Source organism: Conexibacter sp. W3-3-2, assembly GCF_009707605.1.
GTDB lineage: Bacteria > Actinomycetota > Thermoleophilia > Solirubrobacterales > Solirubrobacteraceae > Paraconexibacter > Paraconexibacter algicola.
In genome coordinates this window covers 228,316-284,385 of sequence record NZ_WLYW01000002.1, presented here as the reverse complement: position 1 = coordinate 284,385, position 56,070 = coordinate 228,316, and the positions used below count along the sequence as shown (strand labels likewise).

At 70.9% G+C, this 56,070-nt stretch carries 56 protein-coding genes and 2 pseudogenes (1 of these 58 only partly in view); 34 read left to right on the top strand and 24 right to left on the bottom strand.

Annotation, left to right across the window (positions count from 1 at the left end; all coding sequences use genetic code 11):
• The first annotated feature begins 403 nt into the window (after positions 1–403).
• Positions 404–733 (top strand): hypothetical protein, encoded by a 330-nt coding sequence (locus GKE82_RS24615; RefSeq protein ID WP_154733860.1) that lies wholly within the window; start codon positions 404–406, stop codon positions 731–733.
• Here GKE82_RS24615 and GKE82_RS24610 read toward each other — a convergent pair.
• Positions 730–1,269: a hypothetical protein gene (locus GKE82_RS24610; RefSeq protein ID WP_154733861.1), complete on the bottom strand. Its 540-nt coding sequence runs from the start codon at positions 1,267–1,269 to the stop codon at positions 730–732. The two genes, GKE82_RS24615 and GKE82_RS24610, sit on opposite strands and share 4 nt — an antisense overlap.
• 31 nt (positions 1,270–1,300) lie before the next feature.
• Positions 1,301–1,615 (bottom strand): helix-turn-helix domain-containing protein, encoded by a 315-nt coding sequence (locus tag GKE82_RS24605; protein ID WP_154733862.1) that lies wholly within the window; start codon positions 1,613–1,615, stop codon positions 1,301–1,303.
• Positions 1,616–1,853: 238 nt separating this feature from the next.
• Here GKE82_RS24605 and GKE82_RS30235 point away from each other — a divergent pair, with 238 nt between their 5' ends.
• Entirely contained in the window at positions 1,854–1,979 is a 126-nt protein-coding gene (locus GKE82_RS30235) for a hypothetical protein (RefSeq protein WP_255450691.1), read from the top strand.
• A 48-nt stretch (positions 1,980–2,027) separates the two neighbouring features.
• Here the strand turns inward: GKE82_RS30235 and GKE82_RS24595 are convergent, their stop codons facing one another.
• Complete coding sequence (locus tag GKE82_RS24595; protein ID WP_154733863.1) at positions 2,028–2,345, bottom strand: hypothetical protein; 318 nt, start codon at positions 2,343–2,345, stop codon at positions 2,028–2,030.
• Between the two features lie 180 nt (positions 2,346–2,525).
• Here GKE82_RS24595 and GKE82_RS29400 point away from each other — a divergent pair, with 180 nt between their 5' ends.
• From GKE82_RS29400 to GKE82_RS31730, 7 genes and pseudogenes are all read left to right on the top strand, one after another.
• Positions 2,526–2,849, top strand: a complete 324-nt coding sequence (locus GKE82_RS29400; protein WP_230316182.1) for a DUF4288 domain-containing protein — start codon at positions 2,526–2,528, stop codon at positions 2,847–2,849.
• A gap of 227 nt (positions 2,850–3,076) precedes the next feature.
• Positions 3,077–3,199, top strand: a pseudogene (locus GKE82_RS31735) (hypothetical protein); the annotation flags it as partial.
• Positions 3,187–4,476 (top strand): Tn3 family transposase, encoded by a 1,290-nt coding sequence (locus GKE82_RS31065; protein ID WP_154733864.1) that lies wholly within the window; start codon positions 3,187–3,189, stop codon positions 4,474–4,476. The pseudogene GKE82_RS31735 and the gene GKE82_RS31065, both read left to right, overlap by 13 nt.
• Complete coding sequence (locus GKE82_RS24580) at positions 4,397–7,720, top strand: hypothetical protein (protein ID WP_154735578.1); 3,324 nt, start codon at positions 4,397–4,399, stop codon at positions 7,718–7,720. The genes GKE82_RS31065 and GKE82_RS24580 overlap by 80 nt, the downstream gene beginning before the upstream one ends.
• Before the next feature lie 1,130 nt (positions 7,721–8,850).
• A complete protein-coding gene (locus GKE82_RS24575) occupies positions 8,851–10,155 on the top strand; it encodes an IS1380 family transposase (RefSeq protein ID WP_196189339.1) in 1,305 nt (434 codons plus the stop codon).
• A gap of 384 nt (positions 10,156–10,539) precedes the next feature.
• Entirely contained in the window at positions 10,540–10,743 is a 204-nt protein-coding gene (locus GKE82_RS24570) for a hypothetical protein (protein WP_154733868.1), read from the top strand.
• A 97-nt stretch (positions 10,744–10,840) separates the two neighbouring features.
• Positions 10,841–11,110 (top strand): annotated as a pseudogene (locus GKE82_RS31730) (site-specific integrase); the annotation flags it as partial.
• 263 nt (positions 11,111–11,373) lie between these two features.
• Here the strand turns inward: GKE82_RS31730 and GKE82_RS24560 are convergent.
• The 5 genes from GKE82_RS24560 to GKE82_RS24540 form a co-directional block, all read right to left on the bottom strand.
• Positions 11,374–11,694, bottom strand: a complete 321-nt coding sequence (locus tag GKE82_RS24560; protein WP_196189250.1) for a transposase — start codon at positions 11,692–11,694, stop codon at positions 11,374–11,376.
• Positions 11,695–11,992: 298 nt separating this feature from the next.
• Entirely contained in the window at positions 11,993–12,982 is a 990-nt protein-coding gene (locus GKE82_RS24555; RefSeq protein ID WP_154735577.1) for a hypothetical protein, read from the bottom strand.
• Positions 12,979–13,623 carry a hypothetical protein gene (locus GKE82_RS24550; RefSeq protein WP_154733871.1) on the bottom strand — a complete coding sequence of 215 codons (645 nt, stop codon included), beginning with the start codon at positions 13,621–13,623 and terminating at the stop codon, positions 12,979–12,981. Before GKE82_RS24550 ends, GKE82_RS24555 begins: the two co-directional genes overlap by 4 nt.
• The gene (locus GKE82_RS24545; RefSeq protein WP_154733872.1) at positions 13,620–14,843 is read right to left on the bottom strand and encodes a hypothetical protein; all 1,224 of its coding nucleotides are present in this window, start codon (positions 14,841–14,843) and stop codon (positions 13,620–13,622) included. Before GKE82_RS24545 ends, GKE82_RS24550 begins: the two co-directional genes overlap by 4 nt.
• A gap of 686 nt (positions 14,844–15,529) precedes the next feature.
• A complete protein-coding gene (locus tag GKE82_RS24540) occupies positions 15,530–15,691 on the bottom strand; it encodes a hypothetical protein (protein WP_154735576.1) in 162 nt (53 codons plus the stop codon).
• Between GKE82_RS24540 and GKE82_RS24535 the strand changes: the two genes are divergently transcribed.
• Positions 15,690–16,757 (top strand): hypothetical protein, encoded by a 1,068-nt coding sequence (locus tag GKE82_RS24535; RefSeq protein ID WP_154735575.1) that lies wholly within the window; start codon positions 15,690–15,692, stop codon positions 16,755–16,757. The two genes, GKE82_RS24540 and GKE82_RS24535, sit on opposite strands and share 2 nt — an antisense overlap.
• A gap of 130 nt (positions 16,758–16,887) precedes the next feature.
• Positions 16,888–19,038: a GspE/PulE family protein gene (locus tag GKE82_RS24530; RefSeq protein WP_154735574.1), complete on the top strand. Its 2,151-nt coding sequence runs from the start codon at positions 16,888–16,890 to the stop codon at positions 19,036–19,038.
• A gap of 42 nt (positions 19,039–19,080) precedes the next feature.
• Here the strand turns inward: GKE82_RS24530 and GKE82_RS24525 are convergent, their stop codons facing one another.
• Both GKE82_RS24525 and GKE82_RS24520 read right to left on the bottom strand, forming a co-directional pair.
• Positions 19,081–20,133, bottom strand: a complete 1,053-nt coding sequence (locus GKE82_RS24525; RefSeq protein ID WP_154735573.1) for a hypothetical protein — start codon at positions 20,131–20,133, stop codon at positions 19,081–19,083.
• Positions 20,130–21,071 (bottom strand): AAA family ATPase, encoded by a 942-nt coding sequence (locus tag GKE82_RS24520; protein WP_196189450.1) that lies wholly within the window; start codon positions 21,069–21,071, stop codon positions 20,130–20,132. The genes GKE82_RS24525 and GKE82_RS24520 overlap by 4 nt, the downstream gene beginning before the upstream one ends.
• Positions 21,072–21,294: 223 nt before the next feature.
• On the opposite strand from GKE82_RS24520, the gene GKE82_RS24515 reads away from it, so the two are divergent.
• Complete coding sequence (locus GKE82_RS24515) at positions 21,295–21,951, top strand: CAP domain-containing protein (protein ID WP_154735571.1); 657 nt, start codon at positions 21,295–21,297, stop codon at positions 21,949–21,951.
• 59 nt (positions 21,952–22,010) lie between these two features.
• Here the strand turns inward: GKE82_RS24515 and GKE82_RS24510 are convergent, their stop codons facing one another.
• Entirely contained in the window at positions 22,011–22,481 is a 471-nt protein-coding gene (locus tag GKE82_RS24510; RefSeq protein WP_154735570.1) for a hypothetical protein, read from the bottom strand.
• Between the two features lie 318 nt (positions 22,482–22,799).
• On the opposite strand from GKE82_RS24510, the gene GKE82_RS24505 reads away from it, so the two are divergent.
• Positions 22,800–23,411, top strand: a complete 612-nt coding sequence (locus tag GKE82_RS24505) for a hypothetical protein (protein ID WP_154735569.1) — start codon at positions 22,800–22,802, stop codon at positions 23,409–23,411.
• A gap of 180 nt (positions 23,412–23,591) precedes the next feature.
• Here the strand turns inward: GKE82_RS24505 and GKE82_RS24500 are convergent, their stop codons facing one another.
• Entirely contained in the window at positions 23,592–24,812 is a 1,221-nt protein-coding gene (locus tag GKE82_RS24500) for a glycosyltransferase 87 family protein (RefSeq protein WP_154735568.1), read from the bottom strand.
• Between the two features lie 172 nt (positions 24,813–24,984).
• Here GKE82_RS24500 and GKE82_RS24495 point away from each other — a divergent pair, with 172 nt between their 5' ends.
• The 4 genes from GKE82_RS24495 to GKE82_RS24480 are packed head-to-tail and all read left to right on the top strand — an operon-like array spanning position 24,985 to position 29,258.
• Positions 24,985–26,574, top strand: coding sequence for a hypothetical protein (locus tag GKE82_RS24495; RefSeq protein ID WP_154735567.1), 1,590 nt, complete (start codon positions 24,985–24,987; stop codon positions 26,572–26,574).
• The gene (locus GKE82_RS24490; RefSeq protein WP_154735566.1) at positions 26,571–28,241 is read left to right on the top strand and encodes a DEAD/DEAH box helicase; all 1,671 of its coding nucleotides are present in this window, start codon (positions 26,571–26,573) and stop codon (positions 28,239–28,241) included. Before GKE82_RS24495 ends, GKE82_RS24490 begins: the two co-directional genes overlap by 4 nt.
• Before the next feature lie 49 nt (positions 28,242–28,290).
• Complete coding sequence (locus GKE82_RS24485; RefSeq protein WP_154735565.1) at positions 28,291–28,545, top strand: hypothetical protein; 255 nt, start codon at positions 28,291–28,293, stop codon at positions 28,543–28,545.
• Positions 28,542–29,258 carry a hypothetical protein gene (locus tag GKE82_RS24480; RefSeq protein WP_154735564.1) on the top strand — a complete coding sequence of 239 codons (717 nt, stop codon included), beginning with the start codon at positions 28,542–28,544 and terminating at the stop codon, positions 29,256–29,258. The genes GKE82_RS24485 and GKE82_RS24480 overlap by 4 nt, the downstream gene beginning before the upstream one ends.
• Before the next feature lie 46 nt (positions 29,259–29,304).
• Here the strand turns inward: GKE82_RS24480 and GKE82_RS24475 are convergent, their stop codons facing one another.
• A complete protein-coding gene (locus GKE82_RS24475) occupies positions 29,305–30,096 on the bottom strand; it encodes a ScpA family protein (RefSeq protein WP_154735563.1) in 792 nt (263 codons plus the stop codon).
• A gap of 110 nt (positions 30,097–30,206) precedes the next feature.
• On the opposite strand from GKE82_RS24475, the gene GKE82_RS24470 reads away from it, so the two are divergent.
• The 5 genes from GKE82_RS24470 to GKE82_RS24450 all read left to right on the top strand — a co-directional run bounded on the left by GKE82_RS24470 (position 30,207) and on the right by GKE82_RS24450 (position 32,204).
• Entirely contained in the window at positions 30,207–30,494 is a 288-nt protein-coding gene (locus tag GKE82_RS24470) for a hypothetical protein (protein ID WP_154735562.1), read from the top strand.
• A 209-nt stretch (positions 30,495–30,703) separates the two neighbouring features.
• Complete coding sequence (locus GKE82_RS24465) at positions 30,704–30,877, top strand: hypothetical protein (protein ID WP_154735561.1); 174 nt, start codon at positions 30,704–30,706, stop codon at positions 30,875–30,877.
• 121 nt (positions 30,878–30,998) lie between these two features.
• Entirely contained in the window at positions 30,999–31,259 is a 261-nt protein-coding gene (locus GKE82_RS24460; protein ID WP_154735560.1) for a hypothetical protein, read from the top strand.
• Positions 31,256–31,567 (top strand): hypothetical protein, encoded by a 312-nt coding sequence (locus GKE82_RS24455; RefSeq protein WP_154735559.1) that lies wholly within the window; start codon positions 31,256–31,258, stop codon positions 31,565–31,567. The genes GKE82_RS24460 and GKE82_RS24455 overlap by 4 nt, the downstream gene beginning before the upstream one ends.
• A gap of 19 nt (positions 31,568–31,586) precedes the next feature.
• A complete protein-coding gene (locus GKE82_RS24450) occupies positions 31,587–32,204 on the top strand; it encodes a hypothetical protein (protein ID WP_196189449.1) in 618 nt (205 codons plus the stop codon).
• Between the two features lie 53 nt (positions 32,205–32,257).
• On the opposite strand, the gene GKE82_RS31060 is transcribed toward GKE82_RS24450, so the two are convergent.
• Positions 32,258–32,689, bottom strand: a complete 432-nt coding sequence (locus GKE82_RS31060; RefSeq protein WP_154735557.1) for an HTH domain-containing protein — start codon at positions 32,687–32,689, stop codon at positions 32,258–32,260.
• Positions 32,690–33,266: 577 nt separating this feature from the next.
• On the opposite strand from GKE82_RS31060, the gene GKE82_RS24440 reads away from it, so the two are divergent.
• From GKE82_RS24440 to GKE82_RS24410, 7 genes are all read left to right on the top strand, one after another.
• Positions 33,267–33,506 carry a hypothetical protein gene (locus tag GKE82_RS24440; RefSeq protein WP_154735556.1) on the top strand — a complete coding sequence of 80 codons (240 nt, stop codon included), beginning with the start codon at positions 33,267–33,269 and terminating at the stop codon, positions 33,504–33,506.
• A gap of 379 nt (positions 33,507–33,885) precedes the next feature.
• Entirely contained in the window at positions 33,886–34,482 is a 597-nt protein-coding gene (locus GKE82_RS24435) for a hypothetical protein (protein WP_154735555.1), read from the top strand.
• Positions 34,483–34,506: 24 nt separating this feature from the next.
• Positions 34,507–35,199: an excalibur calcium-binding domain-containing protein gene (locus GKE82_RS24430; RefSeq protein ID WP_154735554.1), complete on the top strand. Its 693-nt coding sequence runs from the start codon at positions 34,507–34,509 to the stop codon at positions 35,197–35,199.
• A 345-nt stretch (positions 35,200–35,544) separates the two neighbouring features.
• Positions 35,545–35,805 (top strand): excalibur calcium-binding domain-containing protein, encoded by a 261-nt coding sequence (locus GKE82_RS31725; protein ID WP_154735553.1) that lies wholly within the window; start codon positions 35,545–35,547, stop codon positions 35,803–35,805.
• A gap of 408 nt (positions 35,806–36,213) precedes the next feature.
• Complete coding sequence (locus GKE82_RS31720) at positions 36,214–36,480, top strand: hypothetical protein (RefSeq protein WP_154735552.1); 267 nt, start codon at positions 36,214–36,216, stop codon at positions 36,478–36,480.
• A gap of 598 nt (positions 36,481–37,078) precedes the next feature.
• Positions 37,079–37,657 carry a hypothetical protein gene (locus GKE82_RS24415; protein ID WP_154735551.1) on the top strand — a complete coding sequence of 193 codons (579 nt, stop codon included), beginning with the start codon at positions 37,079–37,081 and terminating at the stop codon, positions 37,655–37,657.
• 195 nt (positions 37,658–37,852) lie between these two features.
• Positions 37,853–38,863 (top strand): DUF4236 domain-containing protein, encoded by a 1,011-nt coding sequence (locus GKE82_RS24410; protein WP_230317230.1) that lies wholly within the window; start codon positions 37,853–37,855, stop codon positions 38,861–38,863.
• A gap of 59 nt (positions 38,864–38,922) precedes the next feature.
• Here the strand turns inward: GKE82_RS24410 and GKE82_RS24405 are convergent, their stop codons facing one another.
• Both GKE82_RS24405 and GKE82_RS24400 read right to left on the bottom strand, forming a co-directional pair.
• Positions 38,923–39,315: a hypothetical protein gene (locus GKE82_RS24405; RefSeq protein ID WP_154735549.1), complete on the bottom strand. Its 393-nt coding sequence runs from the start codon at positions 39,313–39,315 to the stop codon at positions 38,923–38,925.
• A 134-nt stretch (positions 39,316–39,449) separates the two neighbouring features.
• Positions 39,450–40,178, bottom strand: a complete 729-nt coding sequence (locus GKE82_RS24400) for a hypothetical protein (RefSeq protein WP_154735548.1) — start codon at positions 40,176–40,178, stop codon at positions 39,450–39,452.
• 215 nt (positions 40,179–40,393) lie between these two features.
• On the opposite strand from GKE82_RS24400, the gene GKE82_RS24395 reads away from it, so the two are divergent.
• The 3 genes from GKE82_RS24395 to GKE82_RS24385 all read left to right on the top strand — a co-directional run bounded on the left by GKE82_RS24395 (position 40,394) and on the right by GKE82_RS24385 (position 42,342).
• Entirely contained in the window at positions 40,394–40,684 is a 291-nt protein-coding gene (locus tag GKE82_RS24395; RefSeq protein ID WP_154735547.1) for a helix-turn-helix transcriptional regulator, read from the top strand.
• Positions 40,685–40,740: 56 nt separating this feature from the next.
• On the top strand, positions 40,741–41,250 hold the full coding sequence (locus tag GKE82_RS24390; protein ID WP_154735546.1) for a helix-turn-helix transcriptional regulator: 510 nt from the start codon (positions 40,741–40,743) through the stop codon (positions 41,248–41,250).
• A gap of 402 nt (positions 41,251–41,652) precedes the next feature.
• Positions 41,653–42,342 (top strand): potassium channel family protein, encoded by a 690-nt coding sequence (locus GKE82_RS24385; RefSeq protein ID WP_196189447.1) that lies wholly within the window; start codon positions 41,653–41,655, stop codon positions 42,340–42,342.
• A gap of 66 nt (positions 42,343–42,408) precedes the next feature.
• On the opposite strand, the gene GKE82_RS24380 is transcribed toward GKE82_RS24385, so the two are convergent.
• Positions 42,409–43,470: a homing endonuclease associated repeat-containing protein gene (locus tag GKE82_RS24380; protein WP_154735544.1), complete on the bottom strand. Its 1,062-nt coding sequence runs from the start codon at positions 43,468–43,470 to the stop codon at positions 42,409–42,411.
• Positions 43,471–43,657: 187 nt separating this feature from the next.
• Positions 43,658–44,893, bottom strand: coding sequence for an IS256 family transposase (locus GKE82_RS24375; protein ID WP_154735015.1), 1,236 nt, complete (start codon positions 44,891–44,893; stop codon positions 43,658–43,660).
• An 890-nt stretch (positions 44,894–45,783) separates the two neighbouring features.
• Between GKE82_RS24375 and GKE82_RS24370 the strand changes: the two genes are divergently transcribed.
• Entirely contained in the window at positions 45,784–47,088 is a 1,305-nt protein-coding gene (locus tag GKE82_RS24370; RefSeq protein ID WP_196189339.1) for an IS1380 family transposase, read from the top strand.
• Between the two features lie 1,759 nt (positions 47,089–48,847).
• On the opposite strand, the gene GKE82_RS24365 is transcribed toward GKE82_RS24370, so the two are convergent.
• The gene (locus GKE82_RS24365; RefSeq protein ID WP_154735543.1) at positions 48,848–50,377 is read right to left on the bottom strand and encodes an ImmA/IrrE family metallo-endopeptidase; all 1,530 of its coding nucleotides are present in this window, start codon (positions 50,375–50,377) and stop codon (positions 48,848–48,850) included.
• Positions 50,374–50,712, bottom strand: coding sequence for a hypothetical protein (locus tag GKE82_RS24360; protein WP_154735542.1), 339 nt, complete (start codon positions 50,710–50,712; stop codon positions 50,374–50,376). The genes GKE82_RS24365 and GKE82_RS24360 overlap by 4 nt, the downstream gene beginning before the upstream one ends.
• Before the next feature lie 272 nt (positions 50,713–50,984).
• Between GKE82_RS24360 and GKE82_RS24355 the strand changes: the two genes are divergently transcribed.
• Entirely contained in the window at positions 50,985–51,203 is a 219-nt protein-coding gene (locus tag GKE82_RS24355) for a hypothetical protein (protein WP_154735541.1), read from the top strand.
• A 145-nt stretch (positions 51,204–51,348) separates the two neighbouring features.
• Here the strand turns inward: GKE82_RS24355 and GKE82_RS24350 are convergent, their stop codons facing one another.
• The 4 genes from GKE82_RS24350 to GKE82_RS24335 all read right to left on the bottom strand — a co-directional run.
• Positions 51,349–52,647: a hypothetical protein gene (locus tag GKE82_RS24350; RefSeq protein ID WP_154735540.1), complete on the bottom strand. Its 1,299-nt coding sequence runs from the start codon at positions 52,645–52,647 to the stop codon at positions 51,349–51,351.
• Positions 52,647–55,001 (bottom strand): hypothetical protein, encoded by a 2,355-nt coding sequence (locus tag GKE82_RS24345; RefSeq protein WP_154735539.1) that lies wholly within the window; start codon positions 54,999–55,001, stop codon positions 52,647–52,649. Before GKE82_RS24345 ends, GKE82_RS24350 begins: the two co-directional genes overlap by 1 nt.
• Positions 55,002–55,060: 59 nt before the next feature.
• Positions 55,061–55,741 carry a hypothetical protein gene (locus GKE82_RS24340; RefSeq protein WP_154735538.1) on the bottom strand — a complete coding sequence of 227 codons (681 nt, stop codon included), beginning with the start codon at positions 55,739–55,741 and terminating at the stop codon, positions 55,061–55,063.
• Between the two features lie 153 nt (positions 55,742–55,894).
• Positions 55,895–56,070, bottom strand: the end of a protein-coding gene (locus tag GKE82_RS24335) for a hypothetical protein (RefSeq protein ID WP_154735537.1). 739 nt of this gene lie beyond the right edge of the window; only the last 176 of its 915 coding nucleotides appear in the window; the start codon falls outside the window, past its right edge; the stop codon is at positions 55,895–55,897.

The window sequence follows — 56,070 nt, the reverse complement described above, 5'->3', positions numbered from 1 at the left end:
ACCAGACAAGAAGGCCAACGTCCTTGGGTGGGTGGTGGCGCACCGTACCCGACACCCAGGACGTAACCCACCCAGGGTGCACAGCGGCATGGCTCGTGGTCCGACCGCCGCCTCAAAAGCTTTGAACTCGTAGGGCCAGTTGGGGGTGGGTGGGCCAGGCGGGACGGTCCCAGGGTTCGGACAATCTGTCGGATCGTCATGGGTCAGAAGCTGCCGGCGCTCGAAGCTCCCGCTAGATCAGCGACGCGCGCCTGACCCATTCACTTTCCACCGCGCCACACCAACGTCTCGCACCAGCCCGCAACCGCATCAACACGCAGCCAGACCGGGAGGCGACCACGCCAAGAGGCGGCGCCATCTACGGCCGCGGGAGTTCCGTCGCGGCAGGTGTCACAATGTCCCGGTGCTCGAGGGGACCACCGAAGACGACGCGCTGTACATCGAAGGTGCTCTGCTCTGCTCGGTCGTCGAGGCGCTCGATGTCCACGCGCAGCAAGGACTGGACACGCCTTACCTTGTGCTCCTGAACCCCGCGAACCACGCTCTTCTCGCGTGGGATGAGATCTTCGGGATGCCTGTTCTCGCTGACGACCGAGTTCCCCCGATGCGCTGTCGCCTCGTCACCGGCGCCGAAGGGTGGGCCGGCGAGTACGAGGGAGAGCCAGTTTGGTGGATCGACGGTACGCCGTACCGAGTGCTCCGGGACGTCGATGAGGGCCAGGCGGCTGCCTAGTCGGCAAAGGCTTCGTGCTTGAACAGGCTGCCCCCGTAGTGGCGGGCGAGCTGCCGCTTGAGGTGCACGGCGGCGGTCACCGAGAGTTGAGCGATGCGTTGCTTCTCGAGGTAGCCATGGTCAAGGGTCGTCGGGGCGTACAGCAGCGCCAGGCTCTCCGGCATCTGCGCTGAAGCGATCGCCGGCAGATACAGATAGTTCGCCAGGTGGTCGTACTTGCGCAGTTGACCCAGGGAGGCTTCCTTGATCGCGCCCTGGACGACCAGGTCTTCGAGCGGCCAGACGGGGACCACGGTGCGAAATGGGTGCGCGTAGCGGCCGGGCTCGCCCTGAGCTGCCATTGAGCACGATGGAGTGATCAACATGGCGAATCCGACCTCGAACGGTCCGGAGACGAACTTGCGGTTGCCGTGGTTGAAGACCTCGGCCGGTAGCTGCAGACCCAAGGGGACCCCTGTGAAGAGGTCCCCTTGGCGCAGGTGGGTCGTGCGGTCCTCGTAGTAGAGGTGGTCGTCGGGTCGGGGCTGACTGCTCACCTGGCCAGTGTGAAGCCCCGACCCGCTGGAACTACGACTGGTGGTAGTCCTCGGGAGTGCTGAGGATGCGCTCGGGCATGTCGTCGCGTTCCTCGCCGATCTCTGTCTCGGGCGCGAATCGCTTGAACATCTCGTCGCGAACGCGATCGACGTCTTCCTTCTTGAACCGGCGGAAGCCTGATCCGGGGAGCCGGATCGCGGTCAGCTGGCCACGCTGTTCGAGGTTGCGAACGGTGTTCTCGTGGACGCCGAGCTCGCGGGCGGTCTCCCGGACGTTCAAGACGTCCTTCTGCGGGGGTGCTCCCGCGTCGGCGTTCACCGCGGTGAACTCCTGGGTCTTGCTCACGATGGCTCCTTCATCTCGGTGGACGGGTCCGACGAAACGACGTGGTGCGTCGCTTCTTCTCTTTGTCGTACCCGGTGCATGGTGACCTTAGCGCCTTTGTCAACGTTAAAGACTTGCAGGACTTTGTGGACCTTGTAGACTTTAGCCGGTATGGGGCGTTTTGAACCGCCTGAAATCACGAGTAGGAGGTAGCCGAGTGGCCACCAATACCCCGAAGGGGCCTGGCAGGAAGGGCGCTGTGAAGCAGCGCTCGCAGTTCAAGACGCCCAGCGGCAACTGGGCCAAGCGCGACTCGAACACGGGTCGCATCCTGGACCAGAAGGCCGACGGGACGCCCTTCAAGGGCGTCCGGCGCGAGAAGTAGCCAGTCAACGGACGGGGCGGGAGCTGCAACTTCCGCCCCGTCACTGAACTACGGCGGGAGAACTCTATCGCTCGCCGGGAAAGGAAAGACCCAATGAGATTTGAATTGGAGTACGCGCTCAACGGTCGTCGCGTTTCGCAGCGCCAGTTCCTCGACGGCATGCAGCAGGAGGCTCGCAACATGGCTGTCAGGGCCGCAACGGAACGCATCGAGTCGGTCCGGTGCCGGCAGCACGGCCAGCGAGCGCGGGCCACTCTCAAGAGCCAGCGCGGAGATCGGCTCGAATTCAGCATCACCGGATGCTGCGACCACCTGGTCGCAGCCGCGCAGCGGGCGATCTAGCCGGACCGTGGGCAGGCGCGGCATCCCGCCGATCCTGCACACGGCAAGCAGCGTAAGCGCCATACCGACCTTGAAGATCTGAGCGACGCGGCGGTAGAGGCCATGCAGAAGAACAAGAGTCTGCCTGCAGCGGAGCGAAACAAAGCCAAGGCGGAGCTGAAGGCACGAAGGCTTGCAAACAAGCAAAAGCGAAGGAAGTAAGCCATGGAGTCCGAGCTACACGGCCGCTGGTACGCCGTCCGATGCGTGCTGCGGGTGCCAAAAGGATCGGACACCTATGAGGAACGCATAACTCTCTGGCAAGCAGAAACCATCGACCACGCGATAGAGCTAGCGGACAGGGAAGCCGGCGAGTATGCAGCAGGAGTCGATGCCGACCACCTCGGGCTGATGCAGGCGTTCCAGCTCTTCGACGAGATTTGCTCGGGCGCCGAAGTCTTTTCACTAATGAGAGAGAGCGACCTAGACCCAGAGAGCTATATCGCGCGGTACTTTGCTTCGGGCACAGAGCTCCAACGCGAGGCATAGAGCCGGACGCACGCCGCGGCTTATCCCGGTTAGTCGCGGCTGGACCTCCGTCGACCGCGACTAACCGAGTCCGGCAGATCGAGTTCGGGGCTTCCGCCGCCGCGACTAATAGCGTCACCGGCACGAGCGGTGTTGCTCCGGCGTTCGATGAGGCGGTTGCGACGTACGCGGCGTGGCTTACGCGGCAGCCGCTGGCGGATCGCACCAAGCAGGAGTACGCGCGGTGGGTGCGTTCCTTCGCCGCCTGGGCGAGGGACGCGCCCGAGTCCGGCGAGTGGGGTTGCGACCCGTTGACCGACCCGCTCGCGCGTGATTACGCGGTGCGGGACTTCAAGCGGTGGTTGCAGGTCGAGCGGCGGCTGGCGCCGAGTTCGATCAACCTTGGTCTGGCGTCGCTGGACAGCTTCTTCGTCGTGCTCGGGCTGGGGCAGCCGCATGTTCGGCGCGAGCTGCTGCCGCAGGCCGCGCCGCGGGCGCTGGACCCGCCAGCCGCAAGTACCTCGACCCAGCCGCCTTCCTGCTCCCCGCACCGCAGTGGGCCCGTGCACGCGAGGAACTCGCGATCACCTTCGACCGGCCGCTTGACCCGGCCGAGCGGCTCTCGCACCTGGAGCGCGAGCAGAGCAAGCTTCTTGAACAGGCCCAAGCTGCCGTCGACGCCGGCCAGGGAGTTGGCCTGGACGAGCGCGGCCGCCTCACCAGCGCCCCGGCGCGCCCGGAGACCGAGGCCCCGGCGATCGCCGAGCTCAAGGGCGAGGTGCTGGGCCGGATCCCGGAGATCGAGCTGGCCGACCTGCTCATCGAGGTCGACGCCTGGACCAGCTTCACCGACGAGCTCCGCCACGTCGCAGGTGCCACACCGCGCGCCGGCCAGCTCCCCGAACGCCCCTACGCCGCGGTGGTCGCATCGGGCACGCTGCTGGGGCCGGTCGCGATGGCCCGCATCTGCGAGCTCTCCTACCGCCAGATCGCCTGGGCCCAAGAGTGGTACCTCGACGTCGAGAACGTCCGGGCGGCCAGCCGCCGGATCACCGATTACCACCATCGCCTCGAGCTGACCCAGCATCTCGGCAGCGGCCTCTTCTCCAGCAGCGACGGCCATCGCGTCGGACAGCGCGGTAAGCCCCCGACCGCGGCGATGCTCGCCCGCGAGTTCGGCCACCACCACGGCGGACTGACCGTGATGAGCTGGACGCTGGACGACTACAGCACCTACGGTGCGAAGATCGTCTCGGTCTCCGACCGCGAAGCGACCCACAGCCTCGACGCGATCGTCCACGCCCACGCACCAGATATCCGCGAGCACACCACCGACACCCACGGCTACACCGACATCGTCTTTGCGCTCTTAGCTAAAGGGTCTTGGATCGTCGGTCGATGTGCGTTTCATGGGTCTTCGTTCGTCTCGTGCTGTGGCTGCTGCGGCAGCAACGGCATTCCTCTCAAGCTTTGCGGTTGTCGCGAGCGCGGCCGAAGATCCGGTACCTCGGATCGACGGCGCTGCGTCGAGAGAGCTGCTGCAGGCGTCGCAAGAGCTCGATGCGCAGATGAAGGCGCGCGAGCGGTTCCTGGCTGCGCCGGCGCAGGCCGCGGAGCGCGAGCGATCGGAGTCCGAGCATCGAGCTGAGTCTCGTTCTGAGGCGGTCCAGACCACCCAGGAGAGCTTCGCGAGCCTGCTCGATGGCCTCGATTGGCAGGGCTCTCAGCTGGCCCGCGACGACGCGTTCGAGGCGTTCTCCTCGGACTATGTTGCCCGGGTCGAGATCGACGGGGATTCGCGGCTGATCGAGTCCAGCGTTCCGCTGCGCGCACGCAACGACGACGGCAAGCTTGAGGCGGTCGATCTGACGCTTGAGCGTCAGGCCGACGGGACGATCGAGCCCGTCAACCCCGCCGTCCCGCTCGAGCTCCCGCGCGCGCTTGAGGACGGGATCGACGTTGGCAAGGGTACCGGCGAGATCACCATCACCCCCGCTGACGCGGCCGGCGCGACCACAGCTGCGACCGTCGATGGCGTCGCCGCGCTGTGGGCCTCGACCAGCACCGACACGGACTTCCTTGCGGCCCCGGTCCCGCAGGGCGGTCTTGAGACCTTCACGCAGCTGCGCTCCCCGGCCGCTCCGGAGATCTCCAAGCTGCACGTGACCTCCGAGCATGGCGACATCGCGCTGGTCCCCTCGCCCCAAGGAGAGGTGTTCGTCAACCGCGACGGCGTGCGGATCGGCCGTTTCGCTCCGGCGTGGGCGGTGGACGCGCAGGGAACCCCGGTGGAGGTCCGCACGACGGTCCAGGACGACTCGATCGTCCTCGAGGTCAAGCACCGCGACGCCGACCTGGCCTACCCGATCCTCGTGGACCCGATCTACGAGGACTGGTTCAACGGCGGCCGCCGCTGGGATCAGGGCAGCACCGCCGGCCTGCGCGACGGCACCTGGCAGTACACGGAGAACCCGGCCGGCTGGTACCCCCACGACACCCGCTGCGTCAGCGGCGTCAACTGCGGCGGCACCGGTGACGGCTTCTACATCTACACCTACGCGAACGTCGGCTACAACCCCGCTGCCGGGCACATCGCCGAGTACTACTACACCGTCCACGAGTGGAACTCGCGCACCACCTACATCCCGCGCGTGGACTACTGGCAGAAGAACTTCTGGTGGGGCGCCGGCGCGAACTTCTGGACCATCAACGGCATCTTCGCCCCCAGCTACGGCAACTGGACCGGCTACCAGCTCAACGGCCAGCACCAAGACAGCAACAACAGCCAGTACGTCGCGGTCCAGAGCGGCAACAACATCAACACCGTGCCCGCCGCAGCTGGCAAGCAGGCCGTCTGGGGCGCCTTCCCCAACGGCACCAGCCACCCCGCCGCCGCCGCGCTCTCCCTCGGCGCCTCGATCGTCTACCTCGACGACCCCGAAGACCCAACCATCAACGTCAGCCACAGCGCCCCCGCGCCCTCCGGCTGGGTCCGCGACTACACCGACCGCATCAGCTTCAACGCCTCCGACCCCGGCCTTGGGATCAAGGCCTTCAACGTCTTCTACGGCAACAAGGTCTGGACCAGCAACCAGCCCACCACCGACGGCGGAGCCTGCGCCGGCGGCAAGGGACGCCCCTGCTACACCTACCGCGACGGCTACTTCGACCTCAACGCGCAAGCCCTTGGGTCGGGCACCCACGCGATTGGTGTCTGCGCCTACGACGCCCTCGGCAAGAGCGGGGCGACAGGCTGCAAGAGCACCCGAACCGTGAAGATCGATCGCACCCCACCGGTCGTCGAACTGAGCGGAGACCTCTATGACGCTCAGGACACCGGCTCGATGGTTGACCCCTTCGACCTCAAAGTCCTGGCAACGGACGCTCACTCTGGGGTGACCTCTGAGGAGATCCGCATCGGTGGGCAAGTCCAGACGCCGGTGTTCGATTCGGGCTGCTCATGCTGGAGCTTCCGCTACAAGGGCGGAGTGGGGCCGACTACCGTCAGCGTGGTCGTCCGCGACGCGGTCGGTAACGAATGGTCCAGTTCCTGGAACGTCGACGTCCTCGACCCGAAGGACGAGGGTGAGGACGAGCAGCAGTTCAACACAGACCGCTCTGCCCCAGCACCGGAGACCCCGTCGGCCATCACGGAGTCGGACTATTGCCAGGACACGGGCGGCGTCTGTACAGAAGCACCGCCCGCGCTCCCCGAAGGCCGCTCAGGGAGCGGAACACAGGGCTTCGGCTGGGGAATGTCCGACCCCTCCGTCGAGTTCATGGATCGTCCCGAGTTCACGTCGCTCGGCCTCAAGAAGGTCCGGATCATCGTTCCCTGGGACCTGCTTGCACTGGCCAAGCCCCAGGACCTGGTCGCGCTTGGTCTCACCCGCCCATCGCTCCCGAGCCGTTCCCGCAGCTGCCCGAAGATCAACGGCAACGGTGCCACTCGGACCTTCAACCTTCCCTTCTACGGCCAGTACGACGGGGATGGGGAGTACGGCAAGCCCTCCTACAACCACTCTCTACGTGGCTACGCCGCCTGGCTCAACAAGGCCCGAGCAGCCGGCTACGAAGTGATGGTCGCGTTCAACCGAACCGAGTTCAGGAGCGCCTACTGCTACCTGCCGACGACAGCCGAGTACCGGACAGCGGTCGGGGCGTTCGTGGACGCGTTCCCGTGGATCAAGGACTACGCGGCCTGGAACGAGCCAGACCACAAGTTCGAACCAACCAGCCCGTTCTACTCAAAGATCCGCGGCACCTCAAGCACGGCGGGCCTTTATCGGGCCGGGCAGTTCTGGCGCATCCTCAAGAGCGAGCTCTGCACGACGTGCCGCGTGACCGCGGGTGAGTTCTCCGGCAAGATTGACACGCGCGGCGGTGCCGGTTCAGGTCTGCAGCGATACATCGACGGGACCCGATCGAGCGGAAAGCTGCCGCCCCTGCGCTGGTCCTACCACGCGTATGCCCAGGCCGACGCTCGTCCATCGGTCGCGAACGAGGTCGGCAATACGCGGACCAAGATCGCAAACTTCATTGCGAGCACGACCTACGTCAAGCAGGGAAGTCCGACGATCGTCCCGGAGTTGTGGCTGACCGAGCAGGGAGGCCGTGTCCACGTCTACCGCGAGAAGCAGGGCAACTCGATGTCCGACGCGATCGCGCGCACGGGGCAGGCGGCGACAAATCTGTTCGACCTAATCAGCATCTTTCCGTCGATCACGCGGTTGTACTGGTACGACCTCGAGAGCGTCCCCGAAGGTGCCGTTCGCTTCAATGGCGCGGCTCCGACCCCGTACCCGTTTGATTCCGCTCTCCTCAACCCGGATGGCACCGCTCGTCCGGCCTACACAAAGTTCAAGGCATGCGTCGTCTCCAACATTTGCTAGCGGCTCTCATCGCTCTTCCGGCCTTCGCGGTCGCTACCGCGAGCGCCAGTGACGGGGTCAGGATCCCGAACAACCTGGGGCCGACTCCCAAGCTGGCCGGCAGTGGCGACCAGTTGCTCTGGAGCATGCCGTCGGGGACGAACCGCTATCGGCTCGTTCGAGTCGTCAATGGCGCCGTCCAAGTCTTGCCGGGCGTCCGCTCTGCTGAGTTCCCATTCGATCTTGATGTCGGTACGGACCGCAACGGCCGAGCTGTCGCGGTCTTCTCTAGGTGCTCCTCGCCCGAAGCCTGCGCAATTCGCACGCTCAATCTCCGAACGCTTAAAGAGAGGCCGGCCGGTATCGACCGACCAGCAAACGCGACGGACGCTACGCCTGCGATCTGGAAGGGGCGCATTGCCTTCTCCCGTCGGTACCCCGGTATCTCCGAGAAGGGCACCGAAGTTCGGGTTACGGAAGGTAATCGGGGCGCATCCCGCCTTGTCCACCGAGAGATCGCGAGTCGTCAAGACGGCAACTACTTGACGGGGATCGACCTACGCGGAACCTGGCTGGCCTGGATCTCCCACCGAGACCCCGTCGACGCCTGTCCGCTCTCGGCGGAAGGACAGTTCAGCGACGAGCAAACCATCCTCAGGAGAACCCGTCTAGAGACGGGGCGACGCCCGAGCACGCTCGTCGTCGCATGCACGTCGCGAACGACCACACGGGTCGAGGGCCCGCTCTTGACCAACAGTGGTCTCCTCGCGAGCCACATGACAGACGCTGACAACGGCCAGATCGTCCGCTACGGCACCGACAACCGTCCGCGGGTCGTTCTCGGACAGCGATCGAGCTGGCTCACTTACGGGCCAGGCGGGATCTGGGCCGCAGCTCCCACAGGCAATGCCCAAGACCGCGCCTTCCTAGCCATCCCGTCGACCCCTTCTCCCGCTGGCTAACGGCCGGCTGGACACTCCGAGATTGTCCTTCTCGGCGTCGACGTAATCGCGGCGCGCGACTCGCGTTTAGCCTCGATCCACCGCGAGGCTAGACCGGTGTCGTCCGGTTGCTAGCGAAGAATGACCTCCTGAGCAGGGCTTTTCACGGATGTAGCGGCATCCGGGGTCCTGCAGCAGGAGGTCACCTTCGTGGTGCAGCATGGCGGGCCGTCCGGACTGGACGCGATCGACGTCTGTTTTGACGATGAGCGGGCGGTCGCCAGCGCCGGGATCGCGCTGGTCGCGACGCTTGCCCAACGCCTTGGGGCCGAGCAGCTCATCGACGAGACCGTCGATCTCGGTGATCGTCCCGGCGCCGGCCTGGAGGGCGCGAAGGCGATGACGTTGGTCTCGGCGATGGCGCTCGGCGCCGACTGCATCGACGACTGCGACCTGTTGCGCTCGGGGCGCACCGCCGAACTGGTCGGCCACCGCGTGCTTGCCCCGTCGACGCTCGGCACGTTCTTGCGGGCGTTCACGTTCGGGCACGTCCGCCAGCTCGACCGTGTCCTCGGTGAGCTCGTCGCGCGCGCCTGGGCCGCTGGCGCGGGGCCGGGCGACGGGCGGCTGGTGATCGACCTCGACTCGTTCGTTGGTGAGGTCTACGGATCCAAGAAGCAGGGCGCGGCGTTCGGCTACACCCGCGTGCGCGGGATGCATCCGATCCTCGCCACGCGCGCCGACACCGGCGAGGTCCTGCACATCCGCCTCAGGAAGGGTTCGGCGAACACCTCCAGGGGCGCCGGCCGGTTCCTCGACGAGCTCATCGCCCGCATCGCCCGCACGAACGCGACCGGCCCCAGGTTGCTGCGCGCCGACAGCGGCTTCTGGAACAACAAGACCTTCGACAAGCTCGAGGCCGCGGGCTGGGACTTCTCGATCGGCGTTCGCCAGAACCCCAAGATCCGAGCAGCGATCGAAGCGATCGACGAGACCGCATGGACCACGCTCGAGGACTACCCGAAGACCTCGATCGCCCAGATCGCCGAAACCGAATGGGCCACAAGCCGCCGGCTCGTGATTCGCCGCGTTCGCACCCTCGACCGCCAAGGCCAGCTGCTGCCGACCTGGGAGCACTACGCGTTCATCACCAACCGCACCGACGACCTCGCGCTCGTCGAGGCCGAGCACCGCCAGCACGCACAGATCGAGCTGGCCATCCGCGACCTCAAAGACCAGGCCCTCGCGCACTTCCCCTCCGGCCGCTTTTGCGCCAACAGCGCCTGGACGGTCCTCGCCGCGATCGCGCACAACCTGCTGCGCTGGACCCAGCTGCTTGGCGCCCCCAACCAGACCATCCGCACCGCCCGCACCCTGCGCCGCCGCTGGCTGACGTTGCCCGGCCGACTGACCCGCACCGCCCGGCGCTGGACCCTGCACCTGCCAGCCCGCTGGCCCTGGCGCAACGCCTTCACCCAAGCCCTCGAACGCATCCGCGCCCTGCAGCCGGCCTGACCGCCGGCCACTCGTTCGACGACGATCGCACCGCAGGACCTCCGCGACGGCCCCTGCACGCACACCCTGCTCAACCGCCGCCTCAACAGCTTCCGAAGGCGACCGCTAGCTCAGTTGGCGGACCATCGGCTTCCCGAGCCACCGCTCACGCGCTCGACCCCCTCGGACCGAGCGCGCTCACCGTTTACGCGGTGGATCGAGGTTTAGACGTTGAGCAGTGGTAGCAGCCGCTAGGGAATTTGAGCAGCGCACGAACTGCCCGGTGATAAACCGGGGAGCAGCGTGGCCGCGAGTCGTGCGACGGCGGGATCCCGCTCGGATTTGACCCCTGATAAAGGCGCCTATCAGGGGCATCCGCCCGGGCCGGCAGTCACGATCCGGCGTATGGCTGATCTGCGTCTCCTCCCCGAACCCCCGGCCGCGGTCCCCGGCGTGTGGCCGGTCGACCCGCAGTTGCAGGTCAACGTCGGCGACCTCGTCGACGCCGAGCTGCGCCTGCTGGCCCGCGCCACCGGCGAGCACCTCCCCGCGGAGCTCGCGGCGCAGGTCCTCGAACTGCGCGCCCGCCGGGCGCGCGCAGGCCTATGACGCTGCTCGGCGACTGCCGCGCTACTCGGGTTGACGCGGGCGCGCGCGAACACACCATCGTGCGCCGCGGTGTCGGTTCGCGGTTCGGGGTGGGTTCGTGAGTGGGCTGGTCCGGCGCGAGCTCGTGGAGGTCCTCGACGGGCCGGGGGAGGGGGCCGACCTGCTGCAGGCCGCCCCGAACACCCGCCGCGCCTACGCCGCAGCCTATCGCCAGCTCGCCGACTTCGCCGTGGTCCGCGCCGGCGGCCAGCCCGTCACCGCGGCCGCGATCGACCGCGACCTCGTCGTGGCGTTCCGGGATGACCTCGCACGCCGCGGCCTGTCGTCGTCGACGCTGTCTTCGAGGATGGCCGCAGTTCGCCGGCTCGCCGACGCGCTCGAGCTCGACCCGCGCATCCAGCGCGTCAAGACGATCAAGGCCGCCTACGAGAACCCCGTCCGCGCGCTCTCGCTCGCCGAGTACGACGGGCTGCTGCGGATCCCCGACCGCCGCACCACCGCCGGGCTGCGCGACCGGCGGCCGCGTCGGCCGTCGGTAGATCGCCTGCCGGCTGATCCCCGCCACGCGGGCGACCAAGGCGGCGGGACGGCCCTGCGCGACGAGCTCGCGGGAACGGGCGACGCGCATGCTCACTCCCATCCCCGCAAGAGTTCCCCCGCCTGTGCCCCGAACGGGGTGCGACCTCCACCTCCATCGTCTTGCGGCCCGAGCGCACGCTCGAGCTTGCTCACCTGCTGGCGCAGTTCGTCCAGCTCGGTGCGCTCAGCCTTGGCCGACAGACGCTGGGCGCCGGCGGCGAGGAACTGCTCACGCCAACGCCTGAGCAGGGTCTCGGAGATGTCGTGCTCGCGGCACAGCTCCGCGATCGTCTTCTGGCCCCGCAGCGACGCGAGCACCAGCTCGGTCTTCTGCTGCGCGGTGAACTCCCGGTACTTGCGGGTCTCGCCCATCAGGTCCCCCTCGGAGGGATGTTGGGCGGCCATGCTGCGAGGTGCGCCGGACGGGATCGCCACTCGGCTCGGCCTACGGCCTCGCCTTCGTGACGACCCCGTCCGGGTCCACATTCCTCACAGCCAAGCTGTCAACACGATCCCGGGGTCCACGCCAGCTCTAGGCGGACGAGGCCAATGAGGATCCGGTACGACACGGTCGTCAGATGCGCGGACGGGTAGACGAGGCGTCACGCCAGAGATGTCCTCCGGCCCGGTGACCTGGTGTGAGGCCGTGACGGCGCACGCTCGGGAAGCGCTACTCGCGCGCTGGAATGAAGACGGAGAGTGGGTCGGGGAGCCATGGTGCGCTCGCCCAGATACGGATGCGGTCGGCCTCAAGATTGGCAGTGCCGTGCCAGGCGCTGTCGGCGAGTTGTTGCCTGGTGTCGCGGAGCTTTCGCAACTCCGGGGTCGTGGGAAGAGGGGAGCGTTGGTCGTTTTGGACGCGTCCGCCTGGCCACTCGCGCGCGATGCGTTCTTGGACGTAGGCGTCGTTCAGTTCGAGTCCGAGTTCGTCGAGAAGTCGGAGACGTTCGCTGCCGTGTTGGGAGATCCAGCGTGTGCGCTCCGCGGTGCGCACGTCTTCTGCGGCGGCGACGTCACGCACTTCGTCGCTGAGTTGTTGGGCGAGTTCTGGGGACAGGAGGGTGGTGATGTTGATCTCGTCGGCGGTTGGTTCGATGTCGCTGGCGACTACCTGCCGGTAGGCCAGCTCGCTGAGCGTACGGCTGCGCTGGAGCGCGGCGTAGACGCGTAGGGCGCGTCGGCCCTGCTCAGCGGTGAGGGCGTGGCGGGCGGACCATGCGGGGCGGCTTTGGAGGCGGTCGACCTGGACCAAGCCGTCGAGGGCGCGCGCGAGATCGTCGTAGACGGCTCGTTCCTGCGCAAAGGATGCGAGCGCGTCCTCCAGGAGCGCCAGTGCAGCGGCTTCGAGTGAGCCGGTCAGGCCCGAGACGACGAAGCTCCCGGTGTTGTCGTCGGCAAGCTGCACTCCAAGGGCTGGTTGGAGGACGTTGCCGTCGCGGTCGATGAGCGCCCGACTCGAGAGTTCCAGTGCGCTGCTGAGTTGCTCCAGCGCGTTCAGGATCTGGGCTCGGTCGGCCGGTTGAATCACGGCGAGGTCGATCACGGTCCGCGCGACCTCGGGGGCGCGCATGCCGTGCTCGAGGAGCAGGTGCCGCTGGTAGCCGTCGCTGGGGGTGACCTCCAGGACGACGATCTGGGGTGTGGCGCCCGGGGGAGTCATGCGGTCTCGTCCCAGGGCTGCGTGCGCTTGGCCTGCTGGACGGCGCGCGGGTAGGTGCCGAAGTTCCGTTCGATCGTCCCGATGCTGGGGACGCGGGTACGGCCTCGCCCGAGGTTGCGGGCTAGCTCGCGGCTCAGTCGCCGCCATTCTTCGTACTCGATGCGGCTGGGCCAGTGATGCAGGTCGCGGCGTGCGGCGCGGAGGGCGTCGACGAGTTCCTCGCGCGTGTACGCCTTGGACTCGTAGTCTGGGTTTCGGTGACCTGTGCTGTTGCGCCGCGGGTCGGGGTAGGCGAGCTGAAACGCCGTTCGGACCGCGCGGATCCAGCCTCCGAAGTTCTCAGACAGGCTGCTCTGCGCGGGCCACACCTCGCCCTGGTTGAGGCGCTCCTGGCGCAGGCGCTTGTAGTCGTCGGCGTTGGGGACCTCGCCGTGCATCGCGAGAACGAGCTCACAGAGCAGGCCCAGTCGGGCCTCGCGCCATTCCTGGCGGCGCGGGGCAGCGATGCTGTACTCGAGCATGCGCAGCAGGTCGTGCTGGGTGCGGGTCGGCAGGTGCGGCGCGATCGCGGCGATCGCTTCCGCGGTCTCGCATGGCTCGGTGCGCTCCGTGGGCAGGTCATTGTCGTTCTGAAGGTTCACGACGGGCCTCCTTCTGTCAGGCGGGCGCCAGGGATGTGATCGAGGATTCCGTCTATCCCGCGGTTGTGGTTGCCGGACTCCGTCGCGACCGCGACCGCGTTGCGCCAGGTGCCCAGATGCATGCGGATGATCTGCACGCTCACAGGCTTGGGGTCGGTGGGATGCTGGTAGCGGGCTTGAGCCCATGTGGTGTAGGTCCGCTGGGTCAGCCGGCTGGCCGAACCGACTTCGACCAAGGCGGTCCACAGTGACCAGGCGACGTGCTCCGGCGTGGCCCTGACACCTTGCCCGCCGATGAACCAGTCGCTCTGGTAGTCACTGATCAGCCCGGCGGCGAGCAACGCCTTGCCCCAGGTCCCGAACCGAAGGCATACCGTGTTCGATGTCGGGAGCACTACCAGGCGCCCGTCCGCCGCCCCGGCCTCGATCTTCGCGCGGCGCCACTTGTCGAACTGGTGGCCGGAGAAGCGACGCACGCCGATGGCCTCCGAGGCCTCCTTCAGCCACGCGATCAACTGCTCCTGCGGATACTCACGCCGCGTTACGCTCGCACCGCGCCAGCCGACCATCACGTCCAGGCCAGCGAGCTGCTGTGAACGCCGCCAACTTCCGAACCGGCGATGGAACGGCTGCGCGCTGATGATCAGCGTCGGCCTCGTCTGACCCGCCGCAAGCCGGCCGACCGCCCATTGCCGATACTGCGCGAAGGTCAACCGGTCAAGTCCGAGCTGGAACGCGCACTCACGCAACGAGCGCAGCATCTCCTCATCGGTTGGCGGCGGGAGCATCGTGCGCATTCGCCGCGCGGAGTGGTCGAGCGTCGGTTGCAGTCCCATCCCGGCGAGCGCCCTGATCCACGAGCCTCCGAAGGACCTCGCGATCCACTGTTGCGCCGGAAGGCTCTGCTTCTCTTCGTGCGCACCTCGCCACGCCGAGTACCTCTTCGCGCTAGCGGGTCCCCCGGTCTCATCCAAGAACCGCTGGACGGCCATGCGAGCAGCGTGCTGCCGCTCAGGCTCCGGGGTCGAGGGCCCCTCCACGGCCGCCGCTCGCAACTGGCGCAGCACAAGCAGGCGGTCCGTCGCCTCCAACGGACGCAGGAGCCCGAAGATGTGCAGAGCAAGAGGATCCGTCGTGTGCCGTGCCGGCGAACGTCCCTCCCCCTCCAGCCAATAGCCAGCCTCGGGCTCGAGCTCATCAGTCGGGGTCTCGTCGGTCACGGCCCGCAAACTAGGGCCCCGTCACGACGCCGGCAACCGCACCATCCGGGGGAGTTTCGGGACACACCAGCCCGATAGAACCTCGCCGATTCGCAGATTCCACGAACGCACGTTCCGGGGGGTGTTGGGCGGGACCCTCCGATAATCCGGGGGACCGTTGCGCCGAGCAGAACTGCGCTAGCAAGCAACGCCAGTACTCATCGGGACGGCACGAGTTTCGGGAGTTACCCGCGCCGCGCGCCGCCGCCGCCGCGCGGCGCGATGATGACGAGAGTCGTTCAGGTCCCAGCCGATGTTCCGGCCCTCGCCGGCGTCGACCGACCAGCGGGTGAGCTCGGAGTCGTTCCGGGTCGCATCCAGGAAGGTCGGGGTTACGGAAGTCGCGACTGCGACAGGCACCGCCGCTAGAGTTAGCACATCGTGATCGCGCGACTTCTCACTGCGTTGTGCTGCTGTTCCCTTGGGCTCGTGAGCGTGGCTGATGCTTCGTCGCTCGATGTGCGCGTGTCGTTCCCCAACGGCCAGCCGTACGCGGGTGGTCTCCTGCTTGCCGACTTCGCAGGCAAGACAGATGCGGGTCGGCTGGGTTCAGATGGGCGCTCCCTTGTCCCTGTGCCGACCTCGACGGAAGCGACCGTCCGGGTGTCGCTAGGGCGCGTGCGCGGGATCCCGCCGAGTAACGAGAGCTACGAGTACGACACGTCGGACTGTTCGACGCAGTCGCCGGCGACGGTGGTGTCGCCGACGGTGGTGTCGCCGTCGGATCCGTTCGGGGTGTCGGCGCCGATCGAGTTGGTGGTGGCGACGGCGGTGCGGGAGACGACGCATGGTCTGGAGGTCACGGACATGGAGCGGGAGTTCGTGTCGATCGTGAACCAGGGTCGCGCGTCGCAGCGGGGGTACGGGCCGCTGGTGCTGGACGAGCGGCTGTCGCTGGTCCAGGACGCGCACGCGACGTTCTTGGACATCGTGCGCCCGCCGGTCGGGGGCGGGCACAACGGCTGGGAGTGCGATCAGGGCGAGGCGCGCCGGGCGGAGCTCGGAATCCGGCCGCAGGGGCCGACGGTCTTGGGTGGCGGGGAGATCGTGACGAGGGATCTCTCGACGCGAGCGCCGGTGTTCACCGCCCGGGAGGCCTACGAGAACTTCCTGACGAGTCCGGCGCATCGCTCGGTGATGTTCTGCTCGGACTGCGACCGGATCGGCGTGGCGTTCGTGAACAACGTCTGGGTCGCGTTCGTGACGCACGCGGCGGCGTACACGGTGACGCCGGAGGTGCCGCCGTTCCCCGGGCGCAGCACGCCGACGCAGTGGAACCCGGGCGGGCCGCCGAGCGCGCCCGCGCCCGCCCCGACCCCGGTCACCCCGACCCCGACGCCGTCGCCGACCGTGGTGCCGGCGGGGTCGGTGTCGATCGAGCGGTTCGGCCCGGCGCTGTACGGGCAGCTCGCGCGGATGCGGCTGCGCACCCCGGTCGCGGCGCAGCTGACGATCGAGCAGCTCGGCAAGCCCGCGGTGCGGATGTCGGTGCGCGCGGGGGAGTCGTTCCTGCGGATCACGCGACTGACCGGGCTGCTGCGCTTTCGCCTGCAGGCCGGCAGCACGACGGCGACCGGTCAGCTGCGGCCGGGCGTCCGCGTCCACGGCGTGCGGCACCGCTCCACGCGTACCCGCTCAGGCGCGCGGGCGCTGCGCATCACCGGGCGCGTCGCGCCCGCTCGCGCCGGCCTGAAGCTCACCGTCGCCGGTCGCACGGTTCGCACCACCAGGAAGGGCACGTTCACCGTCACCCTCACCGGTCGCCGCATCCCCGCGGCCGCCGGCACCGTGACCGTCACCGCGGCCGCGGCCCGGGACCTCGACGAGAGCCGGTTCACCTACCGGCCTCGCACCCGCACCCTGCGCGCCCGCTGACCCCCCGCGAGGCCCCCCGGGGCCTCTGGCGGTTCACCTGTTCGGTGCCCGGGTTCACCACCGAGCCCGCCGCTTCGGCGCACCCCGCTCGTACGGTCTGGGGGGTGAACGACGTGGACCGGAGCGATCGATGAGGAACCCACTGACGTTCGGCGGGCGCCTGCGCGGCGACGAGGACCCCGAGCTCGAGGACGCTCCACCTGCTGTCCCGTCCCTGAGCGGCCCGTCCGTCCCGGGGCCGGACGAGAGCATCTTCGCCGACCTGCTGCACAGCAGAGCAGCCACGCAGCCCACCGGCGGCGAGGTGCAGATCCCGGATACGCGCACCGAGGAGCTCCGCGACCGCAAGCGCAGCGGGTCGATCTTCAGCCTCCCCGGCCGGGAGAACGACAGCCTCCCGATCCCGGCCAACGAGTCCCTCGTCGACCGCGCGCAACGCCTGAGCCGCAGCCTGGACTCGCTGGGCCTGCCGATCTCGGTGCGCACCTACGTCGGGGCGCTGCTGGCCCACAACGTGATCCGCCAGCAGGACCTCGAGAAGATGCTGGTGGCCACCGGGGGCGACCTGCTGCAGATCTACGACCACCTCCGCGATCCGCTCAAGATCCCCGAGAGCGTCCTGATCCGCTGCCGCGCCACGAGCATGCGGATGGAATGGGTCGACGTCAACATCAGCAGCTGGTCGCCCAAGCTCGTCCAGTACCTCGATCCCAGCCTTGCGCTCGCGCAGCGCGCGGTCCCGGTCTCAACGCACCAGTCCAGCGCCGAGACCCTCGTGGTCACCTACGCCGTGGCGGTCCCGCTGGAGCCCAGTCCCCGCGTGCGCAGCGCCCGATCGGCGCTGGACGACTTCGCCCGGATCAACGACTGGGAGGCCGTCGTCCTGGCCGCCGACCCCAGCCGGGTCGACAGCATCCTCAACGCGCACTTCAACGGCGTCGTCGACGTCGCCGCGCTGAAGGCCGAGGAGCTGCTGTACGACCAGGGCACCCCGGTCCGCGACATCAGCCAGCTGGACCTCGCCAACCCCGTCTTCCGCGTCGTCCACTCGATCCTCACCAACGCCGTGCGCAACGCGGTCTCCGACGTGCATCTGCAGCCCGAGCACGAGGACGACACGCTGCAGGTGCGCTACCGCCTCGACGGCAGGATGTACACGTCGATGACCGTCCCCGCCGAGCTGCGCGACCGCGTCGTGGCCGTGATGATCGGCATGTTCGGGATGGACGCCTCCGAACGCCGCGGCCACCAGGACGGGGGCAGCACGGTCCTCGTCGACGGGCTCCCCGTCGAGGTCCGCGCGAACGCGATGACGGTCGGCGACAGCCACGACGGGCGGCGGAAGGTCACGCTCCGACTCCTCGCCGCCGGCGTGCAGCACGAGACCATCGCGGACCTCGGCTTCGCTCCCGACAGCCTGCGCGCGCTGCAGTGGCTGTTCGCCCGCCCTTCCGGGGCGTTCGTCGTCAGCGGCGCCACCGGATCGGGCAAGAGCAGCACGCTGCACTCGGGCCTGCGCTCGATGGACCGCCGCTCGATGAACGTCGTGTCGATCGAGGACCCGATCGAACGGCGGATCCCCGGGGTCACCCACTTCGCGGTCAACGAGCGCGCCGTCAACGAGCGCGCACGCGTGACGTTCGCCAGCACTCTGCGCAGCGTCCTGCGCGCGGACCCGGACGTCATCCTCGTCGGCGAGATCCGCGACCCGGACACCGCCAAGACCGCCTGCGACGCCGCGAGCACCGGCCACCTCGTGCTCACCACGGTGCACGCCAACGACGCTGCCAGCGTCCCCGCCCGCCTCGCCGCCCTCGGCGTGCCCGCCGACGTCGTCGCCAGCACCCTGCGAGGCGCGATGAGCCAGGCGCTCGTGCGTCGCCTGTGCACGCACTGCCGCGTCACCGCCGAGCACTCCCACCGGAGCCTCCGGGATGCGGGCCTGACCGACGACAACCAGGCCCGCCTGCTGGGGCAGCTCAAGGAGTTCTACGGGCTGGACGAGCCGACCGTCTTCGAGGCCAGCTCGACTGGCTGCGGCGAGTGCACCGCCGGCTACTCCGGCCGCATGGCGGTCGCCGAGGTCGTCGTCTTCACGAGAGCGCAGCGAGAGATCATCAGCAACGAAGCCGGCGCCGAGCACCGGCTGCGCCGCGACATCCGGGGGCGCGGCGTGCGGACGATGCGCGAGGACGGCCTGCTGCGGGTGCTGGCCGGCCTAACCAGCGTCAGCGAGCTCGAGCGGGTGTTCGGCTTCGACGCCGACTTCGACGACGACTAGGACCCCGTCGGCCACGCGAACCGGCGGCGGGGAGCGCGGGGGCTAGCCGAGGTACTTCACGGCGGAGGCGGTGACGTCGTGCTCGTCGATGTGGTCGCGCCCGTCCTGCCAGGCGAGGTTGAGCGCCTCGTGGGTGATTCCCAGGACGGTGCGCAGATTCCGTCGAGCCGGTCCCCGGTTGAGCTCGGTGAGACGATCGATGGCCTGGGAGGTGAAGACGTCGTGCGCGTCGCCGCCGGTGGTGGCGTGCACGCGGCGCTGCAGGATCCGGCGCAGCTGGCCGCTGAGGATCTCGGGGACGTCGACGATCCGCAGCCCGGTCCACTGGGTCTGCGCCTCACGGAAGGCCGGCATCGTCGGGTAGCTGTCGTGGACCGCGACGACCAGCCCGCACCGCTGCCGGGCGATCTCGCCCAGGACGGGACCGAAGAAGGAGCCGACCAGCGCCTCGTGGTCTCCCGGCCGCCCGACGCGCGTGAAGGCGTCGGAGTCGTCGATGACCAGGCATGGGGTCAGCTCGTGGCTGGCGAACACGCGGTGCAGCAGCTCGTCGGCCAGGTCGCGCAGGTCCTGCAGCGGGCGCGGAAGCTCTCCGGACGGCATGGTCAGCGTGACGTCGCGCGAGAGCTCGGCGTTGGCCAGCCAGAACTTCGCCGAGAGCTTGCCGCCGAGCCGCCGAGCCCGGGCGGGGAGAAGCCGCTTCTCGGTCGCAGCGCGCAGGATCTCCTCCCGGTCCGCGTCGCTGATCTGCTGAGCGTTGGTGGCGTGGCGAGCGATCGCCTGGATCACGTGGGCCAAGAACGCGTGCGGGTCCTGCAGCAGGGTCTCGCGGTCGCGGGCAACGGAGATCCAGATCGGCGCCACGTCGCTGTCGACGTGGTCCAGGCAGTAGCGCAGCACGCTGGTCTTCCCGGCGCCGATCGGGGCGCACAGCCCGATGCGCTCGGCGCGCCGCGCGGCGGCCTGCACGACGGCCTCCACGCCGCCGCGGCCGCGGTCGTCGTAGGGGACGTGCAGCGCGGCCAGGTCGAGCTCCAAGGGCGAGCCGTCGAGCCCGAAGACGTCGAGCAGGCGCGTGAGGTCCTCGTGGGTCATGCGGGCTCCTGGGGGTCGGCGATGGCGTGCAGGACGCGGGAGCGGCCGGTCTGCGGGTCGGGGGTGCGGGTGGCGGTGAGGTCGCCGCTGTCGCGCAACGCGGCGAGGATCTGGGCCAGGCGCCCGCGCCGCACGCCCAGGGCGTTCTGCAGGTCGGGGTCCGACGCGGAGACGGGGCCGTGGGCGGTGATCCAGTCCAGCACGACGCGGTGCTGGTCGTCTGCGGCGACCGGGTCGGTCGGGGTGGGGGGGAGGGGGAGTCCGAAGGCCCCGGCGAGCAGGAGCCGCGGGGTGCGCGGCGCCGGCCCGCGGGTGGGCGTCGGCGCGGGCCGGTCGCGTCGCGCGAGGATCTGGGTGGCCTGGTCGTCGGTGAGGTCGGGGATCGTGGCCCGGGCGTCCCAGAAGGCGTCGGCGGGCGGGGCGAGCAGGTGCGTGGTCTGGCCGGGGGTGCAGGTCAGGATCCAGGTCAGCGGCAGGTTCCAGACGTCGTTGCGCTGGCTGCCGAAGAGCGAGTGCCCGACCTGGGTGCGGATGCCGTCGACCGCCAGGACGCGCTGCGCAGTTTCGGCGGCGAGCGTGTCGGCGATCTCGTCGAGCAGGCGGGCGGTGACGGCGGGGCCGACGAGCTGCTCGGAGAGCTCGCTGAGGTCGTGCAGCTCGCGGCTGTCCAGGGGCCCGCGCAGCGCCTGCAGGGCGACGAGCAGCAGCGCCGCGGGGGTGCGGCAGGCCTCGGCGGTGATCTGGGTCCAGCGGCGGTCCTGGTCCTGGTGGGCGAGGTGGGCCAGCAGGGTGGTGCGGCCGCTGCCGGGCGCGCCGGTGATGAGCAGGTTGCGGCCCAGGCGCAGGTGTTCGGCGAGGTCCTGCTCGATGCCGCGCGGCACGTAGAGCGCCTGGTCGGCGCGGGTCGGGCGAAGCGGACGAACCGTCGTGCTACTCACAATGACAACACTAGCAGCTAGTGGTGCTAGCAAATAGCACCAACCGGGTGTTGGTCCCCGGGAACGCGCACGACCCCGTGCTCGCCGACCACGCTGCCCCGGCGCGGGAGAAGCGAGCCGGAGCGGGCGCGTAGCAGTCGGGTGTGGACTCCCCGCACGGTCGCGACCCGGAGCGCCCGACCGCTCCGGCGGTGCACGGGCGCTCTGCAGGGTGCGGGCCACGATGCTCCCCACGACCCCCGCCCCTTCCCGCTGGCCCCGGCTCATCGGCGTCCTGCTGACCGTCGCGGCGACCGTCCTGCTGGCCGTCGCCCTGGCCGCCGACACGCGCGCCTCCCGCGTCCCCGACGTCCTGGGCATCGCGCTCCAGGCCGCACCCGCCGCCGACCACGACATCGTCAGGGAGGCCGCGAAGTGCCCGTTCATCGCCGCCCGGACCGGCCCCAAGTCGCGCATCGCGATGCGCTGCGCGATCGCCGCGTTCCGCCGCGCCGAAGGCCTTGCGCCCCTGCGCCTGAACCTCGAGCTCAACCGCTCGGCCCGCCGCAAGACGCGCGACCTGCTGCGCTGCGGCTTCTCCCACCGCGCCTGCGGGCACGGCCTGACGATCTACCCCCGCCGCGAGGGCTACATGCCCCAGCGTGGCAGCTGGCTGGTGGCCGAGAACCTCGCCTGGGGCACCCGCGACCGCGGCTCGGCGCTGTCGGTCTTCGCGATGTGGCTCGCCAGCCCACCGCACCGCGAGCTGCTCACCGACAGCACCGTGCGCGACGTCGGCCTGGGCGCCGTCAGCGCCCGAACCCAACCCGAGCGCTTCGCCGCCACCGCCACCGTCTGGACCCTCCACGCCGGCTGCCGCCAGGGCTGCCCCGCCCCCTGACCGCGCCGGCGGGCCAGGATGCCCACGGGCACCGCGCCCGCGGGCGAGACCCCGGGGGGTCAGTTCCCGCCAGGGGTGAACCGGTGGTGAACCGCGGGGGGAGCCACCGTCACGCCCCGGGGGTCGCGGCCCTCGAGCACGTTGGCCGCGACCTGGTCGCCGCAGAACCGCCGCACGTCCTCGATGAGCCGGCGCCGCAGCACCGCGAGCACGTCGGCCTCCTCCGTGAACGCGCCGACCATCGGCAGCCGCTCGTCCGCCACGAACGCCAGCGGCCGGAACGCGATCAGCTCGCACGCCGGCGTGTGCGCGACGCTCACCCGCGTCCACGGATGGAACAGCAGCTCGATCGTGTCCGCGTCCTCCAGCCCCGGCGGCAGATAGCCGATCGCCCGCCGACGCGCCGTGTCGATCTCCACGATCACGTTGCAGTGCTCGTCGGCGCGCGCGAGGTCCCGCAGCATCGGCAGCAGCCGCTGCGGGCCCCCCACGTAGCGTCGCCCGGCCTCGTACTGCGTCGGCCCGGCCAACAGGCGTGTGGGACCGCGATCTGACTCAGGCTGCCCGGGCATCCGGCGCACCGTACGCACCCGCCGCGCACACCCGCAACGCTCGACCCGGACGTTCACCTCTTCGCACCGATTTCACACCCCGCAAGGCCCTACGTACGGTCTTCGAGGTGACCGCCCTCTCCAACGCCGACGCCTACGAGCCCGCCGACCTGGGGGCCTTCCGCTGGCGCCGCGCGCACCTCGGTGAGGTGACCGGTGAACCGACCGGCGCCGTCGGGCCGAGCGCCATGCTGACGCTGCTCTACCCCGCCCACTACACGGGCCAGGGGGAGCCGCATGTGGCTGCTGCAGGCCGACGATCCAACCGCCGCGCAGGGCCTCCTCAGCACCCGCGAGGTCTACGAGCGCATCCCCGAAAGCGCCCACCGTCTCATCACCGACGCCATCCTCGACACCCTGGACCTCACCTGGCAGGAAGCGATGGACGACGCCGCGCCGCTGCTGGCCGGCGAGGGCAGCGCCGCCGCCCGGATGGCCGTCCTGGCCCAGACCGCCGAGGCATGCAGCGGCATGCGCGCCGAGCTCGACGACCTGCGCCACGCCGGCGTGGTCAAGGACTCCCGCTTCAAGGGCGACGAGTTCGTCAGCGACCAGTACGACGGCCCCGCCCGCGCCGCCAGCGCCGTCGTGCAGATCACCTGCCGCCCCTGCGCCGGCGCTGGCCCGGCCGCGGTCCGCCGCGCCCTGCAGCCGCTACGCAGCAAGCCCGTGACCGTCGTGGTCGCCCCGAGCACCCCGCACTCGGGCTCGATCACCGTGACCATGCACATCGCCGCCGCCCCGCTCAGCGCCGCGCAACGACTCACCGTCCAGCTGCGCGAACTGCTGGACCGCAGCGACCAGATCGCCACCGTCGGCGCCCCGACCCTCACCCACCCCTACGCCTGAACTCGGCCGCCGGGGGGGCCAAGCTCGACACCGCTCGCCGGTCGCGCCCACGGCAACCGGGCGGCACGCGACAGACCTCGCTGCCCACTACCGGCTGGGACGGAGCGTCCTTCCCCGTGCGGCGGGCGCGTGGCCCGGTGGCGCTGCCGGCCCGATCTGCGCCGCCGCCGCGGCACAGGGTCAGCGGTCCAGCCGCCTGCCGACGGTGCCGGCCGGCAGGCCGGTCCGTGCCGACGACGCGAGCCGCGGGCGACCGTGGCGAGTGCGCGAGAGCGCCACGGCCAGCACGCAGACCGTCGCGATCGCCGCGAGGTAGCGCGCGTTGAGCGCGGCGAGATCGCCTGGCGGGGTGCGGTCGACCCAGAGCGACAACACGCTGGCCGACAGGCTCAGCATCGGCCGTCCGGGCCGGACCCGCAGCTCCCAGGCCAGCAGGCACACCATCGCCGGAAGCACGTAGTAGACGGCGGGCAGCGGGTCCATCACCGCCCGCACCAGCAGCACCACCGCCAGCAGCCCCAGCGCTCCGTCGCCCATCCGGAATCGGTGCGCCGCGGCGATCAGCAGCCCGACCAGCGTCGCGGCCAGCACGACGATCAGTCGCCCGTGCTGCGCGACGAGCGCCGGGAGCATGTGCCGGCCGGTCTGCGGATCGGCGGGCAGCAACGGGAAGTAGAGGCTCAGGCCCGACGCGTACGGCACGCCGCCGGCCGAGACCTGCGCGGTCGCCGCGTGCTCCTGGGCGGCGACCGCGACCATCGGCCCGAACAGCAGCAGCAGGCCCCCGACCGCCCCGCCCAGCACCCACCAGGGACGGGCGCCCGCGCACAGGACCGCGACCAGGCCCACGATCGCCCACGGCTTGCACGCCACCGCCACACCGAACAGCACCCCGGCAAGCAGCGGCCGGTCCGCGCGCGCCAACAGCACCGACCCGACCAGCGCGCTCACGGTGAGCGCCTCCTCGGGGTGCCCGCCGTTGACCGCGTAGCGCAGCTCGACCGCCACGGTCAGGAGCGCCACCACGGCCAGCAGATCGACCCACACGCCCGCCCGGCTGAGCCCGCGGTCGAGCACCAGCCACAGCAGCAGCCCGCAGAGCGCCCACACGCACGGCACCGCCCCCCACAGCGCCAGATCCTCCAGCCGATCGGTCCCGCCGACCGCCACGAACGGGGCACGCACGATCACCGATCCCGGCCCCATCGCCGGGACCCGCTCCCAGAACGCCAGCAGATCTCCGCCCGCCAAGGCCCGCAAGGCCGGCGCGGCGTCGTTGCCGCCCCCGCCCAGATCCCCGGGCCCGGACCAGCGCTGCGCGACGAGCACCGCCAGCAGCAGCCCGCCCAGGGCCGCGACCGTCGCCCGCGCCCCCAGTTCATCGGCCAGCCGTCCACGCACCCACAGGACCGTACGAGCACCCGGACCGCAAACGGCCCACGACCCCGCCAGCAGCCCGGGACCCCAGCCGGGTGAACGGGCGCGGCCTGCACACGCCCCCGTCACGCTCCCCAGACCCCTGGCTGCGCGCGATCGCGTTCGCGTCAGCGCTCGCCGCCACCATGCACCTGCGATGACTGCACCGACGCCCCCGCTTGCTGCCCCGCCCCGCCGAACGAGCCGCGATCCACAGCGCTACGCGCTGGAGGCCGAGAACCGCCGTCGCGCCCGCGCCCTGGAGCAGGTCCTCGCCCTCCCGGACCTCGACCAGGCCCCGCCACCGCCCACCCTCCAGGACATCCCGGCCCGCAACGGCCGCATGCCGCTGCTGTCGCTCCAGGCGCTGACGCTCGCCCACCGCGTCTACTACGGCGAGTCCGGCACGCTCACCGACGCCGCCCGCGCGATCATCGCCGCGGGCCTCAGCGACACCGACTCCCTGACCCGGGTGACCGACCGGCTGCGGACCTGGTGGGTACGACAGCGCTGGCCCACCCGGCCCGCGCGGGCCTCCGTGACGCTGCGAGACATCGCCCACGACGGCGGCCTCATCCGCTCACCGCGCACCTGCCAGCAGCGCACCACCGGCAACGGGCGGGCGCCCGCCGGCAAGATCTGCGGCCAGAACGCGCTCAAGGACAGCGACTTCTGCCACCACCACGACCCACGACCCCAGTACGTCGCCCGACGCGCCGAGCACGCACGCCGCCTGGCCGCTGCGCGCACCGGGGACCTGATCGACCTCGGACCCTTCCGCGCCTGGTGCCAGCAGCGCCGCGTGGAGCTCCTCGCCCAGGCCGACAGCCCCCACCGCAACGACCGGGGCTGGGGCCGGCTGGCCGCCGAACTGGGCACCAGCACCACCGTCCTGCTGCGGGTCATGCACGGCACCCACAACCGTGACCCGGCCAAACGTGACCTCATCCGCGCCCGGACCCTGCGCGCCTACCTCACCGACACCCCCGTCTCCCTCCACGACCTCTACGGCCCCGACACCCCCACGTCGCCCGGCGCGTCTGCCCCGGCGCCCTGCCCGGGGTGCGGGGCCCCGAAGGACCGGACCGCGACTCGCTGCCTGGCCTGCCACCGCGCCCAGCAGCAGCAGTGCACCCACGTCGACCATCGCGGCCTGCGCTGCCCGACCCGCACCGCCGACCCCTCAGCACGCTGCGCCCAGCACCGCCGGCCGCTCGGACCGCGCCGCCCGCGACCCGGCCGCCCCAGCGCCCTGACCGACGAGGTCCTGCTGCACGCCCTCACGCTGATGCGCCCCGGACAGAGCTGGCGGCACACCGCAGAGATCCTCTGGACCCGCAACCCCGCCGACGTCCGCACCGCCTACCGCGACCCCAAGGCCCTGGCCCAGGCGATCACCCGCAAGGTCCGCGCCCTGACCGGCGAGGACCCCGACCGCATCGAGCAGCTGCGCGACCAGCTCACCCACACCCTCGGCCAGCCCGTCCTGCCCGAGCCCAGCCCCGACGCCCAGAACCCGATCAGCCAGTTCGTGCCCGCCGGCCCGCTCCGCGCCGCGCTGGCCGCCCGACCCGACCTCACCCACGCCCACCTGTCCCGCAGCACCGGCATCAGCGTCGACGTCCTCAGCCGCATCCACGGCAGCCAGCGACGCCGCGCCCATCGCGTACACCGCCGCACCGCCACGCGGCTGCTCGAGGCGCTGCAGATCCCCTGGTCCACCGCCTACCCCGACCTGCTGCCATGAGCGCCCTGCAGCTGCGTCACTGGCAAGCCCGCGCCGTTGCGCGCATCAGCAGCCACCCCGACCCCGACTTCCTGCTCGTCGCTGCCCCCGCCGCCGGCAAGACCCGCGCGGCGATCGCCGCCGCAGGCGTCCTGCTCGAGCGCCACCAGGCCGACCAGCTCATCCTCGTCTGCCCGACCGTGCTGGTCCGCGACCAGTGGGCACGCGCCCTCACCGAGGTCGGCTACCGCATCCAGACCACCCTCGACGCGCAGGGCTGGCCCGCCCACCAGCACGGCGTCGCCGTCACCTACGCCCAGATCGCCGCCCGCCCGCAGACCTTCGCCGACGCCTGCCGCAACCGCGCCACCGTCACGATCCTCGACGAGCTCCACCACGGCGCCGACAACCGCGTCTGGGGCGGCGCGCTGCGCCACGCGCTCACCGACGCGCGCGCCCGGCTGCTGCTCTCCGGCACGCCGTTTCGCAGCGACGGCGACCAGATCCCGTTCGTGCGCTACGCCCCCGACGGGCACTGCATCCCCGACTTCACCTACAGCTACCCGGAGGCGATCCGCGACGAGGTCTGCCGGCCCGTGCGCTTCGTCGCCCACGACGCCACGGTGACCTACCGCACCAGCGAGAACCTCGTGCGCACCGGGCAGCTCAACGACCCACACACCACCCATGCCGACCGCACCCTGCGGCTGCGCGCCGGTCTGGACCCCGCCCAGATCTTCCTGCGCCAGATGCTCGCTCGAGCCCACCAAGACCTCGTGCGCATCCGCCAGCGCATCCCCGACGCCGCCGGCCTGATCGTCTGCGACACCCAGGAGCACGCCCGCGAGGTCGACCAGCTGCTCACCACCATCACCCAGACCGTCCCCGCGCTCGCCACCAGCGACGTCCCCCGCGCACACCAGGCCATCAGCTCCTTCAACGCCGAGGCCGACAGCCAGTGGCTCGTGTCCGTGAGGATGGTCAGCGAGGGGGTCGACATTCCCCGCCTGTGCGTCACCGTCTTGGCGTCCGCCGCGAAGTCCGAGGTCCTCATGCGCCAGATCGTCGGACGGTCCCTGCGCCGCCGCCCGCAGGACCCCGACCAAGAGGCGATCGTCCACCTCGCCGCCGACCCCGACCACCTCGCCTACGCCCGGCGCCTGCACGTCGTCAAGAGCCTGCGCGCCAGCGCCCCCCAACCGCCCGCCAAGCCCGCCTCGAGCACCGGCACACCGAGCCGACCGCGCCGCCGCCCGACCGCCCTGGCGCTGCGCGCCGTCGCCTCCGACCAGCCCACCCACCTCACGCCGATCAGCCCCACCCCGCGATCGGCAAGCGCGCCCCAGCACGCCCAGTCCGCGGTGACCCCCACGATCCCCGCGCTGCCCCCGAGCCCCGAAGAGCTCCAGCGCGCCGCCGCACGACAGCAGGCCGACCGCGCCCAGCTCATGGACCTGCTGACCACCTACGTGCTCCTGCGCCGCGAAACCGATCCGCAGTTCACCATCCTCAGCGCCCGCCGCGAGCTCGCCGAGCACCTGCACACCGCCACGATCGACCAGGACCCCGAAACCATCAGCACCGCCCTGTGCTGGGTCCGCCGACGCACCGGCGAGCTCGCCGGCTACCACCCGGCCCTCGTGCGCCGCCTGGCCACCCTGCGCCGCGCCCAGCGTCTGGCCAGCTAAGCCTCGCCCCCAAGGTCAGACCCGGCCGGCGCGCAGCGACCCTGCACGCATGCCGCACACCACCGTCCAACGGGCCGCACTGGCCTGGGTTCGCGCCCGCGCCGACCGGTCCGCCTGGCAGACCACCGACCCGATCGCCGTCGCCAACGCCCACGGCATCACCGACGGCCCCGACCTCACCGCCGCCCTGCGGCTCATGGCCATCAGCGAAGCGCTCGCGATCACCACCGGCCACCTCCCCTCGGCCAGCGCACACCACGGCCCGCGCGCCCGCCTGCCCGACACCTACACTCGGCGGCAATGACCGACGAGGACGATCCGCTCAGCCTCATCCGCACCCAGCTGCGCGCGATCGCCAACGCCGCCGAGACCCCGGAGGCGATGGTCGCCATCGAGACCCACATCCGCTTCCTCGACGCCTTCCGCGCCGGCCCGATCCTGCACCCCGCCGACCTGCTGCTGGCCGCCTACGGCTCCATCACCGACCTCGACCGCGCCCTCGCCGAACTGCGCCCCGTCTGGGAGGCCCTGCCCTCCAGCGAACCGACCCCGCTGACCCTCGACGTCGGTCGCCTCCAACGACGCCTGCTGCCCCACCCGACCCTGCACGACGGCCTCCTCGCCGACCGGCCCCTACGCCGGGTCTTCACCATGATCCTGGACAGCTGCGAGGACCTCGAGCGCGCGGTCCTGCGCACCCTCCAGGAGCCCGTGCCCGAGGCCCACCGCGAGACCCTCGACGCGCTCCCCGACGCCCTCACCCAGGCCGCTGACGCACTCCACCACGCCCGCGCCGAGCTCCCCGACACCGGCGACCAGGTCGGGGTCGCCCGCTTGCTGCCGCCATGCGAGCACCTCGCCGGACTGGCCTGGCACACGCTGCTGCTCGCCGCCTACACCCCGCCACAACCCGCCCCAGGCCAGGCCACGCCGTACACCGAACTGCTCCGCGCCGCCCGTCGCGTCGCAACGCTCCTCGCGGAGCTCGTCGGGCCGCCGCTCAGCGCGCCCCGCTGAGCGCCACGGCGCGCCCCCGGGACCCGCAGGCCGGGTCGTTCGCGGGTCAGCTGGCGGTCGGGGCCGGCAACGCCTGCGGCTGCGGCGCCAGGGGAGAGGGGGCGGTGATCGTGATCTCGCCCAGCGGCTCAGGCTGCTCCCAGTCGACCTCGCCGCTCTTGTAGAGCTCGAGCATCGCCCACACCGTGACCGCAACCGTCGCGCGATCGTCCTGGCCCGTCACGACGTCGTCCAACGTGCACCGCCCACCGTGGGCCTGCAACGCGTCGGTCACCACCGCCGCGCGCTCCTTGACGCTGATGCGCGGCGCCAGCAGATGCCGCACGTCGATGCGCTCCGGCACCGTCAGCAGCCGTCCGATCGCCCGCCCGAGCCGCTCCGGGCGAAACTGCGCCCGAGCCCGCTGCGGATCCAGCGTGACGCCCTCGCCGCGCCGCACCCAGTCCGGCGGCGGCGCCTGCCGGTAGCGGTGCCCGGCCTCCCGCGCCAGCAGCCCGCCGAGGTACCCGGCCGCCGCGGTGAACCGCATCGTCTCCAGCATCCCGGCCAGCAACTCCTCCAGCGAGGGATCGGGCTCCGGCGGACCGAGCTCGTCCTCGTCGAGCGGGAGCATCAGCCGCGACTTCAGCTCAAGCAGCGACGAGGAGATCGTCAGCCAGTCCGTCGTGCTGTCGAGATCCGCACGCTCCTGGCGCAGCGTCTGCACGCAGGCCTCCACGAGCTCCAGCAACTCGACGTCGCGTAGGTCGATCGCCCGGCGCATGACCAACGTGACGAACAGATCCAGCGGGCCGCTGTAGTCCGAGAGCTCCAGCCAGATGTCCGTCGGGTCACGCACGTCTGCCGCTGACCGTACTGGCCACCGCGGCGCGCACGGCCGAACCAAGGGACCCCGGAAGGTGAACGCGATATCGCCGAGCGTGCACACCCGCTACCTACCGTGCGCGCATGCTCATCGATCTCCCGACGCTCCAGGCCCGCAACGCCCTGCACCGCATCGGCCTCCTGGCGCGGATCCCCGTCCCCATCCAGTCCCCGATCACGCTCACCGACCAGCAGGCCGCCGCGTTGCGCACCGTCGCCGACCGCCTGCACACCCAGAACGGCGCCTGGGTCATCGACAGCGACGCGGCCGCCATCCAGACCGTCCGCGACGCCCTCGCCCCACGCCCCGCCCCGCTCGGCTCGATCTGGGACGGCCCCGTCACCGCCGCCCGGCCCATCCCCGCAACCTGAGCCCTGGACGGCCCCGCGCAGCCCCGGCCGCCCCGGGGCCGCCGCGCTCGACGCCGGCCCGAAACGACGAAGGCCCGAAGCTCACGCCTCGGGCCCCGCCTGCGATGGAGACCATCGCGCTGATCGCCGCACAGCGTAGGCGATCCTGCCGCCTATGCCCAGCCCCGGCCGCCCGATGGGCGGCCGGGCCCGTCGCTACCCTGCAACGCATGGAGCCCATCGACGTCCTGGACGCGGAACGGCGCACGGCCGTCGAGGCCTGGCTGCAGACGCCCGTCGCGACCTGCCCGGACTGCGACACAGCGATCCTGCCGGTCGACTCGCGGCGCCTGGTGAAGGTCGACGGCGACGAGGTCCTCAAGCACTCCCGCTGCGCCGCCTGACCGCGGTGCACCCTTGCGGCGGGACCCAGAGCGCCCGCGACCGCGATCGTCAGCAGGCCGTCCCGGCCTATCGCGCAGTGACGATTCAGGTCGTTTCGACCCGATAGCGATCGTCTCGGGCATGGACCCTGCTCCTCGTCCGCGCGCCACCGACGACGTCACACAGGCCGCGGTCGGCCTCTCGTTGACGCTTGCCCCGGACCTCAAGACCTGGATCGTCGCCGCGATCTTCCTGACCATCCGGGCCGGCGGGATCAAGCAGATCGCTCGCGGCCTGTGGGGGTCCGGGCGCACCGTGAGCGCGGGCCAGGGCACAGAGGCATCCCCGGGAGCCGCCGGCCCGACGGCCTCCGACCGGCCTGACACCATGCTGCGCCCATGACCTCCCAGGGTTCGAGCTACAGCCGCTTCCAGCGTGCCCTCACAACGCACAACCTCGCGATCATCACCGCGGCCGCCCGCGAGCTCCCGGCGATCGACCTGCACGACGCTGCGCGCATCACCGCGGTCATCGCCCGGCAGCGCCCCGAACGTCTGGACGCCGCCGGCGTGCGCTGGCTCCACCGCTACTGCACCGAACACGACCCCACCCTGGCCGACCTCGCCCGCGCGACGGCCGCCCTGCAGACCATGCGCGAGGACCACGACCGCGGCCTGCGCGAGCTGCTGCACACCACCCGAGCGTCGTAACGCGCCCCCGGGAGGCTTGGTGCCCGCCGCACGCGTCCAGGGCCATCGGCTGCACCGGGTGCTCGACCACCAGGTCGAGTTCACGTCAGGTCGCATCACGGCGGCCGGGCGCTGGCACCGGCGGTCACTGGGGCCAGGCGAGCAGCGCTGGTGGCAGACGTGGACGGTGGTCGCGGTCGCGCTGGAGCTCGACGCGCGCGGACACAGCGGCGGCGAGCTCTGCCGGAAGCTCCTGGACCCCGAGCGCGCACAGGCGGCACTCCGACCGGTCCCGGGGGACGCTCAGGCCACCGATCGTGTGCGGATCGGCGTCGGTGCAGGGCTGATCGTTCCGTGGTTGCAGGTCGACCAGCACAACGACGTCGGCCCGAACGCCCGTACGCGCCTTCGACAGGCCGCAGCGACGCTGCTCCTCGCCCTGCACCAGAACAGCGGGACGCAGTGCACCGACGCGCTGGCGGGAGAGACCGCGCGGGTGCTCGCCCGGCTTGCGGGCGCCGCGACGCCCGCAACGGACCGCGACCGTGCACTTCTGGCGACCGTGACCCTGGCCCGCCTGGCCTACCGCGGTCTCGTCGACGATCTCGCGGACCTCACCTCGAGTGTGCCGCTCGGGTACCTCCAGAGCGCGTGGTGAGGCGCGGGCGCGCCCACCCTCACGGTGGGCGGCGCCGGCGCTTCGGGCCCCGTCTACGTCGCGGACTTCTCGGCCAGCGCGTAGCCCCGGTCGGCCTTGACGATGGTGCCCGCCTTGCGCAGGGTCAGCAGCTTGCTGTTGACGGTGTTGCGGTTGACGTCCAGGGCGGCCGCAAGCTGACCGGCGGTCGAGTTCGGCTGCTTCTTGAGCTGCGAGAGGATCTCGGGCACGAGGTCACGCTTGAGCGGCTTGACCGCGGCGCGACGCTTGCGCGCCCGCGAGTCCTTCTCCAGACGCTTGGCCCGCTTGGGCGCCGCGGTGGCCACGGGCTCAGCAGCGGGAGTAGGGGACGCCGGGATGGCGGGTGCCTGCTCGGCGTGTGCGCGGAAGGACTCGATCTGCTGATCGAGCCACTCCAGGCGGGCCTGGAGGTCGGCCTTCTCGGCCTCGAGCGTCTCGATGACCTGCGTGATGCGCGTTGACACAACGTCCTCCTAATGCGGGAGAGGGGGGTGGGGGTGGAGTCCCGCTGGACGGGAAGTCTCGCACGCGCCACCCGTCAGCCCCTGTCCGGTCATCACCGGGGGCGGGGCGTTGCTCGCCCCGCCCCCCTTTGGTGCGTCGTCGCGTGGGCGCTAGTGCAGCGCTGCTGCTGAGTGCCGGTCTGGCTGCCGGCTGGTGTGTCCGCGGTGGCGGCGGCGCCGCCAGGGGCCGGGGAAGCACCCCCGGGGTGAGGACGGTGCGCGCCAGCAGGCGGCCGGCCATGACCGGGTCAGGGTCCGGCGCGATCATCACGGTGCCGGCCATGTCCAGGTGCAGCAGCGCCCGCTGCGTTCCCCGGGGTCCCCGCCGGCGCCCCGGGCCCCATCGGGCACATCGCGAACAGAGGTGTTGACGCAGCCAGCGGGCGCGCGCGATCGTGTTCGCGTGTCGTCGCGACGTCCGCCCGTATCGCCTGCCTCAGACCTCGCGCAGCACGCGCGAGCCGAAGCGCTGCTGCAACTCGGCGAGCCCCTGCCGGTCGTGCTGGCCGATGCCTGCCGAGAAGCGCACACCACGGCGATGGTTCTCCAGGCCGTCCTCGCGGTCAGCGCCGCGGTCAACCAGCTCCTGGCCGACGAGACGCTCAGCCCGACCTTGGGCTGGCCGATGACCCGCACCCTGGACCGCCTCCTGGACAACCCCGACCACCAGCTGCTCCCCGACGAGCTCGCCCCGCTCGTCTGCGCGCGCCTGCGCGCCACCGGCATCGCACTCAGCGACCTGCTCCCGCCGACCACACCGACCCCCGGCGAGGCCTGAAGCCCCCGGACCGACAACGCCTCGTCCTCGCCCCGACCTACGACCCTGGGGTGGGGGAGGCATGCCTGCCGTGGTCCGAGCCGATCGGCGCCGCTATCGGTGACTCTGCCCGGCTGCGACGCGTCGAACGGGGATGCGTCAGCTCGGTCCGGATCCTTCAAGGGCGCGTCGCGCTGTCCGGCGCTCACTGTCAGATGTGAGGGGCGGACGACGACCGTCGCTGACCGTCGTCGCTGCCCGTGGGGAGATGAATCGCTTGCACCTGTCGTGTCGTTCCCGTCGGTCTGCGTGTCGTATGGAGCGCCGGCTCAGCCCTGGGCGCCCCGCTGCCGACACCATCCGTATCCGTTGTACGTATCGCACATGCTGGGTGGGGCTGGTGGCCGCGGTGCTGGTGCTGCTCGCGCCGGGCTCGGCGGCCGCCGCGACCTGCGCGGACTATCCCAACCAGGCTGCAGCGCAGAAGGCCGCCGACACCCGAGACGGTGACGGTGACGGCCTGTACTGCGAGTCGCTGCCGTGTCCGTGCTCGAAGGCCAAGCGGCCGGCCAGGGCTCCGGGCAAGGACAAGTCCGAGCGGCCCAAGCGGCCGGGACGCTCGTGTGTGCGCGAGGACCGCGTCGTGCCGATCGGCTTCTCCGCCACCAGGTTCCCGACCATCCGCGCGCACGCCAACGCCGCGATCGCGGCCGGATGGCCCAGCACGCTGGTACTCAACCGCCGTGGCGCCGACGCGCGCCGCGACCGACTGCTGCGCGGCTTCCCGACCCGCCCCGGACTCGACCGCGACGAGTACCCGCCGGCGATCGGCCGCGGCCGCGGCCCCGCCGCCCTGCGACGCGGGACCCGGCCGGTGGGGTGGAAGGCCGACGTCGCCTACGTCCCGTCCTCGGAGAACCGCTCCCACGGCTCGACGATGGGCATCAAGCTGCGGCGCTTCTGCGACGGCCAGCGGTTCACCTACGTCTTCTTCTAGCCACCACGACCCGAGGTTCCTTGCATGACCGGTCCAGACTCCACCCGCCCGCCATGGCTCCTCGCCGCCGCGGCTCTCGCCGCCGTCACGGTGATCATCGCCCTGCTCTCCTGCGGCCAGGACACCAGCACCACGAGCAGCTCCACCACCACGCAGACCGCCACCACCGCGGCCCGCGAAGCAGACCCCACCCCGACCCCGGCCCCGACGCCGACCTTCCAGGACGCCGAGGCGCTGGCCCAGGACGGCAACTTCGAGGAGGCGATCGCCGCCGCGGCGCTGCTGGGCGATGAGGACCGCGACCGCATGCGCGGCCTCGTCAGCCGCACCATCGCCCGCCAGGCCCGCAGCGCCCTGCGCCAGGGCAACCGCCGGCTGGCCTCCCGGCGAGCCGCGCGCGCGTTGCGGTTCGCCAACACCGCCGACGCCCGAACCGCACGCCGCGAAGTCCGCGCCGCCAGCCAGCGCGCCGCCGCCCGCCGCGCCGCCAAACGCGCCCGGGCCCGCGCCGCCGCCCGCGCCCGCCGCGCCGCTCGCGCCCGGGCCCGCGCCGCGGCCGCCGCGCGGCGCGCCGCCCAGGACGCCGCCCAGGCCGCCCCGCCCGTCAGCGACATCCCCACGGGCACGACCTGCGCGGACACCGCCGCCACGGACTTCCCCGTGCCGCCCGGCGACCCCCGCGACCGCGACGGTGACGGCATCGCCTGCGAGTCCTGACCCCCGCACCCAGCACGCCCCGGTCCGGCCCCCGGACCGGGGCACCCGGCCCACCGATCGAAGGGAGGCCCGTCGATGACCGAGTCGTTCACGCACACCTACCGCAGTGACCGCCCGCGCACGACGGGAGCGTCGCCGTGAGCTGGAGCGGCACTACCGCGACACCGTGCACGACGACGCCACCGGGGTCCGCTGCGAACGCGAAGAGGACTGTCGTGCGTCGGTGGAGGGCACGCCGTTCTTCCCCTGGAGGCCCTCATCGCCGACCGCGCGACCTGAGGCCAGTTGCACCGCTCGTCGCACAACGAATCCCCGGCGGCGTGTCGCAGCGGGTAGCGTGCGCGGATGAGCCTTCGATCCCTGACGTGCGTGCCGCTGGCGGCATGCGTGCTGCTGCTGGCCGTTCCCGCGCAGGCCGCCCAGCCCAAGAAGTACAAGAACTGCGCCGCGCTCAACAAGGTCTACCCCCACGGGGTCGGCAAGCCCGGCGCGCGCGACAAGTCCCAGGACGAGCGCGTCACCAACTTCCGCGTCAACCGCGCGGTCTACAACCTCAACAAGGGCAAGGACCGCGACAAGGACGGCATCGCCTGCGAGAAGCTCTAGACGCCCGCGCTCACGCCCGCGAGCGCCGGGCCAGGAACGCGCGCGGCGCCGCGTGACGACCTCGGGTTCGGGCCGTTCGCGCATCCACAGCTCGAGGTCCTCGTCCCGCGCGCGCAGCGGGCTCTGCAGCAGCCGCATAAGCGCCCCGGCAGCGAAGGGGGAGACCGCCTGGCGCACGAGCGCCGGCCACCACGGCGTCCCGTGCCAGTCGAGGTTGCGCAACACGCCCTCCTGCGCGAGCACCTCCACCTCGAGAGGCAGCGTGGACGAGCGCGCGAGCGCGTCCCGGCGATACGTGGCCGCGCCCAGCTCGCCGAGCTGCTGGCGCAGGGTGGCCCCGGTCGGCAGTGGACGGTCCGGCGCGCTGAGCGCCTCGGCGAGCGCGCGCGCCTGCGCGCGGTCCAGACCGTGGTCGGCGAACGCGGCGGGCAGAAGGCCCAGCACGAGCTCGACGGTGGCGATGTTGCACCGCATCATCTGCGCGTCGGTCAGGTGCTCGTGCAGGTCCTCGATCACCGTGTTGCGCCACAGCCGGTCGGTGAGCGCGAACGCCGCGAGCCGCACCCGGATCCCTTCCGGCAACGCCCCGACCGAGACACCGAGGCGCTCACGTGCAAGGTCCGCGCGCGTCGTAGAGATCTCGTCGGCGATCGCCTGGCGTTGCGCCGCGAGTAGCTCGAGCTCCTGGTCGGCCGCGGCCGTGCCGTCGGCCTGCCAGCCGGCCCAGAGCCTGTCGAGCTCGTCGGCCTGATCGTGCAGCTCCGCGCGCTCGTCGACGTCCAGGACGCTGCGCGCGTCCTGGCGGATCATCCCGGCCCGCGCCCGGAGCGCCTCACGGACCCAGTCGTGCATCGCCGCCGGGAGCAGCCGCACCAGATCAGCGGCGGGTACCTCCTCCGCGACCATGACGTCCTCCGCCTCGTGCAGGTAGCTCAGCAGCCAGTGCGTCTCCTGAAATCCGCTGTGGTAGTGGTCGCTGGCGAGCTCCCACATCTCCCCGTCGACCACCAACCCGGCACGCGGCTCCTCGCCCTCATCGACACGGACCGGCCGCCACAGCTCTCGCAACACCCTGGGAGGAGCGAGCCCATGCCAGCCATCCCCACCCTGCGACTGAGCCCCCATGCACCGAACCGTACGCGGACGGCCCACCACCGCGACGCAGAGACCCCGGGAGCGCCCGTGCACCGACCCGCGACGGGCCGGCGCGCACCGTTCCGAACCCGTTCGCGCCCCGCTCCGTTTTGCGGTCGGACGGCGTAGGCTTGCCGCCATGATCGACCGGATGGGGACCGGGCGAGCCGCCGTGCTCGCCACGCTGCTGCTGAGCGCGATGCCGCTGGCGGGGTGCGGTGACTCCGACACCCCGACCACCACGGTGGTGCAGACCGTCGAGCGCACCGTCACCGCGTCGACCCCCGAGCCGACAGCCACCCCCACGCCAACCCCGACACCGACACCGGAGGCCGCGGTCCCCGACGTCCCCGGCGTCGAGCGGATCACCGGGCCGGCCGCCGACGCGCAGACCGAAGCGCGCCGCGAGGAGATCGCGGCCGCGCTCGCGACCGCACTGCTGAAGGCCAAGGGCCCCTGGCGACCGATGGTCACCGCCTATGGCACCGGCGACCCCAACAGCGAGTTCGACACCGACCCCTACGTCCTGCTCGACATCGCGCCGCCCGAGAGCGACGAGGGCGCGCAGGAGTACCGGGCACGCGGCCGCGAGGCCTGCCGCGCCCTGGACCGCCCCGTCGAACGCGCCCTCGACGACGAAGTCGCCACCCTCATCGCCCGCACGTCCATGGGCGAAGGGATCGAGAACACCCTGATCAACCCCATCGCCAGCTGCTGAGGCAGCCGCAGACGCACACCGCCGCCAGCAGGCTGGTGAGATCAGGCCGCCAGTGCTCCGGCGACGACCTCGTAAGCCGCGGCCCAACCCCCGAGGCGGCGACGGCCCGCTCTGCGGCCCGCTCGAGATCGCGGCGGAGCGTGTCTTGACAGCGGGGGGCGTGATCGTCGAGCGTGCCGCGACATGGGGTTGCGGATGCGCAAGAGCATCAAGCTGGGGCCGGGGGTCCGCTTGAACGTCAGTCACAAGAGCGTGGGGCTGCGGGTCGGCGGCCGCGGGGCGGGGGTGACGGTGAACTCCTCCGGACGCCACAGCGCGTCGGTCGGAATCCCGGGCTCCGGGGTCGGCTACTCGACCCGGCTGGGCGGGTCGGGCGGCAGCCGGGCGCGCGCCGCGGCGATCGCGCCGTCACCGCCGCCGAAGCCGGGCCTCATGGCCTCCGGCACGGAGAAGGCGTTCTACAAGGCGATCGCGGCGGTCGCCGCCGGCCAGCATCAGGAGGCGCTGCGCCTGTTTCGGGCCTCCAACGCCAAGGACAGCAAGGACAAGGCGCTGGCCGACGACTTCTTCGTCGGGCTGCTCAGCGCCCAGCTCGCCGAGGATGAGGCGGCGATCGCGGCGCTCGAGAAGGTCGTCGATAGCGATCGCGCGCTGCCCGACACGCTGATGGAGAAGTACCTCGACGGTGGCGGGACGGTGCTGGCGATCACCGAGCACGTCGCGGTGCAGGTGCCGTTCGGCTCGGCGTGCGCGGCCCTGGTGCTCGCCGAGGTCTACCAGCGCAACGGCCGGCTGGAGGAGGCCATCGGGGTCGTGCAGCAGCTCGTGGACGTGCACCCGCACCCCTACCTCGTGCTGAGCCTGTGCGACCTGCTCGCGGCCGCCGGGGCGTACGACGAGCTCGTCCTGGTCGCCGCCGGCGTCAGCAACCAGGACGACGTCAGCTGCCAGATCCGCATCCTCCAAGCAGACGCGCTCGCCAAGCAGGGCATGCGCGACGCAGCACTCGAGGCCTACAAGGACGCCCTGCGCTCCAAGAAGCGCGAGCCCGGGCTGCTCAAGGACGCCCGCTACGCCCGCGCGCTGCTGCACCTCGACAGCGGCAAGAAGGCGCTCGCACGCAAGGAACTCGAGAAGCTCTACGCCGAGGACCCCCGCTACCGCGACGTCGCCGACCGCCTCCGCGCGCTCACGCCCGACCGCTGAGCCCGCCAGGGAGTCACCGGGCTCATCTCGCTCGGCTGCACACCGATCTCGTCCGGCAGCTAGAGCAGGAAACGCCCGGCAAGGCTGTACACGAGCCGACACCGTCGGAGCTCCAGCCGCTCGGAAAGGCTGCGCAGCCGCCCACGAAGTCGGAGAACCAGTGTTTTCGGCTGGTCGGCTTCGGGGGGTGCTGAGCTGTCGGTCTTGGTCTCGCAGCCTCCGGTGCCGGGCGTGCGCTCATGCCGGGCTTCGCCGATCTCTGGCCCGGTATCGGTACCGAGGGAGGGGTCCGGGTCGCGGAAGAGCCAGCGCAGCACGAGCACCAGCAGGAAAACGAGCGCGCTCGAGATGAACGGGTTCTGGAGCATTCTGGCCGCATCGGTTCCTCGGTCCAGGGCAGCCGACCAGTCGATCAGTGGCGCGACGCTCACCGCGCCGAGGACGAGGAACACGATCGCCGCAGTGATCGCGGGCAGGACCAGCCGGCCGGAGGAAGATTGCTCGCGCCTGTCTCGTGGTCGGCCGCCGGTCGTGATGTCGTGTCCCCAACCACGCCCGATGCGTTTCTCGTGGTCTCGAGCTTTGCTCACTCCGCGGTAGCGACGCCGACGGAGCTCCTCGGGGAGAGCGTCGGGAATGCGGAGGCGACCTCCTTCTGTTGGGTCTGGCTGCGCTCGTCGTCGTGTCCGGCGGCCGCGGGCTCCGTTCGAAGCAAGCCGTCGATCCCGTGGGGCCGCCAGCGGGTACGGGTGATTCCTGCGACCGGAAGCCGCCACGGCAGCGGTGCGGTCAGCCGACGCAGCGACCAGCGGGCCGCATCGAGCCGCTCGTAGAGCTCGACCAAGAACTCCTCCTCGCGCTTGCGCTCATCCGACGTGCTTCCGAATGGGTACTCGTGCTCGTCCGTGCTCGTGGTGGCGCTGTCTCCGTCTTTCGTGTCCGGCTCAGTGCTTCCCTGCTCGGAGGGGGGCGTCTCCTCGTCGGGCTTGGTGGGGGCGTGCGCCCGGGCGCGGACGACTTCCAACCACCCGAGCGCGCTGGAGATGGTCGCCCATTCGTTGGGCCTTGCGGCGGTCGCGATCCGTTCTTGGCCGTCGCGGTCGATGCGTGGTTCCAAGAACAGCGACGGCTTGTACGCGCCGCGGCGGTAGCAACGCACCACTGCGGACTGCGCGCGACGCATATCGTCAGCCAGCACCCTGGCGATGCCCTTCCGACGAAGCCGGTTGCGATTCCATTCGCCTGCCGTCAGCCCGTACAGCGCGACAAGCGCCGCGGCAACCCCGGCGAGGACCCGGATCGAGGTGTCATCCATCGCACAGAGAGGTTCTGCGCGAAGTCGGCTCCACCTTCTGCGGCGCTCGTGATCTCGGGTGATGCGGAGCGAACCTCAAAGGCAGATGACCACCGCCGCGCGGGTCCGTTGAGAGATCTCCGTCGGTGACGCACAAGGTGCTCATCTGTCGGGGTCTGTCGTGCCATGTGGCCGATCTGTCCGGCGCCCGCGTCGCGTGTCCCTACGGTGCGGGCATGCCCTCGATCGATCTCGCCACCGCTGCGCGCAGCCGACGCGCATCAGCGCTCGAAGCGCTGGAGTCGCCGAACGTCGCGCACGAGAACGCCGTGCGCGTCCTACGTCTGAACTACACCGGGATCTCGCTCAGCGATCTCTCCGCATCGACCGGCGTGGCTCGCGCCCGGCTCACGGCCATCGAGCAGGGCGCACCGTGCAACGACGTGACCGCGTACCGCGTTGCCGCCGCACTGGGCGTACGGACCACCGATGTGTTCGCCCTGGGGAGACCCGTCTGCGGGCGATGACGTGCGCGCAGGCAATCCGTCACACCGCCCGACGCGCCGCCTAGCATCACCACGTCGTGTCATCCACGCCGCCTCAGGAGCCCTCGCGCGCGCAGGCCCAGCGCGCCCTACGCCAGTTGCTCGACGAGGCGCAGGAGTGGACCGCACCCACCGCAGCCCTCGATCCCGCCCGTCTGCAGGCGTGGGGCCGGCGGGCGCACGGCGCCGCAGGCGCGCTGGCCGCCAGCCTCGACGGAGCGTCGCGCTCACGGGCCCTGGAAGCCCTCAGCGCTACTCCCGCCCATCTCGCCGACTCGTCCGCCGTCGCCGTGCTGCGGTTCAGCGAAGGACTCACGACGACCGCGCTGAGCGACCTCGCAGGGATCTCCACTCGCACCGTCCAGCGAGTCGAGCGCGGCGAGCGTTGCCTGGTCACGGTCGGCTTCGCGCTCGCCCGCGCCTTCGGCCTCCGACCCACGGACCTCCTCTGCGACATCGCCAACGAACGCGGACGCTGCCGCACCGTCTGCGAACTCATCGCCACCCTCGACGGCGACGAGCAACCACCCACCTTCCGCACCACCTAACCCACCGCGCATCCCAGCCGAACACGCCTCCGCGCCACACCTCGCCACGCCGCGACGCTGGACGGCGGCGGCACACCACTGAGCAGCGCTCGCTGGCACAGCGCACCCCGACCAGGCGGGGCTTGGGAGGGTCGCTTGATGCCGGAGATGGCCCGTGGTTCAGCCTGCGTCGAGGTGCCAGAAGCTGCGAGGGCGGATCTGCACCTCCGTTGCGCCTCGACCGCACGGGCGCACGCACGCTCCGGTTTCGGTCGTCAGCGCGCGGGTGACCGGCCCGGTACGGTCGGGACGGTGAGCGCGCTGGCCAGCCCACCTCCGCCCTACCCAGCCCGCTATCAGCATGCGCAAGCGCGGCTTGAGCCGTTGGTGGTCGTCGCGGCGCTGTTGGTCGTCCCGTCAATCGTGCTGGACGCGGAGGATCCCCAGGGCACGCTGGGGCTGCTCGCCAGCGCCTTGCGGGTGGTGATCTGGCTGATCTTCGTCCTCGAGGCAGCGGTGCTCCTGTCGCTGAGCGGCGACCGGGCCCGGTGGATGCGCTCCCATCCGCTGGAGCTCGCGGTCATCGTGCTGACGCCGCCGTTCGTGACCGCGGTCCTGGGCGCCGTCGGCGTGCTGCGCCTAGTGCGTGTGGTGCGGCTGCTGCGCCTCGTACGGCTGCTGCGGTTCGCCCAGCGCATCTTCACCCCGGAAGGCGTCCGCTGGGCGGCAGGCCTCGCCGCGTTCACCGCGATCTTCAGCGCCGGAGCGTTCGTCGAGCTCGAGCGCGACGCCGCGACCGAGAGCTCCTACACGTTCGCCGACGGCCTCTACTGGGCCATCAGCACGATGACCACGGTCGGCTACGGCGACATCGCCCCGACGACCAGCGCCGCGCGCCTGCTCGCGGTGCTCCTCATGCTCGTCGGGATCGGGTTCGTCGCCGTGGTCACCGGCGCGATCGCCGAACGGTTCGTCGGGCACCGGACTCGACACGACCCGCGGATCCTGGCGGCCCTCGACGACCTCACGCAGCGACTGGACCGCCTCGAGAGCCACCTCCGCACCAACCCGCCGCCCCAGCAGCCCACCGCGGACCGTCGACCACCCAACTGACACGCACGCGCCGATCACGGCGACCACGTCAGCGGCGACGGCTGGCGCAGACGGTGCGTCCTCGTTCTAGGCGTTGGCGCTGGCGAGTGCGGCGGCCCAGGAGCCGAAGCGGTTGCGGACGGTCGATCGGCAGGGGTGGTCGGGGGAGGACTCGTGCCACTCGGCCGGGGTCGGTGGCCGCCCGTGCTGCTCGGTGAACGCGACGATCGCCGCGGTGATCCGCTCCGGGGTCCAGAGCTCGCGTCCGGGGTCCAGGCCGGCCTGGCGGACCGCCTCGGTGAAGGAGCCGAACATCCGCCGGACGGTGGCCGAGGAGGGGTGTGAGCCGTCGGTGGTGTCCCAGGCCTGCTTGGGTGGGGCCTTGCCGTGTTCCTGTGCCCAGGCGCGCAGCGCGTCGAGGACCTGCTCGCGGGTCCACGACGCGTTGTAGATCGGGAAGCCGGCGGCGAGCAGCAGGTTGGCCCACGACCCGAACACGATCCGGCCCGCGCTCGCCGGCGGCCACCGCGGCAGCTCCAGCGTCCACCGTGACGGCCGGTCGGGATCCGCGCTGGGCATCCAGTCCTGGGTCCGGGGTGGCTGCCCGTCGTGCTCGGCGGCCCACTCCTTCACGAGCGCTACGAGCTCGGCCTTGGTCCAGCGGCGCGGGTTCGCGGCGCGGACGGCGCACCGGGTGCACCGGTCCCCGTCCCCGACGATCACGCCGGCCTCACACCCCGGGCAGGGGTGGGCGCGCAGGTACCGCGAGGCGGTCTGGGCGCTGACCCCGATCTCCTCGCCGATCTGCTCCATCGTGAGCCCCGCGTGCGCGAGCCGCCGCGCCGCGGCCACGCGCGCGGGCAGGTCGCGGCGTGCCGCGACCGGCGCGGCCGCACTCAGGCCCGCCTGCGCCAGGGCCTCAGGCCACGAGTCGTAGAAGCGGTAGACGGTCGTCGAGCTCGGCCAGCGCGGATGCTCCCGCTCCCACAGCGTCTTCTCGGGCCCCCCGCGCCCCAGGCTGCGCTGCGTCGAAGGGCAGAAGTCGATCGACCGCGGCGGCGCACCGGTCTCCCGCGCCCAGTCGCGCAACGCCTCCAGCACGCTCTGCGCGTTCCACGTGCCCCGCGCGCCGGTGTGGCGATCGTGCAACCGATGCTTCTCACCAAAGTCAAGTCGCGTGTTGTGGTGTAGCTCGCTCGTCGGGTACATCGCGGCGTGTCAGGCCGTGTGGAGGGGGCTCTTCTCCTCTCGGATCGCGTTGGGGGTGTCGCTGAGGTGAGCCCGGAGGGCGAGCCGAGGCGAGACCCCCAACGCGTGCAGCCTCCAGCGGAGGGGGTCAGGCCGCAAGGCTCGCGACCTCCAGGTCGTGGACCTCGTCGGCGTCCTCGATGGGGCCCGCCAGGACGACCGCCATCGACTCTTCGGAGAGGTAGCGCCGGCAGGTCAGCCACTCGTCGTTCTGCTCGATCAGGACGGCGCCGCAGAGCCGGATCGCGGACGCGTCGTTGGGGAAGATCCCGACGACATCCGAACGCCTGCCGATCTCCTTGTTGACCCGTTCCAGCGGGTTGGTCGAGCGCAGCTTGCTCCAGTGCGCTTTCGGGAACGCGTAGAACGCCAGGAGGTCCTCTTCGGCAGCATCGAGCAGCTCGCAGACCTTCGGAGCGACCGGTGCGAGGCGATCGAGCAGTTCGCCGACGCGGCGGCGCGCCTCGGTGCCGTCGGCGGCCTGGAAGACCTCGCGCAGGCCAGCGCTGATCAGGCCGCGCTCGTTGCGGCGGCAGTGGCCGTGCATGTTGCGGACGAAGTGCACGGTGCAGCGCTGCCACGGCGCGTCCAGGACCTGCGCGATCGCCGCCTTCAGGCCTTCGTGGTGGTCGCTGATCGCGAGCTGCACCCCGTGCAGCCCACGGGCTTTCAGCGAGCGCAGGAACGCCACCCAGAACGGGCCCGACTCGACCTGGCCGATATCCAGGCCGATCACCTCCCGCACCCCGTCCTGATTGACCGCGTAGGCGACCACCAGCGCCTTCGAGACAACCCGGCCGCGCTCGCGGACCTTGACGTGCTTGGCATCCAGCCACAGGTACGGATAGGCGTCCGTGAGCTCGCGCTCACGGAACTCGGCCACCAGCTCGTCCAGATCACGACAGAGCCGGCTGACGCGGTCCTTGCTCATCGCCCCGATCCCCAGCTGCTCCACCAGCCGATCGACCTTGCGGGTGCTGACGCCGTTGACGTAGGCCTCCATCACCACGCTCACGATCGCCTGCTCACACCGGCTCCGAGGCTCCAGGAAGCTCGGGAAGTACGACGGCCCGGACCGCGTCCTGGGGATCGCCAGCTCGATGCTCCCCACCCGGGTGTCCCACGCCCGCTGGCGGTACCCGTTGAGATTCGCGACGCGGTCCTCGGACCGCTCACCGCGGCCCGCCCCGGTCAGCTGCGCGACCTCGGCCTCCATCAACTCACGCACGACCAGCGCGACCGCGTCGCGCAACAGATCTCCGTGCTCGCCGCTCATCGCTCGCGCAACGACATCGGCAGGGGTCATCATCCGGTCCTCGGCCATCGTGGTGCTCCATTCATCGATCCTGTGGAAGGGACCGACGAGCATGGACACCACGGTGGTCGGACTACGTCCGGACCCGGTGTCCTCCTACACCACTTCTACCGACGTGACCCTCACCAACGAACCGAGGCTCATCATCAACCCCCAGAACCGGCGGCGGCGGTGCGTCAACAGGTCTCCGGCGACGAGCCACACCCACATCCTCCCAAGCACCCACGACATCAGAAGCGGTAGCACCTACGCGATTCGCGCGCCGCCTTGTGCGGAGCCCCGAGGCCCGCAATATCACGCACGGCGTGATGCGATATCACGCAATGCGTGATGCTCGGAGGGTCGGCAGTGGTTTGCTGTTCCCGACCGACCTGGTGATTCGTTCGTTAGTGCAGGTCCTTGCGCACGCGCCCTAGACCGAGAGGCCCAGCGCTGGATCGCGCTGCTCCACTCGGCCAGGAGCGGGCCTGACCCTCTGTCGGGTAAGCCGCGGCCTGAGCTCAGATGAACGCGTTTCCTGTGGTTTGTGCGCGCCACACGAGGCTGGCTTCAGCTGTGCGCCGCCCCCTGGGCGGAGTCGGCCGCTTTGTCCAACCGCCACCCGGGTCAGACCAGTACGGTCGATCGCCGTTACGCACGCCGACGCGTCTCGAGAATCCGCCCGCCGGTCGCCGCGCTACGCAGGCGCCGCCTAGCGACCGGCTGGTGGCACATGTCCGGAGAAGGGCATTCTCGGACACGTGATCCGGGTGCGCGACGCTCGTCCAGAGCGCCGCTTAGCCTCGATCCACCGCGAGGCTAGACCGGTGTCGTCCGGTTGCTAGCGAAGAATGACCTCCTGAGCAGGGCTTTTCACGGATGTAGCGGCATCCGGGGTCCTGCAGCAGGAGGTCACCTTCGTGGTGCAGCATGGCGGGCCGTCCGGACTGGACGCGATCGACGTCTGTTTTGACGATGAGCGGGCGGTCGCCAGCGCCGGGATCGCGCTGGTCGCGACGCTTGCCCAACGCCTTGGGGCCGAGCAGCTCATCGACGAGACCGTCGATCTCGGTGATCGTCCCGGCGCCGGCCTGGAGGGCGCGAAGGCGATGACGTTGGTCTCGGCGATGGCGCTCGGCGCCGACTGCATCGACGACTGCGACCTGTTGCGCTCGGGGCGCACCGCCGAACTGGTCGGCCACCGCGTGCTTGCCCCGTCGACGCTCGGCACGTTCTTGCGGGCGTTCACGTTCGGGCACGTCCGCCAGCTCGACCGTGTCCTCGGTGAGCTCGTCGCGCGCGCCTGGGCCGCTGGCGCGGGGCCGGGCGACGGGCGGCTGGTGATCGACCTCGACTCGTTCGTTGGTGAGGTCTACGGATCCAAGAAGCAGGGCGCGGCGTTCGGCTACACCCGCGTGCGCGGGATGCATCCGATCCTCGCCACGCGCGCCGACACCGGCGAGGTCCTGCACATCCGCCTCAGGAAGGGTTCGGCGAACACCTCCAGGGGCGCCGGCCGGTTCCTCGACGAGCTCATCGCCCGCATCGCCCGCACGAACGCGACCGGCCCCAGGTTGCTGCGCGCCGACAGCGGCTTCTGGAACAACAAGACCTTCGACAAGCTCGAGGCCGCGGGCTGGGACTTCTCGATCGGCGTTCGCCAGAACCCCAAGATCCGAGCAGCGATCGAAGCGATCGACGAGACCGCATGGACCACGCTCGAGGACTACCCGAAGACCTCGATCGCCCAGATCGCCGAAACCGAATGGGCCACAAGCCGCCGGCTCGTGATTCGCCGCGTTCGCACCCTCGACCGCCAAGGCCAGCTGCTGCCGACCTGGGAGCACTACGCGTTCATCACCAACCGCACCGACGACCTCGCGCTCGTCGAGGCCGAGCACCGCCAGCACGCACAGATCGAGCTGGCCATCCGCGACCTCAAAGACCAGGCCCTCGCGCACTTCCCCTCCGGCCGCTTTTGCGCCAACAGCGCCTGGACGGTCCTCGCCGCGATCGCGCACAACCTGCTGCGCTGGACCCAGCTGCTTGGCGCCCCCAACCAGACCATCCGCACCGCCCGCACCCTGCGCCGCCGCTGGCTGACGTTGCCCGGCCGACTGACCCGCACCGCCCGGCGCTGGACCCTGCACCTGCCAGCCCGCTGGCCCTGGCGCAACGCCTTCACCCAAGCCCTCGAACGCATCCGCGCCCTGCAGCCGGCCTGACCGCCGGCCACTCGTTCGACGACGATCGCACCGCAGGACCTCCGCGACGGCCCCTGCACGCACACCCTGCTCAACCGCCGCCTCAACAGCTTCCGAAGGCGACCGCTAGCTCAGTTGGCGGACCATCGGCTTCCCGAGCCACCGCTCACGCGCTCGACCCCCTCGGACCGAGCGCGCTCACCGTTTACGCGGTGGATCGAGGCTTAGCGACATTCGCAGGTGCCGGCCTGGGGGGCGGCCCGAGCGGAGGACGATTCGGGCGCCGTTGCGCCGACCAAGGCCTCCAGTTCCTACTTTTCGTCAGCGGCACACTCGTCAGGAACGTCGGAGCCAAGGGCGAGCCCTTCGGATCTGGGAATCCGGACGATCTCCGAGAGCTGGCGGGCTCCGGTCCCCTGGATCGCGCGAGCAAGATAGATGAAGCCGGAATCACTCGACGCGTCCAGGACGGACCCCTGTGAATCAAAGCGGCGGTAGACGTTTGCAGTCAGATCGAAGCTAAAGAGACCCGCGATGTAGCTCCTTGCGCCCGTGGCAGGGTCACGCAGGTTTCGTCCGCAGCTAAACGTCACCTCTCGGCCGCTGCGAGTCACGTCGGCTATCTCGGAGATGTTCGGACCAACCACGAACTTCGCAACGTTGCCACCGCCATCGAAGACAGGCGCGCCGTCGCTTCTCCCTGCGAACGGCCCGGAAGCTGGGACCCTGATCGGGGGTAAACGACGCGGTCGCACGCGTCCGAAACTGAGGCGCGTCCCGGAGTGCTTCGCGCGTTAGGGAAGTCGACGACCTTCCGGCTCTGCCCGTAGAAAAGTCGCCACTTGGGTTCCTGGCCGCTGGGGCGCACGTACTTGACCACCGCGCAACGTCCCGACGGGCTCATGACCGTGTCCGGCCAGGGCAGGTATCCCCTGGGGCTAGGCACCGTGAGCTGCGCGAACTTTCCTGTTACCACGTCCAGAATGCCGACCACGGACCGGCGATCCCCTTTGTTCACGAACACTCGCCGAGCTGTGGCGTCACCTCCTCCGTACAACGAGAAGCCGGGACGCCGGACGTTTTTTCCAGTCCGCAGGTCACGCCTTACTACGCCTTGCGCCCGCTCAGAATCGTTGGCGACGACGTACCGGCCATCCCGCGACAGCACAGGTCGAGTGGGCGGAGCAGTGCTCGTCATGACCGTCTTCGCTCGGCCATTGCGGATAACGCGAAGCGAAGCGCCACCATCAGATCGCGGCACAACGTGAGCGAGTACGCCGGAGTCGGCAGCGATCGCTACCTCGCTCGGGTACTCGAAAGGCCCCGCCAGGCGCTGCTCGACCGCCTGAGCGAACGACACCGACAGAAAGACCGCGGTGAGCGTGCTAGCTATAAATAGGGTTCGCCGAGACATAGGCGCACGCTAACGAAGACCGTGTTCTCGGTGCGTCGCCGAGACCGGGACAACATCGGCGAGGTGCTATTGGCGGTAGGAGCGCCCGACCCGCTTCCAAGCGAGAACCGTAAGAAGCGCCTGGTCGCAGGCGTGCTCGCGGCCCAACTCCGAGACCGCCACGATGCGGTCGTCGACGCCTTCGTCGCGCTAGGCGAGGAGCGCCGTCTGATCACGCTCGCCGCCCTACCAGGCGCGCGAGTCCGACCTAGACGAGGACTCACTGAGTGCTTCGCGGTACGCGTCCGAGCGGGCACTTGAGGCTCTGCGGTCTGTCTCATCCGCCCCACGCTGCAAAGGGCGGACGCCGAACAGGACCGTCGTCGGTCAGCTGACCACGATCTGCGCGTGCGCGTCCAGCCAGCGGCGCGTTTCGTCGATCAGCCCGGAGTCGCGCATCGCATGCCCGTCGGCGTCGGTCCCGTACTGGACGTAGACGAGCAACGCGGCCAGCGCCGCAGCGTGCTGGTCCCGCGGGCAGATGGCATCGAGCCACACGGCCCAGTCAGCGAACCGGGTCGCCGCGCGCGGCTGCAAGGCCGCCGAAACCTCCTCCGGAGAGCCTTGCGCGAGGAGCCAATCGAAGAGCCACCAGCGGCCCGCCGCGCATTGCACCCAAGAGCCCACCGGCACCGAGGCGGTGTCGCCGTCCGCACGATTGATCTCGTCGGCCCGGCGGGCTGCGGCGAGTACTTCCGGCGGGGGCGGGCCGGCGACCGCGCCGACGACGTCGGCGCCGAGCGCCGAAAGCAGAGTCGGCAGCGGCGCTCTGGCGATGAGCTCCAAGCGGTCGACTTCGTCGATCCGTGCAATCGCTTCCGGCGGATAAGACATTGCGAAAGCGAGGTTCGGCTGCGCGGCGACCAGTGCCTCAACGGGTGGGGCGGACGTGAGCGCGGCTGACTCGACTCCGCTGAACAAGATTTCGGCCGGCTGCTCGAGCGGCTGCGGTGGGACGTCGCGCATCTCACCGGCCGCGAGGAACGCCATGCGTGCCGCGGTCGACGGATGGTCATCACCGCAGACGAGATACGTCGTGCTCACCGCGTGCACGACCCCGAGCGCCAACCGGACCGCAACGCGCACGAGCGCGTCGAGCTCGACGCCGACGGGCGCGGCGTCGGGGTGCGCAGCCCGCGCCATCCTCCGCAACGCCCGCACGGCGAACTCGTCCGCGGCGTGCTCCTCGTCATCGGTGCGGCGAGGCAACGTCCCGCTTTCCGTGCGCAGATGGCCGAGCGCGAGATGCCCGACCTCGTGCGCGATGATGAACTGCACCGCCCACGCGCTGAGCACTGCCGCGGTGCGGCGATCCGCGTCCGGGACGCGGACGTAGATCGGCTGCCACAGCTCGCCCGCCCACCGAAGCATGCCGAGTTCCAGACGGAGCACCCGTACGCAGTCGAAAAACGGCAGCGACCGTGCCGTGTCGCCAGACGCCTGCTCCGGCGGCGGTCCCCAGCCGGCCATCATGAGCTTCGCTGCGGAGTACGTCAGGTCGTGCGTCGCGTCGTCGACGACGATCAGGCCGCCCGAAGGCAAAGGCAACGTGAACGCAGCGTGCAGCCCGGACCGCAACGGGCGCACGTGCAGGTCGCGCGCGTGCGCGCCATCGAGGTCGCCGAGGAACGGTGCGATCTCACGCAGCGCATCTTCCAAGCGGCCGCGAGCCACCGACTCCGCGAGCGTCTCGGCATCGTGTGCGCTGACCTGACCCGACGGAGCCCTGCCGAGCAGCGCCGCGTGCAGCCACAGCTCCGCCGACGTCGCCGACCCGGCACGCCCCGGACCTGCCGGTTCGAGCGCCGCGCGCAGGCCCGCATACAAGCGGTCCGCGTCGCTGGTCTCGCCGGTCACCCGCAGAGACGATCGAGGCCCCGCCGCACGAGCAGTACGGCGACCGTCGCAGCCGGGGGTCCGCCGAAGAGCGGCGCGACCAAGTCGGCGATCGCCGCAGCGATGAGTAGAGCTTCGCCGTCAGCCCTCGCCGCTGACACACGCGGGTCGCTGCAGACCGCGTCTCGCAACCGGTCTTCTTGCGCGTCGAGCCACGCTTTCGCGATCCGGCGCTTACGGTCCGGGTCAAGCGGTCCAACACCCGCAGCGACGTCGTCGGCGAGCTGCACAAGCAGCAGGTCGTCATCGAGATCGAGGAGGCGTTGGAGGTCGTCGTGGCCGCGGCTCGTCGTCATCCCCGCATTGTCCTGCGCCCCGGGGTACAAATGCCAACGTCGCGCCGCCGGAAGGCGTGGCTCACCGCTTCGTGAGCGGCGGCTTCGCTATGCAGCTTCATGTCCCGCTCCAGGTCTTTCGCTAGTTGCGGCGACTCGCGCGCGATCCAGCTGACCTCGCAGTCGTGATCCACTCAAAGACCCGGCCTGCGTCGTCCGGCCGCGCGGGTCTGGGGAGGCTGCGCGCTGGGCCTGGGCGCGTGAGGGCTGGTCTGCTGGCTTGGCGGGCACCAGTGGACGACATCGCCAACGAACGCGGACGATGCCGAACCGTCCACGAGCTCATCGCCACCCAGCGAGTCGAGCGCGGCGAGCGCGGCCGCGAGGCCTGCCGCGTCCTGGGCCGCCGTAACGAGCGGACCCTCGGCGAGGAGGTCTTCGGCCTCGTCGCCCGCGTCCCGATGAGCGAGGGCCTCGAGAACACCCTTATCGAACCGATCGCCACCTGCTGAAGACGGCCGGGCAGCGTCGCTGCAATTGACCCCGCCCCCCGGAGGTCATGCCCGGCGTGCGGCGCCGAACGTGCCGGGACGCGGCGGCTTGGCCCGCTGTCCGGCACCGTTGGGGCGCGGTCGCGCGGAGGGCGCCCCATGCGGGTCAGCGGTGGAAGGCGTCGGCCCGAAGGAGCACTCCTAGGCGCTCGGCGATCGCGGTGCTGTCCAAAGGGTCCCCGTTGGCGTCCGGCGGTGTCGCGCGGTCGCTGCTCGGTGCGGCGCCGAACGGGGCGGGCGGGTCGAACCACTGGTCGATCGCATGTCCGCCCGCCGCCGCCCGGGCCTGCTCGAGGGCGCGGGCGCGCGGTCCGCTGTCGAGGTCGGCGGCGCGGAGGTGGAGCTCGAGGAAACGGGCGAGCACGATGGCCTTGGGGAAGCGGTCGAGGTCGCTTCTGGCTTCGCGCGTGAGCGTGATCGCCATGTCGACCGCCTCGCGCAGTTCGAGGGGGTCGCGCTCCTCGCTGCGGGCGATGTGCGCGCACGCGTCGCTGAACGCGGACGCGCCGGCGCGCTGGGCAGATGTGAGGTCGGCGTAGCGATCGCGCAGGGTCGCCAGCGCGTCGAGTTGCCTGCCGGTGAGGAAGGCGCAGGCCTCGGCTTCGGGGTCCGACCAGGCGGGGTCGAGTTCGGGGCGCCGGGTGATCGTGGGGCCGGGGGAGGGACGCGAGCCGCATCCCAGCAGGAACCGGCGGGCGCCGGTCGGGACGTCCCCGGTCGCGCCGGCGAACAGCTCGAGTCCGGCCTTCAGCTCATCGAAGTGCCGGAACTTCGTCGCGTGTGGGCCGGTTGCAAGCTTGCGGACCGTCGTCTGATCGGTGTTGCTGGCGAGGGCCTCGATCGCCTGGAAGTACCAGGGGTGAAATGGCGTCGTGACGCGCTTGTTCCAGAGCTTCTCGGCGGTCTTTGCGTGGTGCGTGCGGACCTCGGCGGCGCGTCGCGCGAGGATCCACCCGTGTGGGGATTCCGCAGGCGCGAACCCAGGGTCGTGCAGCAGGCGGTGCAACTCGTCACCGGTCGAGGCGGTGCGGGGCAGTTCGCACAGCTTGGCCCAATCGAGGATCGCGAAGACGCCGGTGTCCAGGAGGCTCGTGAGCGAGCCGTCAATGAACTGCGTCATCGCGATCGCACGGGTCCGCGCGAGGTGCGAGTGAGTGGTGATGGTGGCCAGGATGCGATCGCCGCTGCGGTCGGCGGACTCGTCGCCGGCGTAGAGATCGATCAGCGCGCAGACCGGCTGGTCCTGGTGCTGCAGCCAGGCGAGCCGGAGGAGCAGCAGGTTGCGGCTGGAGATCGGCTCGAGGACGAGCGGGGCGCGGACCTTGGCGAGATCGAGTCGGTCCGCGAGAGCGGCGCCGCGCCCGCGCGCAGAGTCAGGTTCACCGTCGTAGACGAGGACATGCATCAGATGCGGCTCCCTTCCGAAATGGTGATGGTGACGTGCTGGGGCATCGGCGTGACGGAGATCCCGCCGCTGGCGCGGACCGTGTGGTTGCGCATAAGCCGCTCGGTGCTCTGGTGGCGCGGGGTGGTGGTGATGTCGAGGCGCACCGCGGCGGTGTCGTCAAGCGGGCGAGCGGTGACGTGCACGGAGCGCAGCTGTGGCTTGCCGAACGCGGTTGCCGGGACGGCGGGCCTGATGAAGTGCTCGGCGGCGAAGCTGAGCTCGTCCAGCAGGCGGGCTCGCGCTCCGTAGAGACGGATCGCGGCACCCGTGTAGTTGGTGTTCAGACGGGGGATCGCGAAGAAGTTGAGGGTGTAGACGGGGACCTCGAGCACAGACTTGAAGGCGGCGATGACCGCGTCCTCGAGCTCGTCGGAGACGTCGTAGCAGCGGTCAATGTCTGTGCCGAGGTTCGTCATCCTGCTGCGCAGGTCGGCGAGCTGATCTGCGAGGTCGTGTTCCTGCGCCGATGTGGGCGTGGCGAGCGCGTCGCTGAGGGCCCCGAAGAGCTCGTGGCGCACGGAGAGGTTCCGGGCGACCTGCGCGAGCACGGCGGAGCGCTCTGCTTGGGTACCGACGTCCTGCTGGGCGGCGGCCGTCCGCGACACCAGGCGGTGAGCGGCCGCGGCCGCCAGCCCGCACGCCACCGGGAAGAGCACCTGGGCGCTCAGGGCGCGCAGCACGTTCTCGTCGGGGACGTAGATCGTCGCGAGGATCACGGCGATGCGCGCGAGCTCCACGGCCACCCAGGCGCGAAGTCCTTTGCGCCAGGCCACCTCGACCATCACGGCGGCGGCGAAGCCAGTGGACTGGTAGTGGCCTCCCTGCGGCAACGCGGCGCTCGCGAGCAAAGCTATCGCCAGCGCCGCCCAGACCATGCTGTCGTCGGTGCGGTCCTCGCCCCGCATTCCGGCGCGCCTCATGAAGAACTCCACGCCGGCAGTGGCCCCGACGGCGATCAGGGTCGCCGTGACCTGACGCTCATCGAGGTCCAGAGCGGAGACACCGATCATGGTCACGGCGCCCGCCCAGCGCAGGGCCCGCAGCGCTTGCGAGGTCCACAGGGTGACCTGGCGGACGTGGTCAGTGCTCGGGACGTCATCGGCGCGCGCCGCCGGCTGGTCGTGGTGCAAACCACTGAGGTGCGCCCGGGCGATCCATCCGCTCCCGCCCGGGCTGGGACCCCACCGGAAGCTGCTGCCGGGGCTCACCGCCTCGACCGCGTCGCGCGCGAGAGACCCGCCCAGCCCGCCACCCCCGCTGGGGGCCGCCGCCTCGCCGCTGCCGGGCCGGTCGTCTTCGGGTCCGGTGTAGATCTCCGCGATCAGCCCGAGGCCTTCGGGCCGCAGGTCGACGCGGAGCTCCCTGAAGGTCGCGGTACGCGAAGCGTTAGCGATCGTCTGCGCGAGCACCTCCTGCAACGCGCGGATCGCCGGCAATGAGAGGCGCTCGAGCTCAGAAGCCACGGTGAATCGCTCGATGACGACCCGCGCACCCAAGGCCGTCCTCGCAGAGTCCAGCAGCATCCAGGAGGTGCTGTCGCCCGCAAGGCCGCCAGCGTCCGGGCTGACCGAGGACTCCAGGCGGCGCTGGGCGAGCTCCGAGCGGGCCACCGCGCTCAGCAGCGCCTCGCGCCGGGGGGCAGGCGCGTCCTCGGCCAACGCGGACATCGCGGCGCGGATCGCCGTGGCCTCCCCGGTGTGGCGCTCGAGCGCGGGAAGGTGCTCGCCGCGCAGGCGCACCAGGTGCTCGCGCTCGCGCGATGCAAGCAGCCCGAGGCGCCGCATGCGCACCGCGATCCGCATGAACGTCTTGCCCACGTAGGCACCAGCCACGAAGTTCGCGGGGAACGCGATGGCCACCCAGGCGACGTTCTCGTTCTCGGCGAGCTCGCCCGACTGGCCCGTGAGGAACAGGAGCGCGAAGTTCACGACGACCGCGGCGAGGCTGTAGGTCAGCCAGCCCTGGCCGGGAAGCAGCGAAGCGCCAACGGTGATCGCGACCGCGGAGAAGAAGAAGAGCGGCCCGTACTCGATGCCGTAGACCGCGTTGACGGCAAAGCTCGCGATGAACAGCCCTGGGACGACGAACTCCGGACGACCGTGCACGATGCGTCGCAGCCGGTCCGGGCGCACCGTCAAGCCCGCCCCCACCACGCTGATCGCCGCGCCCAGCACCAAAGCCGAACCGCGCGCGAGATCCGAGAACCCGGGCGCGTTCAGCGCCCCCGGTATCGCGAGCAGACCCCCGACCAGAAACCCGAGGGCCGCGACGCGGTACGCGAGCAGAAGATCGTCGTGCGGTGAGCGAAACATCTACGGGACTCGAGCACGCCGCCCACCCGGCCGGTGGGACATCTCTCACGCCGCCCTGCTCACGGTCCGGTGAGCATCACGTCGTAGCGCAGCTTCCCCGCGGGCCGGCCAGCCGCGGCCGCGACCTGGACGACGAGCGTGTAGCGACCGGTGGTCGGCAGGGCCCGGACTCCCAACACCCCATCGAAGCGCGAGGGGTCCTTCGCGCGCTGGCGTCCGTCGGCCCGCAGGAACACCTTCCCGCCCTGCGCTGCGGCCAGGCTGATGGACGCCTTTGGGCCCTTGGCGGACGTCTTGCTCTGCGCCGGACTGGGCCCTTCGGCCGCGAGGTGCCCGGCGGAGAACGCGCTCCCGACGAGGGCGACGACGATGCCGCGCCGTCCCCAGGGGCTCCGCACGAAAAGTCTGCCGCGATTGCACGTCGAAATCCGGTGCATCATGACCGAAACGGTACTTGTGCGGCGGGTACCGGCGCGGCCGCGCGCTCGCGACATTCGTCGTGTGCGCATCAGACGCACAGCTGCAGGCGGGCCGCAAACGCTCTGCACGGCCTTGTCGTCGAAGAGCCCCAGAGCGAGGTTTACGGCCCGGAGTTGCGTCCTTCCGAAGGCGGACGCCGGCACAGAGGGACGGATGAAGCGCTCGTGCCGAAGCTGTGGTCTAGGAGGCGGACGCGCGCCGCGAAGATGCTGCATGTACTCGCGGTAGCGCGTTGTGAGGAGGTTCAGGCCGCGCAGCATCCGCGCACGAGAACGGGCGCGTCCCCTTGAACGACGCCGAAGGGCGGCCCGTGCGGGCCGCCCTTCGCGACGTCTCTGCGGTGTCTGTCCAGATCGGCCGGGGGACGACGTGCTCCCGGCGCCGGGCTCCCGAAAAGCCGCCCGAGCCCGCTGCTAGCAGCGGTAGGCGAACGGCTCCGGGGTGGTGCGGAAGTGGCTCTTGTAGACGGCCAGGCACCAGCCGCGGTCGATCGCCCGGTTGGCCATGGCCTGGATCGGCGGCGCCCCGATGATCGCGGTGACGACGCCGACGACGCGGCTGGCGGGGATGAACGCGATCGCCCAGGAGC

Excerpts from the sequence above, each read along its gene's own strand:
- GKE82_RS24595 (WP_154733863.1), bottom strand. The coding sequence starts at position 2,345 with ATGCCGCGCCTGCCCACGGTCCGGCTAGATCGCCCGCTGCGCGGCTGC.
- GKE82_RS29400 (WP_230316182.1), top strand. The coding sequence starts at position 2,526 with ATGGAGTCCGAGCTACACGGCCGCTGGTACGCCGTCCGATGCGTGCTG.
- GKE82_RS24580 (WP_154735578.1), top strand. The coding sequence starts at position 4,397 with ATGAAGGCGCGCGAGCGGTTCCTGGCTGCGCCGGCGCAGGCCGCGGAG.
- GKE82_RS24570 (WP_154733868.1), top strand. The coding sequence starts at position 10,540 with ATGGCTGATCTGCGTCTCCTCCCCGAACCCCCGGCCGCGGTCCCCGGC.
- GKE82_RS24560 (WP_196189250.1), bottom strand. The coding sequence starts at position 11,694 with ATGGGCGAGACCCGCAAGTACCGGGAGTTCACCGCGCAGCAGAAGACC.
- GKE82_RS24555 (WP_154735577.1), bottom strand. The coding sequence starts at position 12,982 with ATGACTCCCCCGGGCGCCACACCCCAGATCGTCGTCCTGGAGGTCACC.
- GKE82_RS24535 (WP_154735575.1), top strand. The coding sequence starts at position 15,690 with ATGGAGCGGGAGTTCGTGTCGATCGTGAACCAGGGTCGCGCGTCGCAG.
- GKE82_RS24540 (WP_154735576.1), bottom strand. The coding sequence starts at position 15,691 with ATGTCCGTGACCTCCAGACCATGCGTCGTCTCCCGCACCGCCGTCGCC.
- GKE82_RS24530 (WP_154735574.1), top strand. The coding sequence starts at position 16,888 with ATGAGGAACCCACTGACGTTCGGCGGGCGCCTGCGCGGCGACGAGGAC.
- GKE82_RS24525 (WP_154735573.1), bottom strand. The coding sequence starts at position 20,133 with ATGACCCACGAGGACCTCACGCGCCTGCTCGACGTCTTCGGGCTCGAC.
- GKE82_RS24515 (WP_154735571.1), top strand. The coding sequence starts at position 21,295 with ATGCTCCCCACGACCCCCGCCCCTTCCCGCTGGCCCCGGCTCATCGGC.
- GKE82_RS24505 (WP_154735569.1), top strand. The coding sequence starts at position 22,800 with ATGTGGCTGCTGCAGGCCGACGATCCAACCGCCGCGCAGGGCCTCCTC.
- GKE82_RS24495 (WP_154735567.1), top strand. The coding sequence starts at position 24,985 with ATGACTGCACCGACGCCCCCGCTTGCTGCCCCGCCCCGCCGAACGAGC.
- GKE82_RS24490 (WP_154735566.1), top strand. The coding sequence starts at position 26,571 with ATGAGCGCCCTGCAGCTGCGTCACTGGCAAGCCCGCGCCGTTGCGCGC.
- GKE82_RS24485 (WP_154735565.1), top strand. The coding sequence starts at position 28,291 with ATGCCGCACACCACCGTCCAACGGGCCGCACTGGCCTGGGTTCGCGCC.
- GKE82_RS24480 (WP_154735564.1), top strand. The coding sequence starts at position 28,542 with ATGACCGACGAGGACGATCCGCTCAGCCTCATCCGCACCCAGCTGCGC.
- GKE82_RS24470 (WP_154735562.1), top strand. The coding sequence starts at position 30,207 with ATGCTCATCGATCTCCCGACGCTCCAGGCCCGCAACGCCCTGCACCGC.
- GKE82_RS24465 (WP_154735561.1), top strand. The coding sequence starts at position 30,704 with ATGGAGCCCATCGACGTCCTGGACGCGGAACGGCGCACGGCCGTCGAG.
- GKE82_RS24460 (WP_154735560.1), top strand. The coding sequence starts at position 30,999 with ATGGACCCTGCTCCTCGTCCGCGCGCCACCGACGACGTCACACAGGCC.
- GKE82_RS24455 (WP_154735559.1), top strand. The coding sequence starts at position 31,256 with ATGACCTCCCAGGGTTCGAGCTACAGCCGCTTCCAGCGTGCCCTCACA.
- GKE82_RS24440 (WP_154735556.1), top strand. The coding sequence starts at position 33,267 with ATGGTTCTCCAGGCCGTCCTCGCGGTCAGCGCCGCGGTCAACCAGCTC.
- GKE82_RS24430 (WP_154735554.1), top strand. The coding sequence starts at position 34,507 with ATGACCGGTCCAGACTCCACCCGCCCGCCATGGCTCCTCGCCGCCGCG.
- GKE82_RS31725 (WP_154735553.1), top strand. The coding sequence starts at position 35,545 with ATGAGCCTTCGATCCCTGACGTGCGTGCCGCTGGCGGCATGCGTGCTG.
- GKE82_RS24415 (WP_154735551.1), top strand. The coding sequence starts at position 37,079 with ATGATCGACCGGATGGGGACCGGGCGAGCCGCCGTGCTCGCCACGCTG.
- GKE82_RS24410 (WP_230317230.1), top strand. The coding sequence starts at position 37,853 with ATGCGCAAGAGCATCAAGCTGGGGCCGGGGGTCCGCTTGAACGTCAGT.
- GKE82_RS24400 (WP_154735548.1), bottom strand. The coding sequence starts at position 40,178 with ATGGATGACACCTCGATCCGGGTCCTCGCCGGGGTTGCCGCGGCGCTT.
- GKE82_RS24395 (WP_154735547.1), top strand. The coding sequence starts at position 40,394 with ATGCCCTCGATCGATCTCGCCACCGCTGCGCGCAGCCGACGCGCATCA.
- GKE82_RS24375 (WP_154735015.1), bottom strand. The coding sequence starts at position 44,893 with ATGGCCGAGGACCGGATGATGACCCCTGCCGATGTCGTTGCGCGAGCG.
- GKE82_RS24360 (WP_154735542.1), bottom strand. The coding sequence starts at position 50,712 with ATGACGACGAGCCGCGGCCACGACGACCTCCAACGCCTCCTCGATCTC.
- GKE82_RS24350 (WP_154735540.1), bottom strand. The coding sequence starts at position 52,647 with ATGCATGTCCTCGTCTACGACGGTGAACCTGACTCTGCGCGCGGGCGC.
- GKE82_RS24345 (WP_154735539.1), bottom strand. The coding sequence starts at position 55,001 with ATGTTTCGCTCACCGCACGACGATCTTCTGCTCGCGTACCGCGTCGCG.
- GKE82_RS24340 (WP_154735538.1), bottom strand. The coding sequence starts at position 55,741 with ATGCTGCGCGGCCTGAACCTCCTCACAACGCGCTACCGCGAGTACATG.